Annotated in this window: 45 protein-coding genes, 1 tRNA gene, 1 other RNA gene and 6 pseudogenes (2 of these 53 cut by a window edge); 42 read left to right on the forward strand and 11 right to left on the reverse strand. The window is 58.4% G+C overall.

From position 1 onward, the window contains the following. Positions 1 to 244: pseudogene (locus ACKXF7_RS09960) on the reverse strand (NAD(+) synthase) (it extends 1,681 nt beyond the left edge of the window). Between the two features lie 204 nt (positions 245 to 448). Then, positions 449 to 786, reverse strand: an RNA gene (rnpB, locus tag ACKXF7_RS09965) — RNase P RNA component class A. Positions 787 to 938: 152 nt separating this feature from the next. On the opposite strand from rnpB, the gene ACKXF7_RS09970 reads away from it, so the two are divergent. The 11 genes and pseudogenes from ACKXF7_RS09970 (at position 939) to ACKXF7_RS10020 (ending at position 15,037) form a co-directional block, all read left to right on the forward strand. After that, the gene (locus ACKXF7_RS09970; protein WP_423741196.1) at positions 939 to 1,808 is read left to right on the forward strand and encodes an RluA family pseudouridine synthase; all 870 of its coding nucleotides are present in this window, start codon (positions 939 to 941) and stop codon (positions 1,806 to 1,808) included. Positions 1,809 to 1,983: 175 nt separating this feature from the next. Continuing rightward, positions 1,984 to 3,867 (forward strand): peptidoglycan DD-metalloendopeptidase family protein, encoded by a 1,884-nt coding sequence (locus tag ACKXF7_RS09975; protein ID WP_423741197.1) that lies wholly within the window; start codon positions 1,984 to 1,986, stop codon positions 3,865 to 3,867. 72 nt (positions 3,868 to 3,939) lie between these two features. Beyond that, positions 3,940 to 4,659 (forward strand): purine-nucleoside phosphorylase, encoded by a 720-nt coding sequence (deoD, locus tag ACKXF7_RS09980; protein WP_423741198.1) that lies wholly within the window; start codon positions 3,940 to 3,942, stop codon positions 4,657 to 4,659. Positions 4,660 to 4,749: 90 nt separating this feature from the next. Beyond that, positions 4,750 to 5,196, forward strand: coding sequence for a cytidine deaminase (locus ACKXF7_RS09985; RefSeq protein WP_249236973.1), 447 nt, complete (start codon positions 4,750 to 4,752; stop codon positions 5,194 to 5,196). A 284-nt stretch (positions 5,197 to 5,480) separates the two neighbouring features. Then, positions 5,481 to 6,656: a BMP family lipoprotein gene (locus ACKXF7_RS09990; protein WP_423741199.1), complete on the forward strand. Its 1,176-nt coding sequence runs from the start codon at positions 5,481 to 5,483 to the stop codon at positions 6,654 to 6,656. A gap of 294 nt (positions 6,657 to 6,950) precedes the next feature. Next, positions 6,951 to 8,465: an ABC transporter ATP-binding protein gene (locus ACKXF7_RS09995; RefSeq protein ID WP_348585181.1), complete on the forward strand. Its 1,515-nt coding sequence runs from the start codon at positions 6,951 to 6,953 to the stop codon at positions 8,463 to 8,465. A 3-nt stretch (positions 8,466 to 8,468) separates the two neighbouring features. Continuing rightward, positions 8,469 to 9,638 carry an ABC transporter permease gene (locus ACKXF7_RS10000; RefSeq protein ID WP_249236971.1) on the forward strand — a complete coding sequence of 390 codons (1,170 nt, stop codon included), beginning with the start codon at positions 8,469 to 8,471 and terminating at the stop codon, positions 9,636 to 9,638. A gap of 1 nt (position 9,639) precedes the next feature. Then, positions 9,640 to 10,557: an ABC transporter permease gene (locus tag ACKXF7_RS10005; protein WP_005940080.1), complete on the forward strand. Its 918-nt coding sequence runs from the start codon at positions 9,640 to 9,642 to the stop codon at positions 10,555 to 10,557. 170 nt (positions 10,558 to 10,727) lie between these two features. Then, positions 10,728 to 12,047, forward strand: coding sequence for a thymidine phosphorylase (locus ACKXF7_RS10010; protein WP_423741200.1), 1,320 nt, complete (start codon positions 10,728 to 10,730; stop codon positions 12,045 to 12,047). A 167-nt stretch (positions 12,048 to 12,214) separates the two neighbouring features. Then, a pseudogene (trkA, locus tag ACKXF7_RS10015) lies at positions 12,215 to 13,585 on the forward strand (Trk system potassium transporter TrkA). 12 nt (positions 13,586 to 13,597) lie between these two features. Continuing rightward, on the forward strand, positions 13,598 to 15,037 hold the full coding sequence (locus ACKXF7_RS10020) for a TrkH family potassium uptake protein (protein ID WP_423741201.1): 1,440 nt from the start codon (positions 13,598 to 13,600) through the stop codon (positions 15,035 to 15,037). Between the two features lie 148 nt (positions 15,038 to 15,185). Here the strand turns inward: ACKXF7_RS10020 and ACKXF7_RS10025 are convergent, their stop codons facing one another. Further along, positions 15,186 to 16,724, reverse strand: a complete 1,539-nt coding sequence (locus tag ACKXF7_RS10025) for a YifB family Mg chelatase-like AAA ATPase (RefSeq protein ID WP_423741202.1) — start codon at positions 16,722 to 16,724, stop codon at positions 15,186 to 15,188. A 161-nt stretch (positions 16,725 to 16,885) separates the two neighbouring features. Between ACKXF7_RS10025 and ACKXF7_RS10030 the strand changes: the two genes are divergently transcribed. The 30 genes and pseudogenes from ACKXF7_RS10030 (at position 16,886) to glmS (ending at position 42,618) form a co-directional block, all read left to right on the forward strand. Next, complete coding sequence (locus ACKXF7_RS10030; RefSeq protein ID WP_423741203.1) at positions 16,886 to 17,245, forward strand: hypothetical protein; 360 nt, start codon at positions 16,886 to 16,888, stop codon at positions 17,243 to 17,245. Positions 17,246 to 17,367: 122 nt separating this feature from the next. Next, on the forward strand, positions 17,368 to 19,050 hold the full coding sequence (locus ACKXF7_RS10035) for a phospho-sugar mutase (RefSeq protein ID WP_339395160.1): 1,683 nt from the start codon (positions 17,368 to 17,370) through the stop codon (positions 19,048 to 19,050). 136 nt (positions 19,051 to 19,186) lie between these two features. Further along, positions 19,187 to 20,353, forward strand: a complete 1,167-nt coding sequence (gene ispF, locus ACKXF7_RS10040) for a 2-C-methyl-D-erythritol 2,4-cyclodiphosphate synthase (protein ID WP_423741204.1) — start codon at positions 19,187 to 19,189, stop codon at positions 20,351 to 20,353. Positions 20,354 to 20,369: 16 nt separating this feature from the next. Further along, entirely contained in the window at positions 20,370 to 20,831 is a 462-nt protein-coding gene (locus ACKXF7_RS10045) for a hypothetical protein (RefSeq protein ID WP_423741205.1), read from the forward strand. Next, positions 20,803 to 21,270, forward strand: a complete 468-nt coding sequence (locus ACKXF7_RS10050) for a diadenylate cyclase (protein WP_423742627.1) — start codon at positions 20,803 to 20,805, stop codon at positions 21,268 to 21,270. Before ACKXF7_RS10045 ends, ACKXF7_RS10050 begins: the two co-directional genes overlap by 29 nt. Further along, a complete protein-coding gene (locus ACKXF7_RS10055) occupies positions 21,267 to 22,571 on the forward strand; it encodes a CdaR family protein (protein WP_423741206.1) in 1,305 nt (434 codons plus the stop codon). The genes ACKXF7_RS10050 and ACKXF7_RS10055 overlap by 4 nt, the downstream gene beginning before the upstream one ends. 20 nt (positions 22,572 to 22,591) lie before the next feature. Further along, positions 22,592 to 22,990: a hypothetical protein gene (locus ACKXF7_RS10060; RefSeq protein ID WP_423741207.1), complete on the forward strand. Its 399-nt coding sequence runs from the start codon at positions 22,592 to 22,594 to the stop codon at positions 22,988 to 22,990. 404 nt (positions 22,991 to 23,394) lie between these two features. Next, positions 23,395 to 23,954: pseudogene (locus ACKXF7_RS10065) on the forward strand (FAD-dependent protein); the annotation flags it as partial. A gap of 69 nt (positions 23,955 to 24,023) precedes the next feature. Then, positions 24,024 to 24,185: a hypothetical protein gene (locus ACKXF7_RS10070; RefSeq protein ID WP_423742646.1), complete on the forward strand. Its 162-nt coding sequence runs from the start codon at positions 24,024 to 24,026 to the stop codon at positions 24,183 to 24,185. Between the two features lie 10 nt (positions 24,186 to 24,195). Beyond that, positions 24,196 to 25,533, forward strand: a complete 1,338-nt coding sequence (locus tag ACKXF7_RS10075) for a 5-bromo-4-chloroindolyl phosphate hydrolysis family protein (RefSeq protein ID WP_423741208.1) — start codon at positions 24,196 to 24,198, stop codon at positions 25,531 to 25,533. Continuing rightward, positions 25,530 to 26,984 (forward strand): annotated as a pseudogene (recJ, locus tag ACKXF7_RS10080) (single-stranded-DNA-specific exonuclease RecJ); the annotation flags it as partial. The gene ACKXF7_RS10075 and the pseudogene recJ, both read left to right, overlap by 4 nt. Beyond that, positions 26,965 to 27,195: pseudogene (locus ACKXF7_RS10085) on the forward strand (single-stranded-DNA-specific exonuclease RecJ); the annotation flags it as partial. The pseudogenes recJ and ACKXF7_RS10085, both read left to right, overlap by 20 nt. Positions 27,196 to 27,420: 225 nt before the next feature. Further along, on the forward strand, positions 27,421 to 27,663 hold the full coding sequence (locus tag ACKXF7_RS10090) for a hypothetical protein (RefSeq protein ID WP_423742647.1): 243 nt from the start codon (positions 27,421 to 27,423) through the stop codon (positions 27,661 to 27,663). Between the two features lies 1 nt (position 27,664). Further along, the gene (locus ACKXF7_RS10095; protein WP_339395154.1) at positions 27,665 to 30,004 is read left to right on the forward strand and encodes a RelA/SpoT family protein; all 2,340 of its coding nucleotides are present in this window, start codon (positions 27,665 to 27,667) and stop codon (positions 30,002 to 30,004) included. Positions 30,005 to 30,007: 3 nt separating this feature from the next. Then, entirely contained in the window at positions 30,008 to 30,469 is a 462-nt protein-coding gene (gene dtd / locus ACKXF7_RS10100; protein ID WP_249236956.1) for a D-aminoacyl-tRNA deacylase, read from the forward strand. Positions 30,470 to 30,474: 5 nt separating this feature from the next. After that, positions 30,475 to 31,086 carry an MBL fold metallo-hydrolase gene (locus ACKXF7_RS10105; protein WP_339395153.1) on the forward strand — a complete coding sequence of 204 codons (612 nt, stop codon included), beginning with the start codon at positions 30,475 to 30,477 and terminating at the stop codon, positions 31,084 to 31,086. A 149-nt stretch (positions 31,087 to 31,235) separates the two neighbouring features. Further along, on the forward strand, positions 31,236 to 32,705 hold the full coding sequence (gene hemZ, locus ACKXF7_RS10110; RefSeq protein ID WP_423741209.1) for a coproporphyrinogen dehydrogenase HemZ: 1,470 nt from the start codon (positions 31,236 to 31,238) through the stop codon (positions 32,703 to 32,705). Continuing rightward, positions 32,671 to 33,633 carry a uridine kinase family protein gene (locus ACKXF7_RS10115; protein WP_418266662.1) on the forward strand — a complete coding sequence of 321 codons (963 nt, stop codon included), beginning with the start codon at positions 32,671 to 32,673 and terminating at the stop codon, positions 33,631 to 33,633. Before hemZ ends, ACKXF7_RS10115 begins: the two co-directional genes overlap by 35 nt. A gap of 169 nt (positions 33,634 to 33,802) precedes the next feature. Beyond that, positions 33,803 to 34,237 carry a zinc ribbon domain-containing protein gene (locus ACKXF7_RS10120; protein WP_423741210.1) on the forward strand — a complete coding sequence of 145 codons (435 nt, stop codon included), beginning with the start codon at positions 33,803 to 33,805 and terminating at the stop codon, positions 34,235 to 34,237. 172 nt (positions 34,238 to 34,409) lie between these two features. Continuing rightward, a complete protein-coding gene (locus tag ACKXF7_RS10125; protein WP_348583209.1) occupies positions 34,410 to 35,120 on the forward strand; it encodes a MazG family protein in 711 nt (236 codons plus the stop codon). Between the two features lie 54 nt (positions 35,121 to 35,174). Further along, positions 35,175 to 35,444 carry an HU family DNA-binding protein gene (locus ACKXF7_RS10130; protein WP_249236950.1) on the forward strand — a complete coding sequence of 90 codons (270 nt, stop codon included), beginning with the start codon at positions 35,175 to 35,177 and terminating at the stop codon, positions 35,442 to 35,444. A 73-nt stretch (positions 35,445 to 35,517) separates the two neighbouring features. Beyond that, positions 35,518 to 35,763 (forward strand): RNA-binding S4 domain-containing protein, encoded by a 246-nt coding sequence (locus tag ACKXF7_RS10135; RefSeq protein WP_339395148.1) that lies wholly within the window; start codon positions 35,518 to 35,520, stop codon positions 35,761 to 35,763. 57 nt (positions 35,764 to 35,820) lie between these two features. After that, positions 35,821 to 36,108: a YabP/YqfC family sporulation protein gene (locus ACKXF7_RS10140; protein ID WP_423741211.1), complete on the forward strand. Its 288-nt coding sequence runs from the start codon at positions 35,821 to 35,823 to the stop codon at positions 36,106 to 36,108. Then, a complete protein-coding gene (locus ACKXF7_RS10145) occupies positions 36,105 to 36,533 on the forward strand; it encodes a hypothetical protein (RefSeq protein WP_423741212.1) in 429 nt (142 codons plus the stop codon). Before ACKXF7_RS10140 ends, ACKXF7_RS10145 begins: the two co-directional genes overlap by 4 nt. 44 nt (positions 36,534 to 36,577) lie before the next feature. Beyond that, entirely contained in the window at positions 36,578 to 36,883 is a 306-nt protein-coding gene (locus ACKXF7_RS10150; protein ID WP_249236946.1) for a septum formation initiator family protein, read from the forward strand. 39 nt (positions 36,884 to 36,922) lie between these two features. Then, the gene (locus ACKXF7_RS10155) at positions 36,923 to 37,492 is read left to right on the forward strand and encodes a S1 RNA-binding domain-containing protein (RefSeq protein WP_249236945.1); all 570 of its coding nucleotides are present in this window, start codon (positions 36,923 to 36,925) and stop codon (positions 37,490 to 37,492) included. Between the two features lie 103 nt (positions 37,493 to 37,595). Next, positions 37,596 to 38,801 carry a THUMP domain-containing class I SAM-dependent RNA methyltransferase gene (locus ACKXF7_RS10160; protein WP_339395145.1) on the forward strand — a complete coding sequence of 402 codons (1,206 nt, stop codon included), beginning with the start codon at positions 37,596 to 37,598 and terminating at the stop codon, positions 38,799 to 38,801. A 270-nt stretch (positions 38,802 to 39,071) separates the two neighbouring features. After that, positions 39,072 to 39,941 carry a DUF5685 family protein gene (locus ACKXF7_RS10165; RefSeq protein ID WP_348583212.1) on the forward strand — a complete coding sequence of 290 codons (870 nt, stop codon included), beginning with the start codon at positions 39,072 to 39,074 and terminating at the stop codon, positions 39,939 to 39,941. Beyond that, positions 39,938 to 40,495: a hypothetical protein gene (locus ACKXF7_RS10170; RefSeq protein ID WP_249236941.1), complete on the forward strand. Its 558-nt coding sequence runs from the start codon at positions 39,938 to 39,940 to the stop codon at positions 40,493 to 40,495. Before ACKXF7_RS10165 ends, ACKXF7_RS10170 begins: the two co-directional genes overlap by 4 nt. A gap of 301 nt (positions 40,496 to 40,796) precedes the next feature. After that, positions 40,797 to 42,618: pseudogene (glmS, locus tag ACKXF7_RS10175) on the forward strand (glutamine--fructose-6-phosphate transaminase (isomerizing)). A 136-nt stretch (positions 42,619 to 42,754) separates the two neighbouring features. Here glmS and ACKXF7_RS10180 read toward each other — a convergent pair. From ACKXF7_RS10180 to typA, 6 genes are all read right to left on the reverse strand, one after another. After that, the gene (locus tag ACKXF7_RS10180; RefSeq protein WP_423741213.1) at positions 42,755 to 44,290 is read right to left on the reverse strand and encodes an Ig-like domain-containing protein; all 1,536 of its coding nucleotides are present in this window, start codon (positions 44,288 to 44,290) and stop codon (positions 42,755 to 42,757) included. A 49-nt stretch (positions 44,291 to 44,339) separates the two neighbouring features. Further along, entirely contained in the window at positions 44,340 to 45,452 is a 1,113-nt protein-coding gene (locus ACKXF7_RS10185) for an HlyD family secretion protein (RefSeq protein WP_249236939.1), read from the reverse strand. Between the two features lie 2 nt (positions 45,453 to 45,454). After that, on the reverse strand, positions 45,455 to 45,904 hold the full coding sequence (locus tag ACKXF7_RS10190; protein ID WP_339395140.1) for a hypothetical protein: 450 nt from the start codon (positions 45,902 to 45,904) through the stop codon (positions 45,455 to 45,457). Between the two features lie 241 nt (positions 45,905 to 46,145). Further along, on the reverse strand, positions 46,146 to 48,479 hold the full coding sequence (locus ACKXF7_RS10195; protein WP_423741214.1) for a peptidase domain-containing ABC transporter: 2,334 nt from the start codon (positions 48,477 to 48,479) through the stop codon (positions 46,146 to 46,148). A 458-nt stretch (positions 48,480 to 48,937) separates the two neighbouring features. Continuing rightward, positions 48,938 to 49,014, reverse strand: a tRNA-Asn gene (locus ACKXF7_RS10200). Positions 49,015 to 49,175: 161 nt separating this feature from the next. Then, the gene (typA, locus tag ACKXF7_RS10205) at positions 49,176 to 50,999 is read right to left on the reverse strand and encodes a translational GTPase TypA (RefSeq protein ID WP_005945857.1); all 1,824 of its coding nucleotides are present in this window, start codon (positions 50,997 to 50,999) and stop codon (positions 49,176 to 49,178) included. A gap of 345 nt (positions 51,000 to 51,344) precedes the next feature. Between typA and ACKXF7_RS10210 the strand changes: the two genes are divergently transcribed. Further along, complete coding sequence (locus ACKXF7_RS10210; protein ID WP_423741215.1) at positions 51,345 to 52,952, forward strand: MBL fold metallo-hydrolase RNA specificity domain-containing protein; 1,608 nt, start codon at positions 51,345 to 51,347, stop codon at positions 52,950 to 52,952. Between the two features lie 179 nt (positions 52,953 to 53,131). On the opposite strand, the gene ACKXF7_RS10215 is transcribed toward ACKXF7_RS10210, so the two are convergent. Next, entirely contained in the window at positions 53,132 to 57,385 is a 4,254-nt protein-coding gene (locus ACKXF7_RS10215) for a PolC-type DNA polymerase III (protein ID WP_374121315.1), read from the reverse strand. Between the two features lie 109 nt (positions 57,386 to 57,494). Then, positions 57,495 to 57,671, reverse strand: the 3' end of a protein-coding gene (fic, locus tag ACKXF7_RS10220) for a protein adenylyltransferase Fic (protein WP_348583219.1). 438 nt of this gene lie beyond the right edge of the window; 177 of the gene's 615 nt are visible here — the last part of the coding sequence; its start codon lies off the right edge, out of view; it ends in the stop codon at positions 57,495 to 57,497.

A 57,671-nucleotide genomic window follows, 5' to 3' on the forward strand; every position in this document is an offset into this window, starting at 1 on the left:
CCAGCTCCTGCGTTTCAGCCAGCAGGGCGCTCAAAGCGTCCAGCGCGCCGGTCTGCAGAGTACGCTGCAGAAACAGGTCGCCGCAGGTATAGCCGGTCAGGCAGAACTCGGGGAACACGGCCAGCTTCACGCCGCGGGCTGCGGCTTTGCGCAGAGCCTCGGTGATCTGCCGGACGTTATAGGCGCAGTCGGCCACCCGCAGTGCGGGAGAAAGGGCGGCTGCTTTCAAAAAACCATCTTTCATCGGAGGTTTTCACATCCTGTCTTTCTTAGTTGACTGCAATTTCCTGCAGTGCACATAGTATACCACAAACAGACCCAAACGGGAAGTAAAAGAACAATGACAAAAACAAAACAGCATCGCCCGCTCCCGACGGAGAAAGCGGGAAGGACAAAAAAATAAAAAATCCCACACAAAAATGTGCGGGAAGCAAAGACTGAAAAATGGAAAACGAGATAGACCGTAAGCCGGGTTCTGTATTAAACGACGATCTGTCTAGACCTGCCATTGCTGACAGGTTCGTGCCGCCTTCGGGACACGCGAGCAGCGCTGTACGTCCCATATAGGCGTTGCTTCCGGTAGGGTTTACAAAGCCGCATGGTCACCCATGCGCTGGTGAGCTCTTACCTCGCCGTTTCATCCTTACCGCATTGCTGCGGCGGTTTGTTTTCTGTTGCACTTTCCCTAAGGTCACCCTCGGCTGCCGTTAGCAGTTACCGTGCTCTGTGAGGCCCGGACTTTCCTCAGAGCGGTCAAAGCCGCCCCGCCGCCGTATGTTCCACTCGTTTTCCGCTCCTCATAATACCATAAAAAAGCAGGATTTGCAAGTAGAAGCGTTTTTTGGTATAATATTCATATATTTTTTGCACAGGGGGTGGGACGTATACAGCTGGAATTTACCGTGCCGCAGACGCCGCAGACGCAGGACGGCGTACTTGTGCGCAATTTTCTGCGCCAGTGTGCCGTCTCCACCGAGCTTGCCCGTGCAGTCAAGTTCCGGGGCAGCGGCTTCTTTGCAGAAGGGGAGCCTGTCCTTGCCAACCGCCGGGTCTACCCGGGGCAGGTGGTGTCCTTTGAGCTGCCGCCAGAGGGAGACGGCGTGGCCCCGCAGCCGGAGATCCCGGTAAAGGTGGTCTATGAGGATGCGTTTGCGGTGGTGCTGGAAAAGCCGCCTCATCTGGCCGTGCACCCAACCCTGAACTACCCCTGCGATACCCTTGCCAACGGGTATGCGGCATGGGCCGCGCAGCAGGGCATCAGCCCGGTGTTCCGCCCGGTGAACCGCATCGATAAGGACACCAGCGGCCTTGTTCTGGCTGCGAAGCACGCCTACGCTGCGCCGCTGCTGGCCCGGAATGTGGAAAAACTCTACTATGCCGTTGTGGAGGGAGAGCTGCCGCTGGGCCCGGGCGTGATCGATGCGCCCATTGGCCGTCAGGCCGAGAGCATTATCGGGCGGTGTGTGACCCCGGATGGCAAGCCCAGCCGCACCGAGTATACCATATTAAAGGCAGAAAACGGCCTGAGCCTTGCCGCCTGTGTGCCGGTGACTGGCCGCACGCACCAGATCCGGGTGCATTTTGCGTCCATCGGACACCCGCTGGCAGGGGATGATCTTTACGGCGGAAGCAGAGCACGCATTGGCCGTCAGGCGCTGCACTGCGCAAGGCAGAGCTTTCAGGTACCGGTATATGCCGGACAGCCGGACGGCATCCGTGTACAGGTGCCGGTGCGTGAGCACAGCACGGTGGTCACGGTGGAAAGCCCCCTGCCGCAGGACATGAAACAGCTTTTTGGTGAAAAGTAAGTGAAAGAACCTGCCAAATTTTGTGACAATGCTTGTTTCAATGCCGACAGGGTGTATAATAAAATAAGATAACTGCGTGCGCAGAGCCGCTGGAAAGGCTGCGCACGTTTCAGACCGCCGCCGTCTTACCCCCGCACCGCTGTGTGCACTGGCGGCAAGGAAGGAGAAAGACCTTTTGATCGAAGATAAAACAAAGGAGCAGCAGCCTGCCTCACCGGCAAAGCCCAAGTGGGGGCAGAAGCTGCGCTCCCTTTGGGCACAGCTGCAGTGCATGGGGCTTTTGCACCGGCATCGGCTGCGCCGTAAAACGCAGAATCGTGTAAGCAATTTCAGCAGAAAGATCGCCCAGAACGCTGCCGTTCCGGTTATTGGCGAGGCGCTGTATGCGCTGGGCTACTCCACCGAATATGCATTCGTCCGTGCCGGACGCGGCCTGCGCAGCAGCTGGCTGTGGCTGTGGCACTCTGCTGCGGCATTGCTGAGGAACACGGCAGCCATCGCATTCCCGGGCGCTGCACAGATGTTCCGGGATCTGTTCGGGCCCATCTGGCTGTTCTTCCGGGGCTGCGGCTCCCTGCTGGTCCACGCCCATCGGGTGCGCAAAGAAAAAGGCTTTGCCGTGGCCTGCCGCGAAAGTGTACATTATCTGACCAGCGGCGTGCGCCGCAATATCAGGACCCTGCCGCGGATGGCCATGTATGTGCTGCCGGTGTGTGCATTGGCAGTCATGGTGACCGTGTTCAACAATACCATCCGCCAGCCCTACGCGCTGGAAGTGCAGGTGAACGGCCAGACTGTGGGCTATGTGGCCAACGAGGACGTGTTCAATTCGGCCCGTGAGGCAGTGCAGGAGCGTATCAATTACGCCGGCACCGACCATACGGAATGGACCGTGGAACCTACCTACACCGTTACCGTGGCCCATAAGACCCTAGATGAAAACGAAATGGCAGACGCCATCCTGAAGAGCGCCAGCGACCAGATCAGCGAGGGCACGGCCCTGTACTTGGACGGCGAGCTGACCGCCGTGTGCAATGACGGCACGGCATTGCAAAGCTACCTGAGCAGCCTGCTGGAACCCTATGAAGACCCCGAAAATTCCAATATGACCGTGGGCTTCAATAAGGATGTTACGCTGGAGAACGGTATCTACTTCAACGACAGCTTCCAGAACGAAGCAGATGTGGAGCAGCAGCTTTCCGGTGTGCAGCAGCAGGAAAAGATCTATACTGTGCAGATGGGCGATACGCTGTGGAGCATTGCCCAGAAAAACGATCTGACCTTCCGGGAGCTGTGTGAGCTGAACCCCAGCTTCAAAGGCGCACAGTTAAATGAAAACTCCAACATTCAGGCAGGGGATGAACTGATCGTCACCAAGCAGGAAGCCATGCTGGAAGTGCGCATCACCAAGGTGGAAACATGGCAGGAAGAGATCCCCTACTCCACCGAGACCACTACCTCCAACGAGTACACGGTGGGCACCAAGAAAACGGTGCAGAACGGTGTGAACGGCCTGCGCCAGATCACGGCGCAGCGTGTTTATAACACCGATGGCATCCAGCTTTCCCAGAAGATCCTGAGCACGGAAGTGGTGCAGGAGCCTGTCACCGAAAAGATCGTGAAGGGAACCAAGAAGGTGACCAACAGCACCACCTATATCACCGGCAGCGGTCAGTTCATCTGGCCGGTGCCCGGCTACCGCTACTGCTCGCGCTGGTACGGCAGCGGTCACAAGGGCGTGGATATTTGCGCTGCAGCGGGTACGCCCATCTACGCATCGGCAGGCGGCACTGTAACCAAGGCAGGCTACAACAAGGCCGGTGCCGGCACGGGCTACGGCTACTCCGTCATCATCAGCCACGGCAGCGGCTACACCACGGTGTATGCGCACTGTCTGTCGCTGGCGGTGCACTCTGGTCAGTCGGTCAAGCAGGGCCAGCTGATCGGCTATGTGGGCAGCACCGGACGCTCCAGCGGCAACCACTGCCACTTTGAGATCCGCCGCAACGGCAGCTACATCGCGCCGCAGAATGTGTTCAACCGCAGAAAGTATAGGTAAGTTTGCAGAGGGCTTTTTCTCCGGAGAAGGCCCATCTGCTGTATTATGTAACAGAAAAGGAGAGATGATCTTATGTCTACCCCTCACATCAGTGCTGAAAAAGGCGATTTTGCAAAGACCGTCCTGATGCCGGGCGATCCTCTGCGCGCAAAATTCATTGCGGACACCTTCCTCAAGGATGTCCGTCAGGTGACCGGCGTGCGCGGGATGCTGGGTTTTACCGGCACCTACGAGGGCCGTCCCATCAGCGTGATGGGCAGCGGCATGGGCATGCCGTCCATTGGCATTTATTCCTATGAGCTGTTCAAGTTCTACGATGTAGAGAACATCGTCCGCATTGGCTCTGCCGGCAGCTATACCGACAAGGCCAGACTGTTTGATACCGTGCTGGCCGCCGGTGCTGTGAGTGAGAGCAACTATGCCCGTGTGCAGAGCGGCTTTGGAGGGGACATCACGCTGCCCAGCCAGAGCCTGAACGACAAGCTGCGCGCATCTGCCGCAAAGCAGGGCATCCCCCTCATCGAGGGCAACATCCACTCTTCGGATGTGTTCTACCGTCAGCCCTCCGATGCGAAGCCCACCTACTGGGAAAAGCTGCGCGATGAGCGCGGATGCCTGTGCGTGGAGATGGAGAGCTTTGCTCTGTTTGCCAATGCACAGGTGCTGGGCAAGAATGCTGCCTGTCTGCTGACCATTTCCGACAGCTTTGTCTCGCCGGAGATCACCACGGCCGAGCAGCGCCAGAAGAGCTTTACCGACATGATGAAGGTAGCACTGGGCGCAGAATACTAAGCGTTAAAAATGCGTTTCAGCGCGGTTTGCCTGCAAAAGGGCTTGCCGCGCTGTTTTCGCCCCCTGAAAATCCAAAAAGGAGTGACGGATATGACCAATCTGACTTTGGAGGAAAAGAAGGAGCTCATCCGCATGGCACTGGCTGCACGGGAAAAAGCCTATGTGCCCTACAGCGATTTTATGGTGGGTGCTGCCCTGCGTGCCAGAGACGGCCGCATTTTTACCGGCTGCAACGTGGAGAACGCTGCTTTTACCCCCACCAGCTGTGCCGAGCGCACGGCTCTGTTCAAGGCGGTGGCCGAGGGCGTGACCGAGTTCACCGACATTGCTGTGGTGGGCAGCCGCCGCGGTGAGGTGAACGAGCAGATCACTTCCCCCTGCGGGGTGTGCCGTCAGGCTTTGTTTGAATTCGGCGGGCCGGAACTGAACGTTATCATGGCAAAGACACCGGAAGACTTTATCGAGCGCAGCATGGACGAACTGCTGCCCTTCGGCTTTGGCCCCTCCAATGTGGCGGGCAACCGTGCCGTGAAGTGACGGGATAAAAACGCAGAGGTGCACTGCAGGACAATAAAGCAACGGCAATACGTGCATTGTGCGGCAAAACACAGGAAGTGCACGGAAAATGGCCGGAACTACGGCAAATTTGTGCATAAATACTACTTTTAATAAAAACTTACAAAATTATTGTAAAGATTTTGTAATCGGAATTTGCTTGCATCTGACACGGCTTGCCGCTATACTTGAGCCAGTAAATGTGCAGTTCTGCGCATTTTATTTATTTGACGCAATTTTTATTAAAAATAAAGGAGAGTTTGATTATGATGATTTCTCGTCGTAATTTCCTGGCTGTGGCTGGCGCCGCTGCCGCTGCCGCTGCTCTGACCGCCTGCGGTGGTTCTTCCGCTTCTTCTACCAGCACCGCTTCTTCCGCTGCTGCTTCTACCGCTTCCTCTGCTGCTGAGGGCGGTGAGAAGATCGTCAAGGTCGCTCTGACCTGCGATACCGGCACGATCGATGATGAGAGCTTCAACCAGGCATGCTGGACTGCTGTTTCCGGCTACATGGGCGATGACTGCCAGTACTACATCCCCGAGGCTGACGCTTCCGATGAGGACCGCGAGACCATGATCCGTCAGGCTGTCAACGACGGCGCTGATGTGATCGTCTGTGTCGGCTACCTGTACGGCGCTTCTCTGGCATGGGCTGCTGACCAGTATCCCGATGTCAAGTTCATCGCCATCGATGTGACTCAGGGCGATATCGGCACCGACGCCATCCCCGCCAACTGCTACTGCATCACCTTCAAGGAGGAGCAGGCAGGCTATCTGGCAGGCTACGCCATTACAAAGGACGGCAAGACCAAGCTGGGCTTCCTGGGCGGCATGGCTGTTCCCGCTGTTATCCGTTACGGTTACGGCTTCGTGCAGGGCGCTGACGCCGCTGCTGCTGAGCTGGGCCAGAACATCGAGATCAACTACTTCTACGGTGGCCAGTTCTACGGCGATGCAAACATCACCTCCCGTATGGAGGGCTGGTACTCCAACGGCACTCAGGTCGTCTTTGCCTGCGGCGGCGGTATCTATACCTCCGCTGTTGAGGCTGCTCTGAAGAACAACGGCTACGTCATCGGCGTTGACGTTGACCAGAACTACATCGGTGCAAACGGCGTTGCAGATGGCACCTACGCTTACAACCCGTTCATCACCTCCGCTATGAAGGGCCTGTCCGAGGCTGTCAACACTGCTCTGTCTGATATCGATGCCGGCAGCTGGGGCGACATCGCAGGTTCCAATGGCAACTTTGGTCTGGAGGACGGCGATTATATCGGCCTGCCCACCGATGCAGACAGCTGGAACTTCGAGTCCTTCACCACCGACGAGTACGAGGAAGTCAAGGGCAAGATCAAGAGCGGCGAGATCACTGTTGATAACAGCTCCGACGACGCCACCAAGCCCACCGTCAGCGAGTTCACCACTGTCAACTACATCCAGTAAGGTATTGTCCGGCAGGCCTGCCTGCGGACGATCGATAGGTCTTTTTAAAGCGGGGCATCCTGTAGCGGGGTGCTCCGCTTTTTCTGTCAGCTATTGGCGTAATGCGGAAAAAATGCAGCGGACTCTTCGTGAAAAAGATACAAAAGTAATACTATTATCTGTGCTTTCTGCCAAAAAGCAAAAAAGACATGTGCAAATTGCCGCAAATCATGTATAATGAATACTAAAGAAGTATCAGTGTCGAAACGACACGAAAGGAGAGTGAGCAGATTGGCAGAGGATTTTGTGATCGAAATGCTCCACATTACCAAGGAGTTCCCTGGGATCAAGGCAAACGACGATATCACCCTGCAGCTGCGCAAAGGCGAGGTACATGCCCTGCTGGGCGAGAACGGCGCCGGCAAAAGTACGCTGATGAGCGTGCTGTTTGGCCTGTACCAGCCGGAAGCTGGTCAGATCCGCAAAAACGGCAAGGAGGTTGCCATCCGCAACCCCAATGATGCAAATGCACTGGGCATCGGCATGGTGCACCAGCACTTCAAGCTGGTGGAATGCTTCAGCGTGCTGGACAACATCATTCTGGGCGTGGAGCCCAACAAGATGGGCTTTTTGCAGAAGGCTGAGGCACGCAAAAAGGTAATGGCCCTGAGCGAAAAGTACGGCCTGCGCGTGGACCCGGATGCACTGATCAGCGATATTTCTGTTGGTATGCAGCAGCGCGTTGAGATCCTGAAGATGCTGTACCGCGACAACGAGATCCTGATCTTCGACGAGCCCACGGCAGTGCTGACCCCGCAGGAGATCGACGAACTGATGGAGATCATGCGCGGGTTCAAGAAGGAGGGCAAGTCCATCCTGTTCATTACCCACAAGCTCAACGAGATCATGGCTGTGGCAGACCGCTGCACAGTTCTGCGCAAGGGCAAATGCATGGGTACTGTGGACATCAAGGATACCACCAAGGAAGAGCTTTCCCGCATGATGGTGGGCCGCGATGTGCAGCTGCAGGTGGACAAAAAGCCCGCAGACCCCGGCAGGGTGGTGCTGGATGTGAAAAACGTCACCATGCACAATGCCCAGCACAAGAAGGACGCAGTCCGGGATGTCTCTTTTCAGGTACACGCGGGCGAGATCGTCTGCCTTGCAGGCATCGAGGGCAACGGCCAGACCGAGTTCGTCTACGGCCTGACCGGTCTGGAAAAAATCAGCAGCGGCAAGATCATGCTGGACGGCAAGGACATCACCAATGAGACCATTCGTCAGCGCTCCAAGGACGGCATGAGCCACATCCCGGAGGACCGTCACAAGCACGGTCTGGTGCTGGACTACAGTCTGGAAAACAACATGGTGCTGCAGCGTTACTGGCAGCCGGAGTTCCAGAAGGGCGGCTTTATCCGCAGCGATAAGGTGCGGGAATACTCCGATAAGCTGATCGCGCAGTATGATGTGCGCAGCGGTCAGGGCAGTCTGACCACCGTGCGCAGCATGTCCGGCGGCAACCAGCAGAAGGCCATCATTGCCCGCGAGATCGATAAGGATCCGAAGCTCTTGGTGGCAGTCCAGCCCACCCGCGGTCTGGACGTTGGTGCAATTGAATACATCCACCGCCAGATCGTGGCCGAGCGCGATAAGGGCACGGCCGTGCTGCTGGTCAGTCTGGAGCTGGACGAGGTGATGAACCTGTCCGACCGCATCCTTGTGATGTACGAGGGCGAGGTCGTGGGCGAATTTGACCCCAAGACCACCACCGTGCAGGAGTTGGGCCTGTATATGGCAGGCGCACGCAAGCAGGGAAAGGAGAGCAAATAACACATGAACAAGAAAAAACTTTCCCACAGCAGTCTGAACAGCTCCATCACCAGTGTGCTGGCTGCTCTGCTGTGCATCCTGATCGGCCTTGTGGTCGGTTTTCTGGTGCTGCTGGCCATCAACCCGGCGCACGCATGGGGCGACGGCTTTGTGCGCATCCTGAAGGGCGGCTTCCATGACGCACCCTATGGCGTCGGCAAGGAGCTGGCAAATGCGGCTCCCCTTATTATGACCGGTCTGTCCGTGGCGTTTGCCTTCAAGACCGGCCTGTTCAACATCGGCGCGGCGGGTCAGTACACGCTGGGCGCTTACGGCGCTCTGTACTGCGCCATCATGCTCAAGCTGCCATGGTTCGTCTGTCTGATCGCCGCCACCATTCTGGGCGGTCTCTGGGGTGCGATCCCCGGCTTCTTCAAGGCCTACTTCAACATCAACGAGGTCATTACCTCCATCATGTTCAACTGGATCGGCCTGTATCTGGTCAATGAGCTCATTTACCAGAACGGCACCGGCCCCATGTACGATGTGCGTAACACCCGTACCATGAACCTGAGCAAGAACGCCGATTACGCCCAGTCCATCATCCCGGACTTTGGACTGAACAAACTGTTCCAGACCAACAGCACCACCATCGCAATCTTTCTGGCGGCAGCAGTGGCAGTTCTGATCTGGGTGGTGCTGAACAAGACCACCTTCGGCTATGAGCTCAAGGCAGTCGGCCTGAACAAGAGCGCTGCTCGCTACGCCGGCATCAACGAGAAGAAGAACATCATCCTCTCCATGGCCATTGCCGGTGCGCTGGCCGGTTTTGGTGCGGGCCTGTACTACCTTTCCAATGTGTCCCAGTGGAACCCGCTGAACTCCACCAGCCTGCCGACGATGGGCTTTAACGGCATTTCCGTTGCACTGCTGGCAAGCTCCAACCCCATCGGCACCATCTTCTCGGCCATCTTCATTTCCCATATCTCGGTGGGCGGTTCCTTCCTTTCCACCAAGTATTACCCCACTGAGATCTCGGATCTGATCAGCGGCATCATCATCTACCTGTGCGCATTCTCCATGCTGTTCCGCGGCAGGATCCACGCACTGCTGTTCAGGAATGCCGACAAGACCAACGTGAACGCAGAGCCTGCTGCTCCTGCAAAACCTGCAACCGAAAAGGAGGGCAAGTGATATGCTGCTTCTGATCAAATATACGCTGCTGTATGGCATCGTTCTGATGCTGGTGGCACTGGGCGGTATGTTCAGCGAGCACTCCGGCATCATCAACATCGCACTGGAAGGCATCATGGTCATTGGCGGTGTGGCGGGTGTTCTCACCCTGACCATGCTGCCTGCCGAAATGCCGGTCTTCCTCGTGGTGCTGATCTCTGTTCTGGTGGCGGCACTGGCCGGTATGGTGTACAGTCTGCTGCTGGCCTTTGCCTCCATCAATCTGAAGGCGGATCAGACCATCGGCGGTACGGCCCTGAACCTGCTGGCCACGGCCATCGCGGTGGTTCTTGCCAAGAATTTCAGCGATAGCGGCAGTGCAAAGCTGAACTACACCAACAAGCCCTTCCTGTTCAGCATCGGCGGGCTGGAGCTGAGCATTTTTGTGCCGCTGGGCATCATTCTGCTGATTATCAGCTATGTGGTGCTGTACAAGACCCGCTTTGGCCTGCGCCTGCGTGCCTGCGGCGAGCATCCGCAGGCAGCGGACTCTGTGGGCATCAACGTCTACAAGATGCGTTATGCCGGTGTTGTCATTTCCGGTGCACTGGGTGCGATCGGCGGTATGGCCTACATCGTGCCCCCGGTTCAGACCTGGAACTTTGAGGTGGGTGTGGCCGGTGCAGGCTTCCTGGCTATGGCTGTTATGATCTTTGGCCAGTGGAAGCCCTTCAACATCTTTGGCGCAGCTATGTTCTTTGCTGTGTTCAAGAGTCTGGCAAACATTGCAGACTCTACCTTCCTGGCGCAGCTGCACTGGTCCAGCAACATCTACAACATGATGCCGTTCGTGGCGTCCATGATCATTCTGGCGTTTACCTCCAAGAACAGCATGGCACCCAAGGCAGAGGGCATCCCCTACGACAAGGGATCCCGCTAAAACGACGACTCGTGATCCAAAAAAAGGGCGCAGCTGCTTTTTCGGGCGGCTGCGCCCTTTTTGGCTTAAAATTGGGCAAAATTTACAGAATAATACTTGCTTTTGTTTGGAATTTTGCTATACTATATCTTACAATGTCGTACTATTGAAAAAACGAGGAGCGTGATACGATGCGCATTTATGATCTGATTGCAAAAAAGCGTGACGGCGGTACGCACAGCCGTGAGGAGCTGGAGCAGATCGTCAATGGCTATGTCAGCGGAGAAGTGACTGATTACCAGATGGCTGCATGGATGATGGCTGTCTATCTGCGCGGCATGACCGATGAAGAGACCGCAGAGCTGACCGACGTGATGGCTCACAGCGGTGTAATGGTGGATCTTTCGCCCATTCCGGGCATCAAGGTGGACAAGCACTCCACCGGCGGCGTGGGTGACAAGACCACGCTGGTCATTGCACCGATCGTCGCAGCCTGCGGCGTGAAGATCGCCAAGATGAGCGGCCGGGGCCTTGGCCATACCGGCGGCACCATCGATAAGATGGAAAGCGTGCCCGGCACCAGAACCGCCCTCTCGCAGGAGGAGTTCTTTGCGCAGGTGAACAGGATCGGCCTGTCGGTCATTGGCCAGAGCGAGGGAATTGCCATTGCCGATAAAAAGATGTATGCCCTGCGGGATGTGACCGCAACCGTCAGCTGCATCCCGCTCATCGCGTCCAGCATCATGTCCAAAAAGCTGGCTTCCGGCTCGGACGCCATCCTGCTGGATGTGACCACCGGCACCGGAGCTTTTATGAAGACGGTAGACCAGAGCATTGAGCTGGCCAAGCTGATGGTCTCCATCGGTACCCACCATGGCCGCCGCGTTGCCGCTATGATCACCGATATGGACACCCCGCTGGGCCATAACATCGGCAACAGTCTGGAGGTCATGGAAAGCATGGATGTGCTCAAGGGCCATGGCCCCGCCGACCTGACCGAGGTCTGCCTGCAGCTGGCGACGAACATGCTGGTGCTGGCCGATAAGGGCACTCCTGCCCAGTGCCGCGCCATGGCCGAGGCGGTGATCGCCGACGGCTCTGCCTTTGCAAAGTGCAAGGAGATGTTTGCGGCACAGGGCGGTGATACCCGCGTGCTGGACGACTACAGCCTGTTTGAGCAGCCTGCGGCAAGCTTTGAGCTGCTGGCAGAGCAGGACGGTTACATTGTGGCGAACGATGCCGAGAAAATTGGCTCTGCCAGCGTGCTGCTGGGTGCGGGCCGACAGAAAAAGGGCGACCCGCTGGACTTTGCCGCCGGCATCACCCTGCATAAAAAGCGCGGCGACTACGTAAAGAAGGGCGAGAGTCTGGCTACCTTCTACGGCGCAGCAGACAAGTTTGAGGCTGCTGCAGCCGAGTACCGCAGCGGCCTTGTGTATGGCACCGAAAAGCCGGAGGAAGCTCCGCTGGTATATGCGCTTGTGACAAAGGACGGCGTGGCGCGCTATTAAATGAAATAAAAGCTTCCGGGACGGTATCTCCCGGGGCTTTTTTGCGTCATTTGGCAGGTTTTGTTGCATAACATGGAAAACAGTGGAACTTTGGCAGGAGATATGCTATACTATGATGGACTTGTGCTGTCCCGGCAGAAGGGACGCGGAAAGAGAAAGGACTTGTTATGAAGATCATTCTGGTGGGCGGCGGCAAGGTTGGCACTGCGCTGGCGCGGCAGCTCAGTGAGGAAGACCATAATGTGACCATTGTGGACACCAACAAAGCGCGTGTGGAACATCTGACTGAAAGCTATGATGTGCTGGGTATCGTGGGCAACGGTTCCTCGATCACCACGCTGGCAGAGGCCGGCATTGAAGATGCGGATGTGTTCATTGCCGTGACCGGTTCGGATGAGCTGAACCTGCTGTGCTGCATGTTTGCCAAAAAGGCGGGCCACTGCCATGCAATCGCCCGTGTGCGCAACCCGTCCTACAGTCATGAGCTGGACTTTATCAAAAAGCAGATCGGCATTTCGGCCATCATCAATCCGGAAATGGCTGCAGCAAAGGAGATCTCCCATCTGCTGCGCTTCCCGGGCGCAAGCAAGATCGACACCTTTGCAGACGGCCGTGTGCGGCTGATCAAGTTTGCACTCACTGCAGAGCAGGGGCTGGACGGCGTGGCCATCCGCGAGATCCCACCCGCCTGAAGAGCGATATTCTGGTGTGTGCTGTGGAGCGCAGCGGCGGCGTCATCATCCCGAACGGTAACTTTGTGCTGCAGAACGGCGATCAGGTCACCTTCCTTGCTACACAGGAAAAGGCCCACGAGTTCTTCCAGCGCATCCATCTGCCGGTACGCCCGGTGCGCAATGCCTTCATCGTGGGCGGCGGTGCCATTGCCTTCTATCTGAGTCAGGAATTGCTGGAAAACCATGTGCGGGTGCGCATCGTGGAGCGCGACCCTGCCCGCTGCATGGAGCTGGCAGAACAGCTGCCCGGCGCACAGATCCTGAACGAGGACGGCTCCAACCGCGAATTCCTGCTGTCCGAGGGCATGGAGTCCACCGAAGCTTTTGTGGCCCTGACCAACATCGACGAAGAGAACGTGCTGCTGACCCTGTTTGCCAAAAAGCACTCCAAGGGCAAGCTGGTCACCAAAGTCAACCGTCTGGAGTTCGATGATATTCTGGCCGGTCTGGATCTGGGCAGCGTGGTCTACCCCAAGTACATGACCTGCGATTACATCGTGCAGTATGTGCGTGCACTGCAGAACGAAGCGGGTAGCAACATCAAGACGCTGTACCGCATTCTGGACGACCGCGTGGAAGCGCTGGAATTTACCGTCCACGAGGAAAGCGCTGCCACGGGTGTCCCCCTGAGCCAGCTGCACCTGAAAAAGAACCTGCTGCTGTGCTGCATCACCCGCGGCCATCAGATCCTGATACCCGCGCGGCGGCGACCAGATCCAGGTGGGCGACAACGTGATCGTGGTCACGCTGGAGCATGGTCTGCATGATCTGCGCGATATTCTGGATAAGGGCGCAGAGGGTTGACGGAGGCAGACTATGAATTATGCGATCGTTTTCCGTCTGCTGGGCTATGTGCTGATGATCGAAGGCGCGCTGCTGCTGCTGCCCGCAGCGGCCAGCGGATTCTACGGCGAATGGTTCGTGCTGGGCGTGTTTCTGATCACGGCGGCAGTCAGCGCCGCCATCGGCTACGCCCTGCGCGGCATCAAGCCCCAAAGCAAGGTATTCTATATGCGGGAGGGCTTTGCAGCTACCTCGCTGAGCTGGATCGTCATTTCCATCGTGGGTGCCGTTCCGTTTGTGGTGACGGGCTGCATCCCGAACCCGGTGGACGCCCTGTTTGAGACAGTGTCCGGCTTTACCACCACCGGTGCCAGCATCCTGCCCGGGGTAGACGATCTGCCCAAGGGCATCCTGTTCTGGCGCAGCTTCACCCACTGGATCGGCGGCATGGGCGTTCTGGTGTTCCTGCTCTCGCTGCTGCCCCTGACCGGCGGCTCCCACGTCAACCTGATGAAGGCAGAAAGCCCCGGCCCTCAGGTGGATAAGCTGGTGCCCAAGGTGCAGTCTACCGCAAAGATCCTGTACGGCATCTATTTTGCACTCACCGTGCTGGAGCTGGTATTCCTGATGCTGGGCGGCATGCCGCTGTTTGAGTCCATGCTCACGGCCTTCGGCACGGCGGGCACCGGCGGCTTCGGCTTCAAGAATGACAGCTTTACCAGCTTTTCTCCCTACATCCAGTGGGTCGTGACCATTTTCATGATCCTGTTCGGCGTCAACTTCAATGCCTACTTCCTGCTGCTGCTGCGCAAATTCAACCGCGTCATCAGCGAGGAGGTGCGCGGCTACTTTGTGGTGATCCTGGCAGCGGTGGGCCTCATCACGGCCAACATCTACAGCATCTACAACAACTTTGGCGAAGCGCTGCGTCAGGCAGCCTTTCAGGTGGGCTCCATCATCACGACCACTGGCTTTTCCAGCTGTGACTTTGACCTGTGGCCCACCCTCTCCAAAGAAATTCTGGTGGTGCTCATGTTCATTGGTGCCTGCGCAGGCAGCACCGGCGGCGGCATCAAGGTGAGCCGCCTCCTCATTCTGGGCAAGACCTTGGGCAAGGAGCTCAAGCAGGCACTGCACCCGCAGGTGGTGGCCCCCGTCCGCATGGACGGCAAGCTGCTCAACCACGAGACCATCCGCACCACCAATGTGTTTATGGGCGCGTATTTCTTCATCTTCGTGGTATCCTTCCTGCTCATCAGTCTGGATGGCTTTGATATGGTGACGAACTTCACAGCCATTGCAGCTACCTTGAACAACATCGGCCCGGGCCTTGCGCAGGTGGGCCCCATGATGAACTTTGGCAGCTTTACGAACCCTGCAAAGCTGGTGATGATCTTCGACATGCTGGCCGGCCGTCTGGAGATCTTCCCGATGCTGGTGCTGTTCCTGCCGGATACATGGCGCAGATTCTAAAAAGCAATTATAAAAAGCCATCTGTGATCTTCTGCTCGTATTGAGCATTTGGAAAGATACAGATGGCTTTTTTGCGCGTAACGGTAAGCTGCACAAACCTTTCCCTTTTCGGGGAAGGCGGATCTGCGAAGCAAAGACGGAAAGGCATTTATACTTCTACTTTTTCCTGTGCCCGGTACTGCAGGGCTTCCAGCACACAGTCCTCATCCAGCAGCTGTTTGCCTGCCAGATCGGCCACCGTGCGGGCCACCCGCAGGATGCGGTCATGGGCGCGGGCGGAAAGGCCCAAAGCGTCGTAGGAGGCACGCAGCAGCTGCTCGGCGGCGGGGGTCATGCGGCAGACGCGCCGCACCTGCCCGGCGGTGAGCTGGGCGTTGCAGAGCACGCCCTCAAAACCCGGGGCGGCATAGCGCTTCGCCTGAATGGCCCGGGCGGCAAGCACCTGTTTGCGCAGGTCGGCGCTGCTCTCGGAGGGAGCCGATGTGTGCAGCTCGTCAAAGGCGATGGGGTCCATCTCTACGCACAGGTCGATACGATCCAGCAGCGGACCGGACACCCGGCTGCGGTACTGCCGCACGGCACTGGGTGAGCAGGTGCACTGCCGGGTGGGATGACCGTAGTAGCCGCATTTGCAGGGGTTCATGGCTGCCACCAGCTGGAAATGGCTGGGATAGGTGGCGCTGCCTGCCGCGCGGCTGACCGTGATCTGACCATCCTCCAAAGGCTGGCGCAGGACCTCCAGACTCTCGCGGGAAAACTCCGGGAGCTCGTCCAGAAACAGCACGCCGCAGTTGGCAAGGCTGCACTCGCCGGGCCGGAACTGCGCACCGCCGCCAGCCAGCGCTGCGGCACTGGCTGAGTGGTGCGGGCTGCGGAAGGGGCGTACAGAGACGAGCCCATGTCCCTGCGGCAGCTGGCCCGCAATGGAGTAGATCTTGGTGGTCTCCACGGCTTCCTCCCGGGTGAGCGGCGGCAGGATGCCGGGCAGGCGCTTTGCCAGCATGGATTTGCCGGTGCCGGGTGCGCCGATCAGCAAAACGTTGTGTCCGCCGGAAGCGGCAATGACCATGGCACGCCGCGCCAGAGACTGGCCCAGTACGTCCGCAAAATCCGGCACCTGTGCCCAGGCTTCTGCCGGATCAAAGGGCACGGCGGCGGCAGGGGACAGGGACGAGATTCCCTTCAGCGCATCCACTACCTCACGGGCTGTATGGGCGGGGTAGACCGCCATTCCATCGGCGCAGGCCTCGGCAGCTTCTGCGGCGTTCTCGGCGGGGACATACAGGGCGCGGATGCCGCTTTCGGCAGCGGCCAGAGCCATGGGCAGAACGCCGGATACCGGCCGCAGGGTGCCGTCCAACGCCAGCTCGCCCAGAAAGGCAGCATCCGACGGGACGGCCTCCAGCTGGCCGCTGGAAATAAGAAGCGCAAGCAGCAGGGGCAGATCATACACCGGGCCGGTCTTGCGGACATCGGCCGGGGCCAGATTGATGGTGATGCGCCGGTCCGGGAACTTGAACCCCAGATTCTTGATGGCGGCACGCACGCGGTCTGCACTTTCGCGCACAGCGGAATCCGGCAGGCCTACGATGGAAAATGCGGGCAGACCGCCGGAGACGTCGGCTTCTACCGCTACGGCAAAGCCGTTCAGGCCCTTCAGACCAAAGCTTCGGGTGACAGAATACATGGTGCTCTCCCTCGCTCCAATGAGTGACAAAACGGAAAAGAATTGGCAAAAGTGGAAAATAATGGACAAAAATGCCAAACTTCGACACAAAAATACGTCTGGATTCATTATAGTAAAGGGCAGGAAAGATGTCAATGCGATAGAGAGGAGAGAATTTTTCCATGATGAACAACGAATACTGCCGCTATATCCATACATATTCGGAGCTGGAGGGACTGCAGCATGCCCACAGCCTTGTCTATTGCGGAGCTTTGTCCGCACAGGGCGTAGTGATGGAGCTGCGGCACGAGCAGGATGGCCGGGTGCGCCGCAGTGCGGTGCGTCTGCCCGAGGGAAGCTTTGCCCGGGCCATGCAGCTTCTGCGCTACCTGTGCGAAAACAGCGTGGGTCTGGAGCAGTGGCTGGAGGTGCTGGCGGATGTGGGCCAGAGCTATGAGCTGCTGGAAAATGCAGGCACAGCCGGGATGATCCCGGACTTTGCAGGCGATAATTTGGATTTTTGTGCCATATGCCGGTTTTAAACAGCAAATCTTGTAGCAGATTACGCAATTGACACATGGACGCGGAGAGTTTATATTATAAGTAGGTTTTGTTAAACCTGTTTCTTTTTGCGGAAAAATTTACAAAAGGTAAGGTGTGCAAGATGTATTTGGATGAATATAAGCGCTGGATGGCTGCCGATCTGGAAGACGCAGATCTGAAGCCGGAACTGGCCAAGATCGAGGGAAATGACGAAGAAATCAAAGACCGCTTTGCGGTGGCTCTGAAGTTTGGCACGGCTGGTCTGCGCGGCGTTCTGGGCGCTGGCACCAACCGTATGAATATTTATGTTGTCCGTCAGGCTACGCAGGGTCTGGCAAACTGGGTCAAGACCCAGAAGGGCACCCAGACCGTGGCCATCAGCTACGACAGCCGCCTGAAGAGCGATGTTTTTGCCAAGACTGCCGCAGGCGTTCTGGCTGCAAACGGCATCAAGGTGCGCATTTATGATGCCCTGATGCCCGTGCCCGCCCTGAGCTTTGCTACCCGTTACTACCAGTGCAACGCCGGTATCATGGTCACGGCATCCCACAACCCGGCCAAGTACAACGGCTACAAGGCCTACGGCCCGGACGGCTGCCAGATGACCGATGACGCTGCTGCCATCGTCTACGACGAGATCCAGAAGACCGACGTGCTCACCGGTGCAAAGTACATTTCCTTTGCCGAGGGCGTGGAGCAGGGCCTGATCCGCTTTGTGGGCGATGACTGCAAAAAGGCTCTGTACGACGCCATTGAGGCTCGTCAGGTGCGCCCGGGCCTGTGCAAGACTGCCGGCCTGAAGCTGGTGTACAGTCCGCTGAACGGTTCCGGTCTGGTGCCGGTCACCCACGTGCTGAACGATATGGGCATCACCGACATCACCATCGTGCCCGAGCAGGAGTATCCCAACGGCTACTTCACCACCTGCTCCTACCCCAACCCCGAGATCTTTGAGGCTCTGAAGCTGGGTCTGGATCTGGCCACCAAGACCGGTGCAGACCTGATGCTGGCCACCGACCCCGATGCGGACCGTGTGGGCATCGCCATGAAGTGCCCGGATGGCAGCTATGAGCTGGTATCCGGCAACGAAATGGGCGCTCTGCTGCTGGACTACATCTGCGCAGGCCGCATTGAAAAGGGCACCATGCCCAAGGATCCGGTGGCAGTCAAGTCCATCGTGTCCACTCCGCTGGCCGACGCCATTGCCGCACATTACGGCGTGGAGATGCGCAGCGTGCTGACCGGCTTCAAGTGGATCGGCGACCAGATCGCAAATCTGGAAGCTGCAGGTGAGGTGGATCGCTTCATCTTCGGCTTTGAGGAAAGCTACGGTTATCTGGCCGGCCCCTATGTGCGCGATAAGGATGCCGTCATCGGCTCCATGCTGATCTGCGAAATGGCCGCTTACTACCGCAGCATCGGTTCCTCCATCAAGCAGCGTCTGGAAGAGATCTATAAGCAGTATGGCCGCTACCTGAACAAGGTGGACAGCTTTGAGTTCCCCGGCCTGACCGGCATGGAGAAGATGGCTTCCATCATGCAGAAGCTGCGCGATGAACCGCCCGCCGAGCTGGCCGGTCATAAGGTGGTCAAGGTGACGGACTACAAGAAGCCCGAGGAGACCGGCCTGCCTGCGGCAAACGTGCTGATCTATAGTCTGGAAAACGGCGCTACCGTTGTGGTGCGTCCCTCCGGCACCGAGCCGAAGATCAAGACCTACTTCACCACGCTGGGTAAGGATCTGGCAGAAGCACAGGCACAGAAAGATGCTCTGGCTGCTGCCATCGAGCCGATGCTGAAGTAAACTCCATCAAGAACAAGTTTGTGCCCCTCTGCCCTGTGCAGAGGGGCATTTTTGCTGCAGATTATCGGTTGCAGTTTGAGAAGTTATACGCTATAATAAAATATGGCTTATTATAGGGATCGGGCAGGTGAAGAGATTGGAAAAGAAAGTATCGGCGGTATTGGTGGCGGCAGGCTCCTCCACGCGCATGGGTTTTGATAAGCTCAGCTTTGATCTGGGCGGGGAGACGGTGCTGCATCGCAGCATCCGCGCATTTGCGCAGTGTCCGCTGGTGGACGAGATCATTCTGGTGGCAGGCAGTAACCGTGCCTTTGCCCAGCAGCAGGCCGCAGACTGCACAAAGCCTGTATGCGTTGTGGCGGGCGGTGCCACCCGCGCAGAGAGCGCGAAAAACGGTGTGCTGGCAGCTTCCGGTGCGCTTGTGGCTGTGCACGATGCGGCCCGGCCTTTCGTCAGCCAGCAGGTCATCACTGCTGCGCTGGAAGCTGCAGCCCGATGCGGTGCCGCAGCGCCTGCCGTGCCGGTGAAGGATACCATCAAGGCGGCAGTGCGGGGCAGCGGCAAGACGGTGCCGGGGAGCTGCTTTGTACATGCCACCCCGGACCGCAGCACCCTGTATGCGGTGCAGACGCCGCAGTGCTTTGACCGCGCAGCCTATCTGGCAGCGCTGGAAGAGCTGGACGCCGAAAAAGCCCGCCTTGTCACGGACGACTGCAGCCTGTTCGAACTGACCGGGCGCCCCGTGCAGCTGACGCAGGGCGATTACGCGAATCTGAAGATCACCACCCGCGAGGACCTGCCCCGCCCGGAACAGAAAGAGGAACATAAAATGCGCATTGGACATGGTTATGACGTGCACCGTCTGGTGGAAGGCCGCAAGCTGATCCTGGGCGGCGTGGAAGTGCCCTTTGAAAAGGGCCTGCTGGGCCACTCGGACGCCGATGTGCTGGCCCATGCTGTGATGGATGCAGTACTGGGCGCGGCGGCGCTGGGCGATATCGGCCAGCATTTCCCGGACAATGACCCTGCCTACTCCGGCGCAGACAGCCTGAAGCTGGCCCGCCGTGTGGCTGAAATTTTAAAGGAGCACGGCTTCCGCATTGAAAATATCGACGCAACGCTGCTGTGTCAGCGGCCCAAGCTGGCACCGCACATCCCGGCCATGCGCCGGAATCTGGCCGATGCCTTCGGCCTGCCGGTGGACGCGGTGAGCGTGAAGGCTACCACCGAGGAACATCTGGGCTTTACCGGCGAGGGGCTGGGCATTGCCGCCCATGCCGTTGCCCTGATCGAAACACTGTAAACGGGAGCGTGTACCAATGACTCTGAACGCGATCATTGCAAATTTCCAGACCTTCAAGCTGGTCGATCTGCTGGATATCATCATCATTTCCTTCCTGATCTACCAGCTGCTGGGCATTGTCAACCGCACCCGCGCCGGCCAGCTGTTCAAGGGTGCGCTGCTGGTGATGGCAGTCTATCTGGTGGCGGAAACACTGAACATGCGTACCGTCACATGGCTGCTGAACTCACTGCTGCAGGTGGGCCTGCTGACCCTGGTGGTGCTGTTCCAGCCGGAGAATCCGCCGTGCGCTGGAGCGCATGGGCCAGACCGACCAGTGGGCTGCCAAGCTGTTCAATGTCAAAGGCCGCTACAACGACCCCAGCCTAAAGGGCGCATGGCGCAGTGCCATCATTGCCATCTGCGACGCCGCCGAGCGCTTTTCGGAGACCAAGACCGGTGCGCTGATCGTGCTGGAACGCCACACGAACCTTTCTGAGATCGTGCGCACCGGCACGCCGGTGAACAGTGCCGTCAATCTGGAGGTGCTGGGCACCATCTTCTATGAGGGCACGCCTCTGCACGACGGTGCCGCCATCATTGAGAACGGCCGCATCAAAGCGGCGGGCTGTGTGCTGCCGCTTTCCAATAATCTGGATCTCGGCAAGGATATGGGCACCCGTCACCGTGCCTGCCTTGGCATTGCCGAAAATTCCGACGCCATCGCCATCGTGGTCAGCGAGGAGACCGGTATCATTTCCATGGCGAAAAACGGTGTGCTGATCCGCCACTTTGACCGCCAGACCCTGTATACCCGTCTGGTGGACGAGATGATCCCCAAGGAGACCGCTGCCGAAAAGACGACGGTCAACGGCTGGCGCGGTCAGCTGGACCGTCTGTGGAAATGGGTCAGCCAGAAGGAGGACGATGCGCAATGAACAACGAACCCAACAAGAAAAACGGCGCAAAGCCGGCGGTCGCCCATAAGAAAAACATTCTGGACGACCGCCGCATCCGGCTGGCACTTTCGGTGCTGGGCGCCATCGTTGCATGGATGGTGGTCACGATCATCGTCCAGCCCGGCACCACCAACACCATTTACAATGTGCCGGTGGATTATACCTACGATTCCGCTGCTTACACCTCCCGGGGCCTGAGCATCGTCAGCGCCGAGGACAAGACCGTGAACCTGAAGATCTCCGGTGATGGCTATACCATCGGCGGCCTGACCGCTTCCGATTTTGTGGTCTACCCGGATTTTTCCAGCGTGCGCGACAGCGGCGAAAAGACCCTGCGCCTGCTGGTGCGCGGTGCCAACGGCCTGCTGAACGGTGTCACCGTGACCATGGAAGGCAATGATAACACGGTGGACGTGGTGTTCGACGTGGTGGAGGAAAAGACCCTGCCCGTTACCGTTACCACCAACTATCTGACCATTGCGGATGGCTATATCCTCTACAGCACCGATGTTTCCAAGGAGAACATCACCCTTTCCGGCCCCAGCAGTGAGCTGGACAAGGCCGTTACCTGTACCGCAGAGGTGACCTACAGCGGGGAGCTGACCGAGTCGGTCACACTGAGCACGCCGCTGCGCTTCTACACCTCCGGCGGCAGGGAGGTCAAGTTTGAGTACACGGAGCTGGAAGAAAACAGTGTGGACGTCACCCTGCAGGTGTACAAGATGGCCACCCTGCCGGTGAATGTGAATTTCATCAATGCACCGCGCGATTTTGATGATTCGGTGCTGGTATACGCGCTCAGCCGCAAGCAGCTCAAGGTGGCCGGCCCGGAGGCTAAGATCGATATGCTGTCCACATTGCCCATTGGCAGCATCGACCTTTCCACCTTTACGCTGAACAAGAGCTACGAGCTGCCCATCGACCTGCCCACGGACATCTACCTGCTGGATAACATCTCCACCATCACAGTCAGCTTTGACTGCTCCGCTCTGGAGACCAAGACCATGAACCTGCCCAACACCTGTGTGCAGGTGGTCAACCTGCCGCCTACCTATCAGCTGACGGTGCAGACCGAACGCTTGATGAACGTGACTCTCTGCGGGCCCAAGGCCGCTATAGCGTCCCTGACCCCGGAGCAGGTGGTCATTGAGATCGATGCAGAGGACTTCTCGGTGGCAACGGGCGAGCAGAACATCGCCTGCCGCCTGTACGTGCCCTCCAACGGCAAGATCTTTGCGCTGGGCAGCTATGTGCTGCAGTGCCGCATCGACAGCAACTGAAAAAAGGAACACACGATACTATGATTCTGGTTCGCAACATCCGTCTGCCGCTCTCTGCCGGAGAGCCGCAGGCATTTGAAAAAGCCCTGCACGCTGCCCGCATCCCGCGCGGAAAGGTGCAGCATCTGGGCGTGGCAAAGCTCTCGGTGGATGCCCGCCATGGTCAGCCCAAGCTGGTGTATACCGTGGCTGTCACCCTGAAAGAGCCTGCCGAAGAAGCAGCGTTTGCTGCCCGCTGCGGCGATGCATCGCTGCAGAAAAAGGTGATCTTTCGGTGCAGAATGGCACGCTTCCGCTGGCGCACCGGCCTGTGGTGTGCGGCCTTGGCCCGGCGGGCCTGTTCGCGGCGCTGCTGCTGGCCCGGCAGGGCTACCGGCCCATTGTGCTGGAGCGCGGCCCGGCGCTGGACGAGCGCGTAAAGGCGGTGGAGCACTTCTCTGCCACCGGCGAGCTGGATGTGAATGCGAACATTCAATTTGGCGAGGGCGGTGCCGGTACTTTTTCGGACGGCAAGCTGACCACCCGCATCGGCGATGAGCTGTGCGGTTTTGTCACCGAGGTGTTCCTGCAGCACGGTGCGCCGGAGGAGATCGCCTGGAAGCAGAAGCCCCATGTGGGCACCGACCTGCTGCGTGGCGTCATCACCTCCATCCGCAAGGAAATTGAAGCTCTGGGCGGCGAGGTGCACTTCAACACGGCCCTGACCGGCTTTGAACAGAAAAACGGCGCGCTCACCGGTATTTTTACCACCAGCGGTACCTTTGCCTGCGAAGCGCTGGTGTTTGCAGTGGGCCACTCGGCCCGGGACACCTTCGGGATGCTGATGGATGGCGGCTTTGTGCTGGAGTGCAAGCCCTTCAGCGTGGGATTCCGCGCCGAACACCTGCAGAGCGAGATCGAAAAAAGCCTGTATCACGAAGCTGCCGGGCACCCGGCCCTGCCGCGGGGCGAGTACCAGCTTTCCCAGCATGTGGGGGAGCGGTGCGTGTACACCTTCTGCATGTGCCCCGGCGGGCAGGTGGTGGCATCAGCCAGCGAGAAAGGCTGCGTTGTCACCAACGGCATGAGCTACCACGCACGCAGCGGCAAAAATGCCAACGCGGCTGTGGTGGTGAGCGTGGGCGGCAAAGATTTTGGGGACGACCCGCGCCGGGCCATTGCATTCCAGCGGGAGCTGGAAGCCAGAGCCTACGCCGCCGGGCGCAGCGCAGGGGAGTATGCTGCCCCGGCTGAAAATATCCAGAGCTTTCTGGAAGGGCGCGGTCAGCTGAACATCGGCCGTGTGCAGCCTACCTACGACCGCGGCGTGACAGCCGCGACCTGGGTGCACTGCTGCCCGGGGAGCTGGCCGATACGCTGCGGGTCGGTCTGCGCGCCTACGAGCGCAAAATTGCAGGCTATACCGCACCGGAGGCCATCCTGACCGGTCTTGAGACCCGCACCAGCAGCCCGGTGCGGCTGAAACGGGAAGAAAATTTTGAGTGCTCTCAGCTGGCAGGACTGTATCCCTGCGGCGAGGGTGCCGGATATGCGGGCGGCATCATGAGCGCCGCCGTGGATGGCCTGCGGGTGGCCCGCGCCATCATCAGCCGGTATGCACCGGCAGAAGGGTGAGAAAATTTTGATGAACGATCGTGAAAACGATACAAAAAAAGAGACCGATGGCCGTCAGGTGCAGCAGGAGCTGGAATCCCAGCTGCGCGCCTTTGGCGATACCATGTCCGATGCGTTTGCCCATGGCTTTGAGGGCAGAGGGGAGGACATTGGCAACCGCGCCTATGGTGTGGGCCGTGCTGCGGTGGATGCCGCGAACTATGGCATCAACGAGGCGGCAAAGGCTTTCCGCAGCCGCCGGAATGCGCACAGCGGTGCACCGGAACAAAAGGGACAGGGCCTGAACGAAGAGTACCGCACCCCGCAGGCCGCCGGGATGCCCGGCTGGTTCCGGCAGATGTTCGGCAAGGCAGAGATGACCCCGGCAGACGAGATCCGCACCAGCGCCAAAAAGCGGCACAGCGCTGGCTGCGCATTGCTGGCAGTCGGCATTACGTTTACGGTGATCTTTGGCATCACGGCAGTCTCCTGTCTGGGTGCGGCGGGCCTGTTTACGCCCAATACGGCTGTTCTGCAGGCTCTCCTGCAGGATAGCTTTATGGCAGAAAATGCTGCAGCCATGGGCAGCTTTGCACTGGGGGCGGTGCGCATCACCGGCTGGTGCTTTGCGGCTGTCACCGCCGTGTTCGTGTGGATGATCACTGCCGGTGCGTCCCGCCTGAAGGCCAGCAAGACACTGCTCCGTCTGGCCGAGGCGGCGGAAGGCTTTGACTGCAAAAAGGGCCTGCCGCTGGAAGCCGTGGACGAGAAAAAGACCCGGGCCCTCAAGTGGGTGCGCAGATTCATCCGCAATGGCTGGCTGAGCGCATGGGTGGACGAAAAAACGGAAAAACTCTATCTGACGGCAGAGGATTACCGCGCCGCGCAGGAGGCCGCAACAGTCCCCAGAGAGTCGCAGCCGGAGCCGGTAAGGGAAAAAACAGACGATGTGCCGCTTAATCTGGAAACGACCCGCCGCTTCGCCGTCGTGCTGCAGCAGGAAAAACAGCTGATGCAGGATGCGCAGGGCCGCGAAGAGCTGGACCATATGCAGACCACCACCACCGCCATCTGCGACTGGCTGGAGGCACACCCGGAAAGCCTGCCCAAGGCCCGCCGCTTTGCGGAATACTATATCCCCACCACCCTCAAGCTGCTGCACACCTACAACGACGTGCAGGGCCAGCAAGGCGAAAACGCCGAGACCATCCGCCGCGATATCGCGGGCATCCTTCACACGCTGAATCAGGCGTACGATACCCTGTATGATACGCTGCTCTCGGATGTTGCCATGGATGTCTCCTCGGAAATCGCCGCATTGCAGGGTATGCTGGCCAGCGATGGGCTGACGGGAGGGGATTTTCAATGACCTACCGTGCATGGGAGCTGAAAAACCTTGACCGCGCTGCCCTGCGGGAACTGACCGCAGCCATTGCGGAGCAGGCAGCTGAAGAACTGGAATACAATGCGCAGGAGGGGGAACCCTGGAGCGAACAGAAATACAAGGCCGTGCTTGCTGCCCAGCAGAAGGAAAACGCCCTGCTGGCGGGCGTTCTGACGGCCCGCGGCGTCACCGACCCCACCGACGCGCTGACCCTGCTGGCCGGTGAGGAAGAGCTGAGCGACCCGTTTCTGCTGACCGATATGCAGAAGGCCTGTGAGCGCATCTGGCGGGCCATCGATGACGGGGAGACCATCGTGGTGTTCGGCGATTACGATGTGGACGGCGTGACCGCTACGGCCCTTTTGTACCAGCATCTCAAGGGCATGGGAGCGACCGTCAAGTGTATGCTGCCCAGCCGCGAGGGCGATGGTTACGGCCTTTCCAAAAACGCGATCCGCTCCATCCACGACAAGGGCTGTCAGCTGATCGTGACCGTGGACAATGGCATTTCTGCCGTGGACGAAGCGGATTACGCTGCAGAATTGGGCATCGACCTGATCATCACCGACCACCATCTGCCGCCGGATACGCTGCCCAAGGCGGTTGCTGTGGTGGATCCCCGCCGCAGGGATGATACCAGCCCTTTCAAGGGCCTGTGCGGTGCGGGTGTGGCCTTTAAGCTGTGCGCCGCGCTGGACGGCTGCCCGCCGGAGGAAATGCTGGACTACTGCGGTGATCTTGCCGCTGTGGGCACGGTGGCGGATGTGATGCCGCTGACCGGCGAGAACCGCACACTGGTAAGATCCGGCCTGCATCAGCTGCAAAACACCGACCGTCCCGGGTTGGAAGCTCTGCTGGAAGAGGTGGGCCTTACGGGCAAGCCTGTCACGGCGGAGAATGTCAGCTATGCCATTGCGCCGCGCATCAACGCGGCGGGCCGTATGGACAGCGCCGTGACCGCCCTGCAGCTGGTGCTCTGCGAGGATTCCGACCGTGCCGAAGAGCTGGCCCGCAAACTGAACGAGATCAACGCCCGGCGTCAGGAGATCGAGCTGCAGATCTTCAATGCGGCGCAGGAGCTTCTGGAACAGGAGCCGGAACGGCTGGAAGACCGCGTGATGCTGCTGTGGGGCCGCGACTGGCATCCCGGCGTCATTGGCATCGTGGCCTCCCGGCTGGTGGAGCGCACCGGCCGGCCGGTGATCGTGGTGACGGTGGACGAGCACGGCGAGTGCAAAGGCAGCGGCCGCAGTGTGCAGGGATTCAACCTCCACGACTGCATCGGCTCCTGCGCAGACCTGCTCATCCGCTACGGAGGCCACGCCATGGCGGCGGGCCTTTCGGTGCGGGAAGAAAACCTGCCTGCCCTGCGCCGCCGCCTGAACGAGTGGGCCGCGCGGGAATGCCCGGTACTGCATGCGACCCCGCTGGAATGTGACCTGTCCATTCATCTGGACCGGGTCACGGTGGAGAGCGTGCGCAGGCTGGATCAAGCTGGCACCCTATGGTGCCGAGAATCCCACCCCGGTGTTCCTTTTGCAGAACGCCGTGGTGGACGGGGTGTATCCGGTGTCGGATGGCAGGCACAGCCGCCTGCGCCTGCGGCAGGGCAACGCCAGCGTGTATGCGGTGTGGTTCGGCATGCACCCGGAGCAGCTGCCCTACACCACGGGAGACGTGGTGGATGCGGCGCTGAATCTTTCGGTCTACGATTCGCCCCGGGGCGCACAGCTTTCGGGCCGCATCCTGGATCTGCACCCGGCAGGCCTTGGCAGCAAGCTGGCGGAACAGGCCGCACTGGTGGCGGCGCTGCGCCGGGGCACGCCGCTGACGGCAGAACAAAAAGCGCTGATCACGCCCGACCGCAGCCATATGATCACGGTATATCGTGAGCTGCAGGCGCGCCGCTGGCATGCAGAGGAACTGCAGCCGCTGTGTGCGAAGCTGGGTGAGGAAAATACAGGAAAAACACTGGTGGCAGTGACGGCTCTGGAACAGGTGGGTCTGATCGCCGCTGTGGAAAAGGGTGGGGCAAAATATCTGGAGCTTGTGCCTGCGCAGGGCAAAAAGAACCTTGCGGATGCCCCGGTCCTGAAATGTTTGGAGGGAATGTAAAATGCCAGAGGGAAAGAAAGCTGCGGTCCCGGCACCCAAGCCGGTGCGGGACGAAGATCTCTACTCCGCAAAGACCCACCTGCATCAGCCGATGCCAGTGCAGGAAACGGCTACCGTTTCAGCCACGGCCCAGCTGGCTGATGCACCGGAAGGCGCTCTGCCTTCGGAGGTGCGGCCGGAGATCGTTACCTGGGAAAAGCTGTGCGAGGCCATCAGGGCAAGCGGCCGCTCCTATAACATGGAAATGATCGAAAAGGCCTACGACCTTGCTAACACTGCCCACAAGGGGGTATGCCGCCGCAGCGGCGAGCCCTATATCTGCCATCCGCTGGCCGTGGCCCGGCTGGTGCTGGATCTGGGCATGGATACCGAAAGCATTGCCGCCGCCCTGCTGCACGATGTGGTGGAGGATACCCCCACCACGCTGGCAGACCTGACCGACGCCTTTGGCGAGGAAGTGGCCCTGCTGGTGGACGGCGTGACCAAGCTGACCAAGATCCAGTTCTCCAACATCGAAGAGCTGCAGGCTGAAAACCTGCGCAAGATGCTGCTGGCCATGAGCCGCGATGTGCGCGTGATGATCATCAAGCTGTGCGACCGGCTGCACAACATGCGCACCGGCGATGCATGGCCGGAGCAGAAGCGCCGCGACAAAGCCCGCGAGACCATGGAGGTGTATGCCCCCATCGCCAACCGTCTGGGCATCCTGAACGTGAAGGAAGAGCTGGAGGACCGCAGCCTGCATTACCTCGACCCGGTGGGGTATGAGGAGATCAGCCGGATGCTCAGCGAGCGCGCCGGTGAGGAATTTCTTGCCAGAGTGTCCGGAGTCATTGAGCAGCGTCTGGTGGAAAGCGGCATCGAGGGTGCCACCATCAAGCGCCGTGTCAAGAGCATCTACGGCATCTACCGCAAGACCATCATGCAGAACAAGTCCTTCGACGAGATCTATGATATCTATGCGGTACGGGTCATTCTGGATACGCTGGCCGAGTGCTACAGTACGCTGGGCCTCATCCACGATATGTACCACCCGCTGCCCAACCGTTTCAAGGACTATATCTCCACCCCCAAGCCCAACGGCTACCAGAGCCTGCACACCACCGTCATCGGCCACGAGGGCATCCCCTTTGAGGTGCAGATCCGCACCCGCAAGATGGACGAACAGGCCGAGTACGGTGTTGCCGCCCACTGGAAGTACAAAGAGGGGCTGGACGGTCACGACAAACTGGATGAACGTCTGGCGTGGGTGAGCCAGCTGCTGGAAAACCAGCGCGTCAGCGAGGATTCCGGCAACCTTCTCCACGACCTCAAGAGCGACCTTCTGCCGGAAGAGGTGTTTGCCTTTACCCCCAAGGGCGATGTCATCAACCTGCCCACCGGTGCCACCTGCATCGATTTCGCCTATGCCATCCATTCGGCGGTGGGCAACCGTATGGTGGGCTGCAAGGTGAACAACCGCATGGTGCCCATCGACCACATCGTTTCCACGGGTGAGATCATCGAGGTCATCCTTGGCCCGGCAGACAAGGGCCCCAGCCGTGACTGGCTCAAGATCGTGCGCACCAGCGAGGCCAAGAGCAAGATCCGCAACTGGTTCAAGAAGATGCGCCGCGAGGAAAACATCACGCAGGGACGCGATGCACTGGCCCGTGAGCTGCGCCGCGAAATGATCATCATTCCGGACGACCAGCTGGATGATTTCATCAACAGCTGCTCCCGCCGCCTGCGCCAGAACAACGCCGAGGAGCTGTATGCAGCCATCGGTTACGGCGGCATGACCATTGCGAACTGCCTGCCCAAGATCAAGGAAGAATGGCAGAAGCTGAAGGCCGCCGAGGATAAGAACGAGGAAGATCTGCCCAAGGTGGATCTGAGCCGTGTGCATGCCACCGACGGCGTGGTGGTGGAAGGCTTCGACAACACGCCCATCAAGTTTGCCAAGTGCTGCAGCCCGCTGCCGGGCGACCCCATCGTGGGCTTCATCACCCGCGGCTTTGGCGTGTCCATCCACAAACAGAGCTGTGCCAATGCCATTTCCAGCATGAAGGACCCCACCAACGCCCCCCGCTGGGTCAAGGCCTACTGGGCCGACAGCGTCAAGGACAGCTATAAGGCTGGCATCGAGATCATCGCGCTGAACCGCAACGAGCTGCTGCAGGATGTGCTGGCTGCGCTGGCAGACATCCGGGTGCCCATCTATGCGGTGAACGCCCGTCAGGTGGAAAACGGCTGTGCGATGGTCAGCCTGACCATCGGCATCAACAATACCGAGCACCTCAACCGCGTGGTCGCAAGACTTTCCAAGGTGAAGGACGTGCTCAAGGTGACAAGGAGCTAAAACATGCGTGCAGTCATTCAGGCGGTCTCTTCCGCCAGTGTGCGGGTGAACGGCGGCGAGCCCCGCGCCATCGGCCCGGGACTTGTGATCCTGCTGGGGGTCAAGGATACCGACAGCCTTGACATCGTGCCAAAGCTTGCCGACAAATGTGCGGGTCTGCGCATCTTTCCGGATGCCGAGGGCAAGCTGAACCTCAGCGCCCGGGATCTTGGCTATTCCGCGCTGGTGGTGAGCCAGTTCACCCTTTATGGTGACACGAAAAAAGGCTACCGTCCCAGCTTTATCAAGGCCGCAAAGCCGCCCCTTTCGGTGGATGCTTACGAGCTGTTCCTTGCCGAGATGAACAAGCACGGCCTCAAGGACGTGCAGCACGGCGAGTTCGGCGCGGATATGCAGGTGTCGCTTGTGAACGAAGGCCCCTGCACCATCATCATCGACACCGACGAGTGGAAGAAAAAGGAGTAAATGCCATGCAGGCTTTTCATATTCCGGGCGCTGCGCCGCTGTATACCAATACCTTCCTGCTCATTTCCGACGCAGGCCATGCCGTGGTCATTGATCCGGCGGCAGATGCGCAGACCTACGATAAAATTTTAAAGGAAAACAATGCGCAGCTCACCACCATCCTGTGCACCCACGGCCACTACGACCATGTGGGCAGCGCCGAAGCCTTGCGCACTGAGTGGAACGCAAAGCTCTACTGTGAGGCTGCCGACCTTGCAGGCGACCGCATGTATCCGCTTTCTGCGGCAGACTGCGGCTATGCCGAGGACGGCACCGTGACGGTGGATGAACTGGTCTTTACGGCATGGCACACGCCCGGACACACCCCCGGCAGCGTGGTGCTGCTGTGCGGCGAGTATCTCTTCTGCGGTGACACCCTGTTTGCAGGCAGCATCGGCCGCACCGATCTGGAGGGCGGCAGCAGTGCACAGATGGCTGAGAGCCTGCGTAAACTGGCAAAGCTGCCCATCCCACGGGAAACGCAGGTGCTGCCGGGCCATGGCGAGTTCTCCACCTTTGGCGATGAACTGGACAATAACTACTATATCCGCAGCGCTCTGCGCGGCGGCGAAATTTAAAGAAAACCCTCTCCGTCATCGCTGCGCGATGCCACCTTCTCCTAGGATGGAGGTTTTATGCATCTGACGGTGATGCAGAATAAAAGCTCCCCTTTCGGGGGAGCTGCCGAGCGGATGCGAGGCTGAGAGGGTTGAAAGAGTGAACGAAAATGAAGATCTATATTACCGGCCTGCACTCCGGCTACGAAGTGGAGCATCTGGTGCGTTTGTTTTACCCCATGGCACCGCTCACCCTCACCCCACCAGAGGACGCCGAGGACTGCGTCTGGGCAGAAAAAACGCCGGACGGCCTGCATGCGCTGGTGCGTCAGGGCGGCAGAAGTGCTGAACGGCACGCACCGCTGCCTGCGCCTGTGGAACAGGGCGGCGAGACCCCGGAATTCAGCCTTGCCAGCCTGACTTACGATCTGCTGCGCCAGTGGACCGGGCTCCGCCCGCCCTGGGGCAAAATGACCGGCGTGCGCCCGGTGCGGCTCATCCATGACAAGCGCGCCGCAGGCTGGACGGAAGCGGAGATCGACCGCTTTTTTCTGGAGCGGTTTGATTGCTCGCAGCAGAAATACACCATGGCCAAGGCCATTGCAGATCTGCAGGAGCCCATCCTGAAGGTGGGCAGTGAACCCAAGACCTACAGCCTGTATATCGGCATCCCGTTCTGTCCGTCCCGGTGCAGCTACTGCAGCTTTGTCAGCTGCAATCTGGACCGCGACCGCAAGATGGTGCAGCCCTATGTGGACTGTCTGTGCCGGGAAGTGGAGGAGATCCGCATTCAGGCCGACAAGGCGGGGCTTACCCTTTGCAGCATCTACATTGGCGGCGGCACGCCCACCAGCCTGTCTGCCGACCAGCTGCGGCAGCTGATGGGCACGGTCCGGGCGAATTTTGACCTCTCGAAGGTCGTGGAATATACGGTGGAGGCGGGTCGTCCGGACTGTACGGACGCGGAAAAGCTGGCCGTCATCCGGGAATACGGCGCTACCCGCATTTCCATCAACCCGCAGACCTTCTCGGACGAGGTGCTGGCCGGCATCGGCCGTAAGCACTCGGCGCAGGACATTCTGGACTGCTATGCCGAAGCCCGCAAAGCCGGTCACGATGATATCAACATGGACCTCATTGCCGGCCTGCCCGGCGACACGGTGGAAAGCTTTGAGCGCAGCCTGCGGCAGGCCATTGCGCTGGACCCGGAGAACATCACCGTGCACACCCTGACCCTCAAGCGGGCTTCCCGCATCGTCATCGAGGACCAGAGCACCAACGACTACGCCGACGTCGCCGCTATGCTGGAAAAATGCCGTCTGCTGGCAGAAGCGGGCTATCGGCCCTACTACCTCTACCGCCAGAAAAACACCCTGCAGAATCTTGAGAACGTGGGTTGGTGCAAGCCGGGCCACGAGGGATATTACAACATCTATATCATGGAGGAAGTCCAGACCATCCTCTCCGCCGGTGCAGGCGGCAGCACCAAGCTGGTGGCCGACGGCGGCAAACGGATGCAGCGCATCTTTAACTTCAAATATCCGAATGAATATATCCAGCGTTTTGCGGAGGTGCTGGAACGCAAAAAAGGAGTGGCTGATTTTTATGATCACGATCTGGGTACCGAAACGTCTGGTTGAGGTCGATCTGTACAATGTGGCGGCCCGCAGCCCGCAGATGCTGGCAGATCTGAGCGAGCGGAGCTACAGGCAGCGTGTGGATTATGCCGCCCAGAAGGTGCAGCTCTCCGGCGCAAAGATCGTCATGCTCACAGGCCCGTCGGCCAGCGGCAAGACCACCAGCGCCCACTGTCTGGCAAAAGCCCTGCAAAAGCGCGGGACTCCGGCGCAGGTGGTCAGTCTGGATAATTTCTTCAAAGGGGCAGAGTTCTACCCCCGACTGCCGGACGGCACGCTGGATTACGAAAACCCCGATACGCTGGACCTGCCCCTCATCAAGCAGTGCCTGCGGGAACTCAGCGAGACCGGAAAGACCGTGCTGCCGGTCTATGATTTCTCTGCAGAGAAGCGCTCGGAGCAGGTGGAGCCCATCGACCTGCAGGGCGGTGTATGCATCGTGGAGGGCATCCATGCCCTGAACCCGGAGCTCACCGGCCTTGTGAAAGGCGACGATATCTACCGCGTGTATGCCGGCCTGCGGGAGGAATACTGCATCGATGGCCGGAGAGTCATCAATACACAGGATATCCGCCTGTGCCGCCGCACCCTGCGCGATGCTGCCGCCCGCGGCCGCAGCCCGGAAAAGACCCTTGCCATGTGGGACCGCGTGCTGGACGGCGAAACACGCTATATCAAGGGCTTCAAATCCACAGCGGACTTCCTGCTGGATACCTCCTTTACCTACGAGCTGGGCCTGATCTCCAAGCTGCTGGGCGTGGTGCGCCGTCAGTTCACGCTGGAAGGCCACAATGCCGAGCTGTGGGATGAGACCGCCCGCCGGTTTGAGCATGTGGCACCGCTGGAGCTGGAGCTGCTGCCGGAAGACAGTATGCTGCGGGAATTCTACGGCGGCGCGGCCGACCGCATGGCACAGGATGCCAATGTGTGAAAATATCGTGTAAATTTAGTCTGAATGCGAAAAAACTGTTTCCAAACCGGCACCAAACTGTAAAAAATGCGGCCCGTTCGTTGCAAACGGGCGGCCTGTGCGCTATAATGGAGATAACATCCGCACATGGCCCACGATAAACAGGCCGATAGTAAGAGAGGTGTCTTTTATGGATTTCAACAGGATCAAGGAAATGGGTCTGGAATATGCCGAAAAAGGCAAGAACGCTGCACTGGATCTGGCCGAAAAGGGCAAAACGCAGGCTTTGATCGTCAACGAACAGGGCAAGCTGCTCAAGGCACAGCGTCAGCTGGGCGCACTGGTGTACAGTCTAGCCAAGGGCAAGGAAGAAAACCAGCCGCTGGTGGATAAGTATATCGAAATGATCGATCACATCGAACAGGAGATCACCCGCCTGAAGGCATCGCTGACCCCGGCAGAAGCCGCAGAGGTGGACTATGTGGTACACGAGGAGGAGCCCGCTGCAGAGCAGGAAGCTCCTGCCGCCGAAGCTGCGCATGCAGAGCACAAGAGCTGCCCGCAGTGCGGTGCGCCCGTTTCGAACGATGCACTGTTCTGCAATAAGTGCGGCGCACAGCTGTAATCTCCGACAGGCAACAGGGCGGCGCTCCCCGCAGGGCACCGTCCTGTTTTTTGCGGGATAGGCTAAAATGCAGAAAATAAAGGCAAATTGCCGGAATTTGCCGGTGCTGTCTTGAAAAAACGCGGAAGATGCGGTACAATATGCAGTATCTTTTGCAAGGAGTGTGAGCACTGTGCTGGACTGGCAGCCCAAGGCCCCTTACACGGCAGAACAGCTGCTGGAGATCCTGCGCATCCTGCGGGACCCGGAGAACGGCTGCCCGTGGGACAAGGTACAGACCCATGCCTCCATCCGGAAGAACTTTCTGGAGGAGACCTGTGAGGTGCTGGAGGCCATCGATGCCGATGACCCGGTGCTGATGCAGGAAGAGCTTGGCGATGTGCTGATGCAGGTGGCGTTCCATGCCGTGATGGAAGAGGAGCGCGGACACTTTACCTTTGAGGATGTCTGCCGTGAGGTGTGCGAGAAGCTCGTGTTCCGCCACCCGAACATTTTTGCATCCTCAGCAGCGCAGAATGCCGGTATAAATGGCTGGGATGCGCTCAAAAATAAGGAAAAGGGCCGCACCACTCTGGCCGATGAGCTGGGCACGGTGCCCGCCACCCTGCCTGCACTGATGCGTGCTCAGAAGCTGCAGAAGCGTGCCGACCGCTGCGGTGCGGCGCAGCCGGACAAGACCCGGGCACAGCAGGCTTTGCAGGATGCTCTGGACGGCTGGAGCCGGGAACAGGATGCCCGGACGGCGGGGGAGCTGCTGTTTGCCGCAGCCAATGCCATGCGGCTGGCCGGGGTGGACGCAGAGGAGGCGCTGACCTTTGCCTCCAAGCGCTTCTGTGCCGGGCTGCTGGAACAGGAGCCACAAAGCGGTACTCAGGTCGAGTGACCTGCTCCGATAGAGAAAGAAGAACACCAAGGAACAAATTTGGAGGGTATTTTTATGACGAAGACCGATCTGATCGCACAGGTTGCTGCGAACACTGAGATGAGCAAGAAAAATGCTGAGCAGGCTGTCAATGCCATGTTCGAGGCACTGGGCAAGGCCATGGCCGAGGGCGAAAAGATCACCATTTCCGGCTTTGGCACCTTTGAGGTGCGCGAGCGTGCAGAGCGTCAGGGCATCAACCCCCGCACCCGTGAGCCCATCACCATTGCTGCTTCCCGCAGCATCGTGTTCAAGCCCGGCAAGTCCCTGAAGGACACCCTGTAAGAAGCTGTTTTCTTTTGCCGCCGCTGCCTCGCAGGAGGTGCGGCGGCATTTTTCATCACAGGAGGATAAGACGATGCGTCTGGATAAGTATCTGAAAGTTTCGCGGCTCATCAAGCGCCGCACTGTGGCAAACGAAGTGGCCGATGCAGGCCGCATCCTCATCAACGGCAAGATCGCCAAGGCCAGTCAGGCCGTCAAGGCGGGTGATGTCATTGAGGTGACCTTCGGCAACCGTCCCATCAAGGTGCGGGTGCTCTCGGATGTGGAACCCCGCACCAAGGATGTGGCCCGCGAAATGTACGAGATCATCAGCGAGTAAACGGTATAAAAGCTCTCGTCTGGTGCATAGGATGCACCAGAAAAGGGGAGACGAGCAATGCCGGAAAAAAACACCAGAAGCCCGCAGCCTGCGCCGCCGCATGACCTGATCTTAGAGGGCCGTGCACGCCTGACCGTGACCGGCGTGCAGAAGGTTTTGCATTGCAATGCAGACAGTGCCGCAATAGAGACCGGCAGGGGCATCCTGCACCTTACCGGGGCTCAGCTGAGCATGGCAGCACTGGATCTGGAGGCCGGGGAGGCAAAGTTCACCGGCCGCATCGACGCACTGGAATACACGGCCAGCGCCCCGGCGGGCAGCTTTCTGCACCGCCTGCTGCGATGATCCCGGTCCTGCCGCCCTCAGCCATTGCGCAGGAGCTGACCGCCTGCACGGTGTTGGGCGGGTGCACCGGTGTGGTGCGGGCCGTGTTCCCGGTCAGGGGCCGGGCGGCGTGGGTGCCCGATTTTCTATGGGTGGGCACGGTGCTGACCCTGCTGCAGAGCTATGCGGCGGGGCAGAGCCCGGCGGGCGTGCTGCGCTGGTATATGGCAGCAGCTGGCTTTGCCGGAGCAGGCGCTGCGGCCTTTGTTCTGGGCGTGCCGCTGCGCGCGGCAGGGAAGGCTTTGCAGCGGCGGGTGCTCCGGCCTGTCGCACAGCGGCGTGTCCGGCAGCAAAATGCCCGCAAATTACGCCGCAACGCAAAAAGAACCGCAAAAAAGCGCAAAAAGAACTTGCCAAACCGGCGCCGGATGATGTATAATTCATAAGTGACATCAGTAAGAACCAAATTGCAATGGGGGCAGAAGAAACAATGGCAGCACCGGACCGCAGAAAACGCAAGAAGAAAGTGGTCGTTAAAACGCTTGTGCGGGTGTTTTTTGTCCTGTTGCTGCTGAGCATGCTGGCAGCGTACATCTCCAATCAGGTCAGCATCAGCTCCAAACGCGCAGAGCTGGACACACTGAACGAGCAGATCGACCAGCAGAAAACCGAGAATGAGGAAATGCAGCGTATCCTCAGCGGCGATTCGGATCAGATCACAGAATGGGTCGCACGGGATTCTTACAACTACGCCGCACCGAACGAGCGCATCTTTGTGGATGTGACCGGCAGCTGAACGGCTGCCGATACTATGGAAAACAAGGAGTATTGAGTTTTGGCAATTGAGGTAGGGAACGTATTCGAGGGCCGTGTCACCGGCGTAAAGCCGTTTGGCGCATTTGTCGCACTGCCGGAGGGCGGTACGGGCATGGTCCATATTTCCGAGGTGTCCAATGAATTCGTGCAGGACATTGCAGCAGTCCTGCATATTGGGGATACGGTCAAGGTGCAGGTCATCAATGTTGCACCGGACGGCAAGATCGCACTGTCCATCAAGCGTCTGCTGCCTCCTCCTCCGCGCCAGCCGCGTGAGGGCAGAGGCCCCGCAGGCGGAGCACGTCCCGGCGCTCCGCGCCCGGGCGGCCCCCGTGAGGGTGGACACTTTGGTGCAGGCCGCGGCGGCAATGGCCGTCCCCCCCGTGAGGGCGGCAGAGGCCCTGCCCGTGACAGCGCACCCCGTGTGTGGCAGCCCAAGGCTCCGGTCCATTCCGACAATATGAGCTTTGAGGACATGATGAGCCGCTTCAAGAGCCAGAGCGAAGAGAAGATGGCGGATCTCGACCACGAGACCAACAACCGCCGCGGCGGTGGTTATGCGCCCCGCGGTCGTGGCGGACGCCGCTGAGAAACGGCACTTCTTCTCAGTCCGCTCTAAGTCAAAAGGATGGAACAGACCTGTCTCATTTGATCGGGCAGGTCTGTTTTTTCGCTGAAAGAAAGGAATTGCAATGCCTGCAAAATTTGAATTGATCGCTCCCTGCTTTTTTGGGTGCGAGTCCACTGCAAAATTTGAGCTGACCCGCATCGGCGCAGAGAACATCCGGGTAGAGGATGGCCGTCTGAGCTTTGCCGGCGGTGCCGATATGATCGCCGCAGCCAACCTCAACCTGCGCACGGTGGAGCGCGTGATGCTGCTGCTGGCCCGCTACAGGGCCGCCACCTTCGATGATCTGTTCGACGGTGTGTACGATATCCCATGGGAGGAGCTGCTGCCCGCAGACGCTGCCTTTCCGGTCACCGGCTCTTCGCTGAACAGCCAGCTGTCCAGTGTGCCCGCCTGCCAGAGCATCATCAAAAAAGCTGTGGTCAAGCGCCTGATGGCAAAGCACCACACCTCTGTGCTGCCCGAGACTGGTGTCGAGTACAAGATCCGCTTCATGCTGCGCAAGGATCAGTGTGAGATCATGCTGGACACCACCGGCGACGGTCTGCATAAGCGCGGCTACCGCCGCAACGCCATGGAGGCGCCCATCCGCGAGACCTTGGCAGCCACCATTGCAGATCTTGGCCGTGTGCGCCGCGACAGTCTGGTGGAGGACCCCTTCTGCGGCAGCGGCACGCTGCTGATTGAAGCCGCTCAGAAGGCCATGAACATTGCCCCCGGCCTGAAGCGCCGCTTTGCTGCCGAGCGCTATGGCTTTGTGCCGACAGCCATCTGGGCCGAGCAGCGTCAGAAGGCACTGGCCGAGGCCAAGCTGGACGTGGGCTTTGAAGCTTTCGGTTATGACATTGACCCTGCTGCTGTGGCGCTGGCCAATGCCAATGCCAAGCTGGCCGGTGTGGAAAAGCGCTGCCACTTTGAAGTGGCTGATGTGGCCGACTTTGCTGCAAAGCAGGAGGCCATCGTGCTGACGAATCCCCCCTACGGCGAGCGCATGAGCACCATTGAAGGTGCCGCTAAGCTGGCCCGCACGCTGGGCCGGCAGATGGAAGCACACCCCTGTGCAGGCGTGTACGCCATCACTGCCGATATGGATTTTGAGACCCACTACGGCAAGCGTGCCAACAAGCGCCGCAAGATGTATAATGGCATGATCCCCTGCCAGCTGTATATGTACTACAATGCACCCAAGTTTGAGCACACCGCAAAGCCCATGCCGAAAAGCGGTTTTGACGGCAAGCGCACTACGCCGAACCGTTTTGACAAGAAGTAATTGATAAATGTTACCTGCCGCACCGGAGCTGTCCCGTGCGGCTTTTTACATTGCAGCCGGTAATTACCGGAAAAATCAAAACGGAAAAATTCCTGACAAAGCAGGGGAAACGGACGCACACACAGAAAGTTTTATCCCATGTTCAGTGCCGTGTGCTGCAAAGATGAGACAAATTCATGCTCTTTTTACAAAGGATGGTTGAACCCGGGCTGAAAATGGATTATACTTACCTTACTATTCTGCGGTTCTTCCGAGGAGGAAAAGGTGTATATGAAGGGTAGGATGCGGCCATATCTGCCGGAGCTCACCATCCGGGATTACAATATCTACCTGCGGTATCTGCGCGGGGTGCGGCGCCAGCTGTACGAGGCATACGGACTATATTCCTGCCATCTGCTGCGGAGCAACGGCGTGCTGTTTGCCATCCTTTCGGACAGTCTGGCCGGGCGGCAGGCCACCTGCCAGCGCAAGCGGGTCCCGGGCACAATGGCCTGGCGCAGGCTCATGTGCCAGACCCAGGGCATCCGGCTGGCCGCACAGGTGGAGGTGCTGTTGGGCTGGCACAATTTGCAGGATCGCAAATACAGTGAGCTGAAGCCGCTCAAGCGCCTGCGCCGTGCGGTGGACCGGCTGCTGCTGCGCCGCGCCTACATGCGTGCCGTGGAGGAGAACCCGGCACTGGAACGCCTGTTCGTGCAGGAGCGGGAGCAGGCTGTGACGCAGATGGAACTGAGCGCCAAAAACTACACCCTCGCAGCGGAACCCATGAGCAACATCTATGGTGCCCTGTATTCCACCCTTGCCACCGATGACCCCAGCCAGCGCAAGAGCATGCGCTACATTGGCAGCAGCATCGGACGCATCTTCTATCTGCTGGATAAGGCTGAGCGGTTTGAAACGGACAAGCGCAGCGGCCGCTACAATGTGTTCGTGGTGAACGAGCTGAAAGGGCAGTCTGCTGCGATGGAAAATGCCCGTCGTCAGGCGCTGGCGGTGGCCAACGACCTGATCCGGGTGTACAGTATGCTGGACATCAAGCTGAACCGCAGTCTGCTGGATAATATCATGCTGCTGGGCCTGCATCATGCGGTGGAGCCGCTGGAAGCAGGCGTTGAGAGGGAAAACTGGGAGATCCCATGAATCGGAAACATCAAAAAAGCTGGGGCATGGCTTACTGCGGCATCGTGACGGCACTGTGTGTCGCCCTGATGCTGCTGGGGGCCGTGATCCCCATTGCCATGTTCATTGCGCCTGCAGTGGCGGGCTTCCTTGTTGCAACAGTCTGCGTGGAGTGCGGGATGCAGCTGGCCCTGACGGCCTACGCTGCGGTCAGCCTGCTGGCATTGCTCTTTGTGCCGGATAAGGAAGTGGCGCTGATCTTCGTGTTCCTGCTGGGGTATTACCCGCTGGCAAAGCCGAAGTTTGAGCGCATCCGCCCTGCTGTTCTGCGCATTGTCTGCAAGCTGTTGCTGTGCAACGGCGCAGTGCTGGCCATGTATGGACTGGTATTTCTGCTGGTACCGGCAGGCAGCATTTCGCAGGAGCTGCGTACCACGGCACTGGCGGTATCGCTGGCAACGCTGGCCATGGGCAACGTTGCCTTTGTGCTGTACGACCGGGCACTGCACAACATGCTCATGATGTACCGGCTGGTCTGGCGGCCGAAACTTCATAAAACTCTGGGCTGGCGTTGAGCCAGCCTTTGTGTTATAATGAGGCATCAGAAAGGGGAGAGCGCAGCACACAGGTAACACAAAGCGCCGGGCCACGCGGGTGACAGCCGCGAGGGTGACGAGGAGAGGAATCATCGAAAGATTCGGCGGATGTTTCTCCGGCTGAGGGCTAGACCAGCCGCAGAGAAGGGCAAAAAACGGCAGCAATACCGCAACAGATCCCATCAAAGAAAGCCATACAAGAACATAAACTGTACAAGAGAGCTGACCGTGCGTCACTGCGCCTTTCTGCGTGGGAGCGGTCGGCATGGAGGTGTTTTGTATGTGTGGCATCGTTGGTTATGTCGGTAAGCGCAATGCACAGGATGTGCTGCTGGATGGGCTGGAAAAGCTGGAGTATCGCGGATATGATTCCGCCGGTGTGGCGCTTGCGCTGGACGGAGGGATCTGCGTAGTAAAAAGCAAGGGGAGGCTCACAGCCCTGCGGGAAAAGCTGGAAGCGCAGCAGCTGGCACAAAGCTTCTGCGGCATCGGCCACACCCGGTGGGCTACCCATGGCGAGCCCAGCGATGTGAACAGCCATCCGCATTCCACGCCGCGTGTGAGCATCGTGCACAACGGCATCATTGAAAATTACGGGCTGCTCAAGGAGCGGTTGGCTGCAAAGGGCTATACCTTCCAGAGCGAGACCGACACGGAAGTGCTGGTAAAGCTGATCGACAGCTGCTATACCGGCGACCCGCTGCGGGCGCTGCAACAGGCCCTTTCCAAGGTGCGCGGCAGCTACGCGCTGGCGGTGCTGTTCTTCGATTACCCGGATACTATTTTTGCGGTCAAGCGGGAAAGCCCGCTGATCGTCGGCTGGGGGGAAGGCGAAAACTTTATTGCATCGGATATCCCTGCGCTGCTCAAATATACCCGGAAATACAGCGTGCTGGAAGAGGGCGATATGGCCGTCTGCACGGCTGAGGGCATCCGCTTCTACAACGAATTTGGTGAGCCGGTGGAACGTCGGCAGCTCACGGCAGACTGGGATATGGAAGCGGCTGAGAAGGGCGGCTACCCCCACTTCATGCTCAAGGAGATCAACGAGCAGCCTGCCGCCATCACGGCCACAGTGAGCCCCCGTGTGGAGGATGGAATGCCGGAGCTGCGCATCCCGGCGCTGACAGACGAGGTGCTGCGCGGCATTGGCCGGGTGCATCTGGTGGGCTGCGGCACGGCGATGCACGCCGGCATGGTGGGTAAATCTGCCATTGAAGCGCTGGCCCGTGTGCCTGCCGAGGTGGACATTGCCAGCGAGTTCCGCTACCGGGACCCGATTTTGGAAAAGAATCAATCTGGTCATCATCATCAGCCAGTCCGGCGAGACCAGCGACACGCTGGCAGCACTCAAGCTGGCCAGGAGCCGCGGCGTGCCGGTGCTTGCTATCGTGAATGTGGTGGGCAGTTCCATTGCACGCGCGGCCGACTACGTGATGTACACCTATGCAGGGCCGGAGATCGCTGTGGCCTCCACCAAGGCTTACACGGTGCAGATGTGTGTTCTGTACCTGTTTGCCCTGCGTCTGGCCTATGCGCGCGGCCGACTGAGCGAGGCGGAGACCCGCCGCTATACGGCGCAGCTGCTGCATGCACCGGAGGTCATCAAGCCACGCCTGGCGGACTGCGAGCAGATCAAATACCTTGCCAGCCGCTATGTGAACACCCAGAGCTGCTTCTTTATCGGGCGTGGTTTCGACTACGCGCTTTCGCTGGAAGGAAGCCTTAAACTCAAAGAGATCAGCTATGTGCACTCGGATGCTTATGCGGCAGGGGAGCTCAAGCATGGCACCATCAGTCTGATCACGGATGGCGTGCCGGTGATCGCACTGGCGACCCAGAAGCAGGTATACGAAAAGACCATTTCCAATGCCAAAGAGACCCGCAGCCGCGGCGCAAGGGTGCTGCTGTTCACCACAAAGGACGCCGTGGTGCCCGAGGGTGTGGCCGATGCGGTGGTCCGGCTGGATGAATACGAGGATATCCTGATGCCGCTGCAGCTCATTGTGCCGCTGCAGCTGTTTGCCTACTATATGGCTGTTCTGCGCGGCTGTGATGTGGATAAGCCGCGCAATCTGGCAAAGAGCGTGACGGTGGAGTAACGGCACAAAACCGCGCTGGAAAGGCCCGCAGGCCGCTCTGAGAAGATGCGGACGCCGGACCGATGAATAGAACGAAAAAAGCTCCCCTCTCTGAGCTGTCAGAGAGGGGAGCTGCTGTTTTTATAGAGCTTCCGGCTTACCAGAACCAGTAGCGCTTTTTCAGCACGATATAGGCGATGCCGATAATGATGATCGTCACGCCGCCGGCAATGAAGAAGGTCCAGTTGATGTTGGCAAATTTCAGGTTCTGATTGGTCAGCAGATAATGACCGGCGGTATCTGCTGTGATGATGCCGTCCGTGTAGCTGTTCAGGTACTGCCACTTGCCAGAGGTGGGGTTGTACAGATACAAACGGGTATAGGTGCTCACATCCAGATCGATGCGCACCGAGCAGGGGAGGGCTTTGCCCTTGTCCAGCTCAAACTCAATGCCCTCCTTGCTCTCGGTCAGCACGAGCATGGTATCCAGTTCACTGGTGGTGCTCTTGACGTTGCTGCCCGCGATCTGCATGGTGTAGCCGTCGCCCACCACACACAGGGTCTTGCCGGTGGTGCGCAGGGCATTGAGAATATCACCGGTCACAGTGGGAACTTCGGCCTGCGTAAAGACGATCTCGTTGTCCGTGCTGTCCTGGATCGCCTGCACCACGGGATCGATCTCAATGGGAGTATCGTCCTCCGGCTTTGTAGTGTTGCTGTCCGAAGATTCCTCCGAGGAAGCGGCAGAACGGTTGACAATGACCGTGACCATAGCAGAAGCCGTGCCGTTGGAGACCGTGATGGAGGTTGCACCGGTGCCCACAGCTGTGATCACGCCGCTGGGGCTGATCGTGGCAATGTTGCTGTTGGCGGACTTAAAGGTGAACTTCTGAGAAGCAGAGGAAGGCTTGACGCTGGCGGTCAGGGTGCGGGTGGCACCGGGCTTGAGTACAACGTAGGAAGGATTCACCGTGATGACCTGACCGCTGTTGGAAGAACCGGTGCTGGCGGTGCCGGTTCCGGTTCCGGTTCCGGTTCCGGAGTTGGGAATGCTCATGACCGTAACATTGGTGGTAGCAGTCACCGAACCGCAGGTAGCGGTGATGGTGGCAGTACCGGGGGCGACACCGGTAACGCGGCCAAAATTATTCACCGTGGCTACCTTTTCGTTGGAAGAGGTCAGGGTGACGGTGGCATAATTGGAGGCCGAGGTGGGCCGCACCTGCAGCTGTGCCGATACCGAGTTGCCGACATAAATGGTATTGGAGGACAGAGAAAGATCCATTTCGGTCACGATCATGGAGGAATCCATGGAGACCACGATGGTGTAAGCACAGATCTGATTGCCGGCAGCAGCTGTGATACGGGTAGTACCCACACCCACAGCCTGCACAACACCGGTGTTGCTCACGGTCAGAATGGAGGTATCGTCCGATATATAGACCACCGAATCGGTAGAGTTGCGGGGACGCACCACGGGGGACAGCTGCTGAGAAGAACCCAGCAGCATATTGGCGGTATAGCTGCCGGCTTCAATGCTTTCGGCAGGTACATTCTGATCCCACGGCATGGTAATGCCGCTCAGGGCGAGGCCGGAGACCGGGCTTGCTGCGGCCGCAGACACAGCTGTGCCGCAGGCCAGCAGGCAAAACGCTACCGCACAGACGGCCAGTTTTTTTGCGGTTGATTTCATAGTAAGTATACCTCTTTGGGGTGATTTGGCAACGGCTGACAGTCCGGTTTTAATGGAACAGAACACCCAGTGCTTCCATTGCGTACTCAAAGTAAGTGATCTGGTCGTACTCCACACGGGCGGTAACGCTCATGCCGTTGGAAAGGTCTACCTTATCACCGCTCTTGCTTACCACGTAGGTGGTATCCGGCTTGATGGTCATTTTGTAGTAGGATGCATTGGTGCTGGCGGTCACATCGCTGTCGATCGCGGTCACGGTGCCGGTCAGGGTACCGTAGGAGTACTCCGACAGGCCGGTGATGGCGATCTTGCAGGGGTCGCCCACATGCAGCAGGGGACGGTCGTTCACAGTGACCATGGCAACGACCTCCAGATCGTCGTTCTCACTGGCGACAGTAGCCAGCGGAGAACCGGCGCTCAGGACCATGCCCTCCTTATAGGGGGTATCCATGTGGATCACACCGGAGGTGGGAGCATAGATATAATAATCGTTGGCACCGGTGTTCAGGGTATCGATCTGGGCCTGAATGTTGTCCACGTTGCTCTGCGCACTGGTGATGCTCTGGGAAATGGACTGCATGGTGGAGTAGTACAAGGCCTCCACCTCGCTCTGGCTCTGCTCCATCATGGTCTTGATCTGAGCATCCGAATAGCCGGCAGCCTGATAGGCAGTAGCGTCAAAGGTCTTTTGCGAGACCTGACTCTTGTAGGTCTCGTATTGGTAGTAGTAAGGCTGATCTTCCGGGTTCGTCTCGCTGAAGTAGTTGGTGTCGTCCTGCACGCACTGCAGCAGCTTATTATACTGGTCCAGCTGGGTCTGGTAGATCTTGAGCTGGCTTTCCAGATTGTCCTGCTGCATATCGATGTCCGTGCTCTTGATGTGCGCCACAAGGTCGCCCTCGTTCACATAGCTGCCTTCCGAGATATACATTTCGGTGATGGAACCGGAATAGCTGGACATGATGTAGGTCTTGTTGCTGGCCTGCACGGTGCCGGTGTTCTGGCTGACATAAATGCGGTTGGTCTGGGTGCTCCACACCAGAAGGAACACCATAAAGATGCCCACCAGAATGACAAAGGCGTAACCGTAGGGCGGCACATCCCTGTCCAGCATGATACGGCGGTCCTGCAGGTCCGTCAGGCTTTGAACTTTCATTGTCATAATTATTTGGTCTCCATAAAGACATCGATCACAGCATCGTCAGAATCCTGATTGACATAGATCGTATAAGAAGTGCCGGTCAGCTTCTGGTCGTTCTCAAAAGCGTGGACCTGCAGCTTGTAGGAGGCCAGCTGGCTGTTTTCCATGGGTCCGGTGTAGTGGGCGTACAGGCAGTTCTTAACGCGCAGGATGGCATCCATGTGGTAGCCCGGGTCCATCTGAGGGATGAGCTGGGTGGCCTGCTGCATCATGTACAGGTGCATCTGATGATCCTCGCCCAGTGCAAAGGACTGGATGATGGGGCCGATGGGCTGAGCGTTGTTGCTCTTGATGAAATTGTGCATCTGGGTCAGCACCACCGGCAGGCTGGCCATTTCTTCCGGACGGATCTCGCGGGAGAGCACATTGGTAAGCTTGAGGGTCTTGTTTTCAGCTACTTTGATCTCATTCATGATAAATACCTCTGTTTCGTTTCAGATTTACTTTACATCGGCGTTAGATAAAATGTGCCCGGAGGCGCTTTGTCTCCGGGCACACCATAGTAAGGCATTGTCACCTGAGCAGACCGCGCCGCTTCAGGGTAACACCATCTTCCTTATTCAGGACAGACGAGACAAACAGGCTTTCTGTTGTCAGCATCGATGGCCCTGGCAGTCATATTATGGAACCGGAACTCCATCCGATCTCAGCATATCAATAGGTGATCGACTCGCCGTCGTCATCCTCTTCCACGACAGCCTGCATGACAGGCTGCTTGGGTTCTGCCTTTTTCTTGCTGCGGTAAATACCCTGCTGCATGTTCCACAGCTCGTAGTATCTGCCTTCCTTGGCAAGCAGCTCCTCATGGGTGCCGCGCTCCACGATCTGGCCGTGATCCATCACCAGGATCATGTCACAGTCACGGACGGTGGACAGGCGGTGAGCAACGATCAGCATGGAACGATCCGCAAGCTGGTCATAGATCATGTTGAAGATCAGGTTTTCCGTTGCAAAGTCGAGGTTGCTGGTGGACTCATCCAGAATGTAGAGGTTGGAATCCTTCAGGAAAGCACGAGCCAGTGCAATGCGCTGCTTCTCACCGCCGGACAGGCCGTTGCCGGCTTCCTCCAGATAGGTGTTGTACTGCAGGGGCAGATGACGGATAAAGTCGTGCGCATCGGCCTTCTTGGCAGCTTCCTTGACCTCGTCCATGGTGGCATCCATGCGGGAAACACGGATGTTGTCATAGATGGTCTTGCTGAACAGCTCAACGTTCTGCGGCACATAGGAAATTGCGCGGCGGACAGAATCGTTGGTGTATTCCGTCAGATTCACACCGTTGAAGTCGATCTCGCCATCCTCCGGCTCATAATACTTGAGCAGAAGCTTGGTGATGGTGGACTTGCCGCTGCCGCTGCTGCCCACCAGAGCCACCTTTTTGCCGGCCGGGATGGTAAAGCTGATGTGATCCAGTGCAGGAGCACGGTTGCCGTAACGGAAGGTGACATCCTTGAACTCGATGTCGCCCTCCACCTTTTCCAGATCCGTGCGATCCTCGTCACCGGCAGTTTCAGAAGGATAGTCCATGATCTCGGTCAGACGCTTCATGGAGATGTTGGCTTCCTGGATCTGCATCTGCAGACCGATCAGGTTGCTCAGCGGAGAAGTGAAGTAGGAAGACAGGGTGCTGAAAGCCATATAGCCGCCCAGCGTCATTTCGCCGTTCAGCACCTGACTGATGCCCACATATGTGGTCAGCATGCCAAAGATCATGGAGATGAAGGCGGAGATCAGACCCTGTGTGGTGCTGATGCGGCTGGAACGCAGGCTGATCTTCAGGCTCTTGATGTATTCACGCTCGAGGTTTTCCAGCTCGGTGTCCTCGTTGGCGTTGCACTTGACGGTCTCAATGCCGCGCAGGCTTTCGATCATCTGGCTGTTCAGTGCAGCAGACTGCACCATGGTCTCTTCGTTGATCTTCTTATACGGCTGCTTGTAGATCAGCACCAGCAGAATGCTGACCAGCGCCATGAACAGCGAAATGGAGAACAGCATCGCGTTCATGCGGAACAGAATGATGCCGGTGATGATGGCCATGGAGATATCCATGATCAGACTCAGCGCAATGCTGGTGAAGATGGACTTGATGGTGTTTGCGTCCGAATAACGGGTGGTGATATCACCAGTCTTGCGGGTGGCAAAGAACTTCATGGGCAGGTGGAAGATGTGCCCGAAGTAGCCCATCATCAGCGGGATATCGATCTTGATGGACAGATGGATCAGCACCCACTGCCGCACAAAACCGATCAGAGTATTGGTCAGGCTGACCATGCTGAACACGAGGATCAGCGTGACCAGCAGATTATTCAATCCGTAGGGCAGCACCTCATCCATCAGGATCTTGTTGAACATGGAGGATGCAATGCCGAGGATCGTTGTGATCAGAGAGGCAAAAATTGCATAGAAGAAAAGCTTTTTCTGGGGCAGCAGCAGATCAATGTAGCGCTTGAACATGCCGCCCTTTTTCACCTTGCCGCCCTTGAACTCCGAGGTGGGGTTCATCAGCAGCAGAACGCCCGTAAAGTTCTTGTAGAACTCATCCAGACTGATCTTTTTCAGCTCTGTGGCGGGGTCGCCGATGATGACATAATCCTTGCACTTGTGCTTTTTGCCGTTCTTTTCGTCTTCCTTGGCAGATTCCGACTCCTTCAGCATGTGCTTGCGGCGCTCACCCTCATCCTTGATGGTGGTCTTTTTAAAGACCACCACAAAGTGGGCCAGACCCTGGTCGGTAATGACCTGTGCGATACAGGGCAAAGAGAAATCGCTGAGGAAATTTTCACGGTCCACGCGAACCGCTGCGGTGGAAAAACCCAACTCGTTAGCGGCTTTCTGCAAACCAACAAGGTTCGTGCCTTTCAGGTCAGTGCCCATCATATCGCGCAGGCGGGTGATGGTAACTTCCTTTTTGTAATGGAGGCACACCATTGCGAGGCAGGCAGCCGCACAGTCGGTAGTGTCATGCTGCCGGACGTAGGTATAACGCATAGATGCTTCCTTTGATCATATACAAATTTATTCAAACGACTGCAGAACACTTCCAACGGAAGCGGACGGCAGCAGCTCTGACAACGCAAAAAAACACAGTCTGTAAGCAGTATAAAAACCGGTGGCTTACCCCGTCCTGCGGAGAACGGCGGCAAAGCACCGGTCAACTGCTGCTAAAAATGGCAAAATGCCCATGGAACTGTGTACCGGACTTTGGAAAATCAGATACTAATTCCCAAAGAACATAAAAAGTATACCACAATGCAACATCTTCTTCAAGTGGTCAATTTTTAAGAAATCATTAAGCTGAATACTTTTTTCTGCATAGATGCTGCTTTTTCCGGGGCTGTAGACAAAGACCGGAGATGGTGGGGTGGAGGGGAAAATCCATGCGGCATCAGCTGCCGGATATGACACAAATAAAAAGAGCAATGTCCGCAAGGAACATTGCTCTGCTTTGGCGCCTCTTGCCTGACTCGAACAGGCGACACCCTGATTAACAGTCAGGTGCTCTAACCGACTGAGCTAAAGAGGCAGATCACAGTTGTGACTGCGAGAGATATTATACCGCATAAGAATGCCTTTTGCAAGCCCTTTTTTACAAAACCAGAAATTTTTTGCAAAAACAAAAAGCCCTGCGGCGTTTTTGAAACGCTGCAGGGCGGGAAATACATATTATATAAGGGAACAGAACGCTTACTTCAGCTTGCTCTTGGCCTTCATGCGCTGCTCATGGTTCAGGATCTGCTTGCGGATGCGCAGATTCTCGGGGGTGACCTCCAGCAGCTCATCCTGTGCCAGGAACTCCAGACAGCCTTCCAGACTCAGCTTGCTGATGGGGATCAGGCGCAGGGCATCGTCAGAGCCGGATGCACGGGTGTTGGTCAGATGCTTGGTCTTGCAGACGTTGACATCCACATCCTCGCCGGAAGCGGTGTAGCCGATGACCATGCCTTCGTAGACCTTCTCACCGGCGCCCACCAGCAGAGTACCGCGCTGCTGTGCGTTGAACAGACCGTAGGTGACGGCCTCGCCGGTCTCGAAGCTGACCAGAGAACCGGTGGAGCGGTTGGCGATCATGCCGGCCCAGACATCATAGCCGTCGAAGATCTGGTTGATGATGCCTTCGCCGTGGGTATCGGTCAGGAACTGGTTACGGTAGCCGAACAGGCCGCGGCTGGGCATACGGAACTCCAGACGCACGCGGTCGGTGCCCAGAGATTCCATCTGCTGCAGGATGGCCTTGCGCTGGCCCAGACCGGTCATGACAGCGCCCTGATACTGAGTGGGCACATCGATGACAACATGCTCCATGGGCTCATAGGTCTTACCGTCGATGACCTTGGTCAGAACGTGCGGGGGAGAGACCTGCAGCTCATAACCTTCGCGGCGCATGGTCTCGATCAGGATGGACAGATGCATTTCGCCACGGCCCATAACGCGGAAGGAATCGGTAGTGGCAGAATCCTCCACCTTCAGAGCAACGTCCTTCAGCAGTTCCTTCTGCAGACGGTCACGGATCTGACGGCTGGTAACGTACTTGCCCTCACGGCCGGCCAGCGGGCTGTCATTGACGGAGAAGGTCATTTCCACGGTGGGGTCGTTGATCTTCACAAAGGGCAGCGGCTCCACATTGGAGGGGCTGCACAGGGTGTTGCCGATGGTCACATCGGGCAGGCCGGAGAAGGCCACGATATCGCCGGCGGTGATGTTATCGCAGGGCTGACGGCCATTGGCCTGGAAGTCGTACAGCTTGGTCAGACGGCCGCGCATCTTCAGATCCTGATTGTGCCAGTCACAGACGACAACTTCCTCGCCCACCTTGGCAACGCCGTTCTGGATGCGGCCGATGCCAATGCGGCCCACAAAGTCGTTGTAGTCCACAGAGGACACCAGCATCTGGAAGGGAGCCTCGGGGTCGCCCTCGGGCGGCTTGATGGTGCTCAGCAGAGTATCGAACAGGGGGATCAGGTCGGTGCCGGGCACATCCGGGTCCAGACTTGCGGTGCCATCACGACCGCAGCAGAACAGCATGGGGCAGTCCAGCTGCTCATCGGTGGCGCCCAGATCCATCAGCAGGTACAGCACCTCATCGATGACTTCCTTGATGCGGGCATCGGGACGGTCGATCTTGTTGATGGCCACCACCAGGCTCAGGTTCTGCTGCAGAGCCTTCTGCAGCACGAAACGGGTCTGGGGCATGCAGCCCTCGGCAGCATCCACCAGCAGCAGAACGCCGTTGACCATCTTCAGCACGCGCTCGACCTCGCCGCCGAAGTCGGCATGGCCCGGAGTATCGACGATGTTGATCTTGACGCCCTTGTAGGTGCAGGAGCAGTTCTTGGCCAGAATGGTGATGCCGCGCTCACGCTCGATATCGCCGCTGTCCATGACGCGCTCAGCCACGACCTGATTGTCGCGGAACGCGCCGCTCTGACGCAGCATTGCGTCCACCAGGGTGGTCTTGCCGTGGTCAACGTGAGCGATAATGGCAACGTTGCGCAAATCGTTACGAACCATAAAATTCAACCTCTCTATTATTAAAACTCATAAAATACGAACGAACGTCATACAATCCTAAGTTTATAACAGAAGAGGGTGGTTTGTCAAGATTGTATAAAAATTTTTTCAGCCTTTCGGCAGAATGCCCGAGAAAAGCGGCGTGATTTGTGCGGCGTGTTCCTTGAAAATATGCTATACTAAGGGTGCAAAAGCAAAATGCGGAGAACGGGGTTGCGAGCCGGGGGCTTTTCCCGCAAAATTTCGGGGCTTCCAGCTCCCACCCTCGGATCATTCGCTGGGAAAACTCCCGGCCCTCAGCCCGGAGAAGTACCGATAAAATGCTGCAAAACCGGAGGTGTTTTTATGAAGATCACGTTTCTGGGCGCGAACCATGAGGTCACCGGCAGCTGTACGCTGATCGAAGCGGCCGGACGGCGCTTTCTGATCGACTGCGGCATGGAGCAGGGCAAGGATGTCTACGAAAATCAGCCCATCCCGGTCGCTCCCGGGGAAATCGACTGGGTGCTGGCTACCCATGCCCATATCGACCATACCGGCATGCTGCCGCTGCTGGTGCGCAACGGCTTCCGGGGCAACATCTATGCTACGAACCCTACAGTGGAGCTGTGCGGCATCATGCTGCGGGACTCGGCCCATATTCAGGAATTTGAAGCCGAATGGAAAAACCGCAAGGGCCAGCGTTCCGGTGCAGAGCCGGTGGAGCCCATGTATACCGTACAGGATGCCGAAGCGGCCATGAAGCTGTTCAGGGGAGTAAACTATGAACAGCGCGTGGAGCTGGCGCCGGGTATTGAGGCGCGCTTTGTGGACGTGGGCCATCTGCTGGGCTCGGCCAGCATTGAGCTGTGGATCACCGAGGGCGAAAATACCACAAAACTGGTGTTCTCCGGCGATATCGGCAATACGGACCAGCCCATCATCAGGGACCCCACCTACATCAAAGAGGCGGACTATGTCTTTATGGAGTCCACCTATGGCGACCGTAGCCACGGTCCAAAGCCGGATTATGTGAACGAGCTGGCAAAGATCCTGCAGCGCACCTTTGACCGCGGCGGCAATGTGGTCGTTCCCAGCTTTGCGGTGGGCCGCACGCAGGAGATGCTCTACTTTATCCGTGAGATCAAGGAAAAAGGGCTGGTCAAAGGCCACGGCAATTTCCCAGTGTACATCGACAGCCCGCTTGCCATTGAAGCAACGCGGATCTTCCGGGATACCGACATGGAGTGCTTTGACGAAGAGACCCGGGCCATGCTGGCAAAAGGCATCGACCCCATTGCGCTTCCGGGCCTGCGGGTGACCGTGACCAGTGATGAATCCCGTATGATCAACGCAGACCGTGTGCCCAAGGTCATCCTCTCGGCCAGCGGCATGTGCGAAGCGGGCCGCATCCGCCATCACCTCAAGCATAACCTGTGGCGTCCGGAGTGCACGATCCTGTTCGTGGGCTATCAGGCGGTGGGCACGCTGGGCCGCACCCTCATTGATGGCGCAGTCAACGTCAAGCTGTTTGGTGAGCCCATTGAGGTACAGGCGGAGATCTGCCAGCTCACCGGAATGTCCGGCCATGCGGACAGGGAGGGCCTGCTGCGCTGGGTGGGTGCCTTTGAGCAGAAGCCGAAGCGGGTCTTTGTGATGCACGGCGACGACGAGACCGAGGACCGCTTTGTGGAGACCCTGACCGAACAGGGCTTTACCGCCTGCGCACCCTACAATGGGGCACAGTGGGCCATTGGTGCCGAGGGTGCTGTCTGTCTGCAGGAGGGCTCCCGGGTGCGCATTGAGCACAAGGCATCCGAAGGGCAGAGCCGTGCCGCCAGCGTGTTCCAGCGGCTGGTCAGTGCCGGCAAGCGCCTGCTGCGTGTCATTGAGCACAACGAGGGCGGTGCCAACAAGGATCTGGCAAAGTTTGCCGACCAGATCAACGCCCTGTGCGACAAGTGGGATCGATAAGGCAAAACAATACAAGAACAATGTTCGCCGTTTCCACAAAGGAACGGCGAATTTTTTGTGCAAACCGGTGTCTGCCCAGCCCGTGAATGTTCTTCCCTGACATAAAAATACCCCCGGAGCGTGCAGAGTTCTGGCTCTGCTCTGCCTGCTCCGGGGGACATATCATTTTGTAGCGTCTTTCAGAAAAAGCTCACCTGACTGCTTTCCGGCAGGTCGCCCAGAGCGCCCACCTGACGCAGGCGGTCCAGAATGCTGCTGCCGACGCCGGACGCCTGTTGCAGCTCCTCCACCGAGATATACTCTTCACCGTGGATGGTGGCACGTTCCAGAGCTTCGGCGGCGGCACCGCCTAGGCCTTTCAGTGCACAGAAGGGCAGGCGCACCTTGCCGTCCTCCACCACATACTTGGAGCCGCGGCTCTTGCCCAGCTCAATGGGCAAAAACTCGTAGCCGCGCACCAGCATCTCGTTGACGAGCTGCAGGCTGACCAGCACATCCTCGTCCTTGGCGTTCTTCTCTTCCTTCAGGCGGCGCTTGACTTCTTCCATGTGGGCACGGGCCACTGCCGCGCCGCCCACCGCGGCCTCGTAGTCGATATCGTCGCCGCGCACGGTAAAGTACACGGCATAGAACTCCGGCGGGCGGTAGATCTTGAACCACATCAGGCGGATGGCCGACATCAGGTAGGCCACAGCGTGGGCCTTGGGGAACATATACTTGATCTTGCGGCAGCTCTCGATGTACCAGTCCGGCACCTCGTGCTCCCGCATGGCTTCCTCCCAGCCATCCTTGAAACCGCCCTTGGCTACCTTGCCCTTACGCACAGCCTCCATGATATCAAAGGCCATCTTGGGTTCCAGACCCTTGCGCAGCAGGTACAGCATGATGCTGTCACGGCAGCCAATGACCTCCGCAATGGTGCAGGTGCCGCTGCGGATCAGCTCGTCCGCGTTGCCGGTCCACACATCGGTGCCGTGGGACAGGCCCGAAATCTGGATCAGTTCGGAAAAGTTCTTGGGGCGTGCCTCCACCAGCATACCGCGCACGAAGTTGGTACCCATTTCCGGGATGCCGAAGGTGCCGGTCTGGCTGTCGATCTGTTCCGGGGTCACGCCCAGCGCTTCCGGGCTGGTCAGCAGGCTGTACACCTTGGGGTCGTTCATGGGGATGCTGTCGATGGGGATACCGGTGTACTCCTCAAAATACTTGTAGAAGGTGGGCATATCGTGGCCCAGCTCGTCCAGCTTGAGCAGGGTGTCGTGCAGATACTTGAACTCGAAGTGGGTGGTCAACAGGCCGCCTGCCACGTCGTCCGCCGGGTGCTGGATGGGGCAGAAATCGTAGATCTCGTAGGTGTCCGGCACAACGACCATGCCGCCGGGGTGCTGGCCCGTGGTGCGCTTGACGCCGGTGCAGCCCAGAGTCAGGCGGTTCTCCTCGGCGTGGTTCACCGTGCGGCCGCGCTCATCCAGATACTTTTTCACATAGCCGTAGGCGGTCTTGTCCTGAATACCGGATACGGTGCCTGCCTTGAACACATTGGCCTTGCCGAACAGCTCCTCGGTGTAGCGGTGCACGTTGGACTGGTACTCGCCGGAAAAGTTCAGGTCGATATCCGGCTCCTTGTCGCCGTAGAAGCCGAGAAAGGTCTCGAAGGGGATGTCGTGGCCGTCCACCAGCATCCGGGTGCCGCAGTGGGGGCAGTTTTTATCCGGCAGGTCAAAGCCGTCATCCACGCTGCCATCGGTGATGAACTCGCTGTGCTTGCACTTGGGGCAGCGATAGTGGGGCGGCAGGCTGTTCACCTCCGAGATGCCGGAGAAGTGGGCCACGGCCGATGAGCCGACCGAACCACGGCTGCCCACCTGATAGCCGCCCGCGTTGGAGTAGGCCACCAGCTTGACCGCAATGACGTACAGCACGGCGTAGCCATGGCCGCAGATGGAGTCCAGCTCCTTCTGCAGCCGCTTCTCCACAATCTCGGGCAGGGGATCGCCGTAATCACGCTTGGCGTGTTCCCACGTAGCATCGCGCAGCTGCTGCTCTGCGCCCTCGATACTGGGCGGGTAGGTGCCGCGCGGGATGGCACGAACATTGTTGTCAATCATCGCCGCGATCTTGCGGGGGTTCTTCACCACCACCTCGTAGGCTTTTTCCTTGGGCAGGTAGTAGAACTGTGCCAGCATATCCTGCGTGGTGCGGAAGAACAGGGGCGGCTGGTTGTCCGCATCCTTGAAGCCGTTGCCCGCCTGCAGCACGGCACGGTACGCCGCATCCTCCGGCTCAGTAAAGTGCACGTCGCCAGTGGCAATGACCGGCTTGTGCAGATCTTCGCCCAGCTTGATGACCGTGCGGTTGAAGTTTTTGATGTCCTCTTCGCTGTCTACCTTGCCGTCCCGCACCATGTAGGCGTTGTTGCCCAGCGGCTGGATCTCAAGGATGTCGTAGTAGGCGGCGATCTTTTTCAGTTCCTCGTAGCTGGTGCCATCCACGATGGCCCGGTACAGCTCGCCGGCTTCGCAGGCGGAAGTGAGCAGCAGGCCGTCCCGATATTTGTTCAAAAGGCTCCGGGGCACCCGGGGCTTTTTGAAAAAGTAGTTTACATGGGCTTCGCTGACGATCTTGTACAGATTTTTCAGGCCCATCTGGTTCTTGACCAGAATGATGAGGTGGTAATACTTCTTTTTCAGCACCTCGCGGTTGCCGCCAAGGCCGGTGTTGATCTCACTGACCTTTGCTACCTGCTTTTCTTCCAGATCCTTCAGCATGACACCAAAGATACGGCCCAGCGCGGCAGAGTCCTCACAGGCACGGTGGGCCTCGTAGGCAGGCAGCTCCAGATGTTTGTTGATGGTGCCCTGCTTGTAATTGTGCAGGCCGGGATACATGGCCTGCGCCATGGTCAGGGTGTCGATATAGGTCGGCTCCAGCCTGATGCCGCTGCGCTTGGCGGCGGCGCGCAGGAAACGCATATCAAAGGCGTGGACGTTGTGGCCCACAAGGATGCGGTCTCCCGCAAATTTGAGGAAGGCTTCCAGCGCTTCCTTTTCACCGGGAGCATCCGCCACCATTTCGTTGGTGATGCCGGTCAACTCGGTGATCTTGGGGGTGATGGGCTTGCCGGGCTTGACAAAGGTGTCAAATTCCTCCACCACCTCGCCGTTTTTCACGATGACGGCACCGATCTCGGTCATATACTCTACGCCCGGGTCAAGGCCGGTGGTCTCGGTATCAAAGACGCAGAACTCCCCGTCCAGCGGCTGATCCTTCACACCGTACACGCAGGGAATCATGTCGTCCACAAAGTAGGCTTCGCATCCATAGATCAACTTGAAATCCGGATCGGATTTATGGATATCGTCCGCTGCCAGCATGGCTTCCGGATAGCCCTGACACACACCGTGGTCGGTGATGGCAATGGCCGGATGCCCCATGCGGTGGGCCAGCTTGACGATGCCGCCGGGGTCGCAGAAGCCGTCCATGCTGGAAAGCTTGGTGTGCAGATGCAGCTCCACCCGCTTGACCGGTGCGGTATCCTCCCGCTTTTTACGCTCCACGATGAGCACATCGTAGGGGTAGACGATATAATCGTGTTCGTACTTGTCGTAGGAGCAGTCGCCGCGCACGATGAGGGTGGTGCCCTTGCCAAGGCTCTCCCACTTGGAGCAATCCTCACCTTCCTGCGCACGGATCTTCAGGTTGATGGAGCCCTGATAGTCGGTGATGGACACGGTGTAGATCTTGCGGTAGTTGCCTTTGACCTCCGAGAAGAACACATCGCCCCAGATGACGCACTTGCCGCCCTCACCGCCCAGATCCTTCAGCGGGGTGAGGTTCTTGGGGGTGAACATTTTGCCATGGAAAATGGTGACAGGCTTATCGGTCAGATCCAGACCATCCACCTTGATGGACGGTGCGGTGTTCTTTTTCTCGAACTTGACCACCGGCGGCGCGATCTTGCGCTCCAGCTTTTCCTCCAGCTGATGCTGCTCCGCCTCACTCACGGTGCTCTGCAGTGTTACCTGCGGCGTTACCCCGGTGTGCGCTGCAATGCGCTCGGCAAGCAGCTTTTCAAAGTGCATCTCCTGCAAAAATTTTGTGCCATGGCACACGCCGATGGTGATTTTCTGGCCAACGATCTGGATGGTGCACCGGTCCAGAAAGCCGTTGATGGGCACGCCGTCCCGCTTCATTTCGTCCATCAGGCCGCGCAGAGCGGTTTCATCCAGCATGGCATAGCCAAACAGGTTCTGGATACGCAGCTCAAAGCCTTCATAGTCCGGCTGCAGGGATGCCAGCAGCCGGGCACAGAGATCTTTGTCCAGCGGCGCACCGCTGCGCAGGGTAAAGATGACCTGCCGCTCCTGCCGCAGCATCTGCGCATGCTCCACAATGACCTGCCCGAAGCAGGCCGCAAATGCCGGGTCCACCATGAACTGCGGCCACAGGTTGGATACGAGTGGTGTCACAAATGGTACTCCTTTTTATACAGCACAAACTGCCGCACCCGTTTTTTGCAGGTGTGGCAGCAAAAATGTGGTTTTATTTCTTTGCAAGTTCCTCTGTTCTGAAAATCTGGTAGCCTTCATAATGATAGCTTGCATCAATACCCTTCATATACACCTGACGGTCATTGATCTGTTCCGTCAGTGCTTTATGCAGCAGTACCTTGATTTCCAGATCTTTCACCGGACTGCGCTCCATGGCCATCAGATAGTC

It is taken from the genome of Faecalibacterium sp. 7 (assembly GCF_049562865.1).
Lineage (GTDB): Bacteria > Bacillota > Clostridia > Oscillospirales > Ruminococcaceae > Faecalibacterium > Faecalibacterium wellingii.

Bases quoted from the DNA above. Each gene is read 5' to 3' on its own strand.
- ACKXF7_RS10010 (WP_423741200.1), top strand. From the start codon at position 10,728: ATGCGCATTTATGATCTGATTGCAAAAAAGCGTGACGGCGGTACGCAC.
- ACKXF7_RS10115 (WP_418266662.1), top strand. From the start codon at position 32,671: ATGATCACGATCTGGGTACCGAAACGTCTGGTTGAGGTCGATCTGTAC.
- ACKXF7_RS10075 (WP_423741208.1), top strand. From the start codon at position 24,196: ATGAACGATCGTGAAAACGATACAAAAAAAGAGACCGATGGCCGTCAG.
- ACKXF7_RS10195 (WP_423741214.1), bottom strand. From the start codon at position 48,479: ATGCGTTATACCTACGTCCGGCAGCATGACACTACCGACTGTGCGGCT.
- ACKXF7_RS10165 (WP_348583212.1), top strand. From the start codon at position 39,072: ATGAAGGGTAGGATGCGGCCATATCTGCCGGAGCTCACCATCCGGGAT.
- ACKXF7_RS10020 (WP_423741201.1), top strand. From the start codon at position 13,598: ATGAATTATGCGATCGTTTTCCGTCTGCTGGGCTATGTGCTGATGATC.
- ACKXF7_RS10170 (WP_249236941.1), top strand. From the start codon at position 39,938: ATGAATCGGAAACATCAAAAAAGCTGGGGCATGGCTTACTGCGGCATC.
- ACKXF7_RS09990 (WP_423741199.1), top strand. From the start codon at position 5,481: ATGATGATTTCTCGTCGTAATTTCCTGGCTGTGGCTGGCGCCGCTGCC.
- hemZ (WP_423741209.1), top strand. From the start codon at position 31,236: ATGAAGATCTATATTACCGGCCTGCACTCCGGCTACGAAGTGGAGCAT.
- ACKXF7_RS10120 (WP_423741210.1), top strand. From the start codon at position 33,803: ATGGATTTCAACAGGATCAAGGAAATGGGTCTGGAATATGCCGAAAAA.
- ACKXF7_RS10210 (WP_423741215.1), top strand. From the start codon at position 51,345: ATGAAGATCACGTTTCTGGGCGCGAACCATGAGGTCACCGGCAGCTGT.
- ACKXF7_RS10145 (WP_423741212.1), top strand. From the start codon at position 36,105: ATGATCCCGGTCCTGCCGCCCTCAGCCATTGCGCAGGAGCTGACCGCC.
- ACKXF7_RS10130 (WP_249236950.1), top strand. From the start codon at position 35,175: ATGACGAAGACCGATCTGATCGCACAGGTTGCTGCGAACACTGAGATG.
- ACKXF7_RS10000 (WP_249236971.1), top strand. From the start codon at position 8,469: ATGAACAAGAAAAAACTTTCCCACAGCAGTCTGAACAGCTCCATCACC.
- ACKXF7_RS10055 (WP_423741206.1), top strand. From the start codon at position 21,267: ATGAACAACGAACCCAACAAGAAAAACGGCGCAAAGCCGGCGGTCGCC.
- ACKXF7_RS10045 (WP_423741205.1), top strand. From the start codon at position 20,370: ATGACTCTGAACGCGATCATTGCAAATTTCCAGACCTTCAAGCTGGTC.
- typA (WP_005945857.1), bottom strand. From the start codon at position 50,999: ATGGTTCGTAACGATTTGCGCAACGTTGCCATTATCGCTCACGTTGAC.
- ACKXF7_RS10025 (WP_423741202.1), bottom strand. From the start codon at position 16,724: ATGTATTCTGTCACCCGAAGCTTTGGTCTGAAGGGCCTGAACGGCTTT.
- ACKXF7_RS10090 (WP_423742647.1), top strand. From the start codon at position 27,421: ATGATCACGGTATATCGTGAGCTGCAGGCGCGCCGCTGGCATGCAGAG.
- dtd (WP_249236956.1), top strand. From the start codon at position 30,008: ATGCGTGCAGTCATTCAGGCGGTCTCTTCCGCCAGTGTGCGGGTGAAC.
- ACKXF7_RS10105 (WP_339395153.1), top strand. From the start codon at position 30,475: ATGCAGGCTTTTCATATTCCGGGCGCTGCGCCGCTGTATACCAATACC.
- ACKXF7_RS10005 (WP_005940080.1), top strand. From the start codon at position 9,640: ATGCTGCTTCTGATCAAATATACGCTGCTGTATGGCATCGTTCTGATG.
- ACKXF7_RS10060 (WP_423741207.1), top strand. From the start codon at position 22,592: ATGATTCTGGTTCGCAACATCCGTCTGCCGCTCTCTGCCGGAGAGCCG.
- ACKXF7_RS10135 (WP_339395148.1), top strand. From the start codon at position 35,518: ATGCGTCTGGATAAGTATCTGAAAGTTTCGCGGCTCATCAAGCGCCGC.
- ACKXF7_RS10035 (WP_339395160.1), top strand. From the start codon at position 17,368: ATGTATTTGGATGAATATAAGCGCTGGATGGCTGCCGATCTGGAAGAC.
- ACKXF7_RS10095 (WP_339395154.1), top strand. From the start codon at position 27,665: ATGCCAGAGGGAAAGAAAGCTGCGGTCCCGGCACCCAAGCCGGTGCGG.
- ACKXF7_RS10185 (WP_249236939.1), bottom strand. From the start codon at position 45,452: ATGACAATGAAAGTTCAAAGCCTGACGGACCTGCAGGACCGCCGTATC.
- ACKXF7_RS10030 (WP_423741203.1), top strand. From the start codon at position 16,886: ATGATGAACAACGAATACTGCCGCTATATCCATACATATTCGGAGCTG.
- ACKXF7_RS10215 (WP_374121315.1), bottom strand. From the start codon at position 57,385: ATGGTGGACCCGGCATTTGCGGCCTGCTTCGGGCAGGTCATTGTGGAG.
- ACKXF7_RS09995 (WP_348585181.1), top strand. From the start codon at position 6,951: ATGCTCCACATTACCAAGGAGTTCCCTGGGATCAAGGCAAACGACGAT.
- ACKXF7_RS10180 (WP_423741213.1), bottom strand. From the start codon at position 44,290: ATGAAATCAACCGCAAAAAAACTGGCCGTCTGTGCGGTAGCGTTTTGC.
- ACKXF7_RS09985 (WP_249236973.1), top strand. From the start codon at position 4,750: ATGACCAATCTGACTTTGGAGGAAAAGAAGGAGCTCATCCGCATGGCA.
- ACKXF7_RS10140 (WP_423741211.1), top strand. From the start codon at position 35,821: ATGCCGGAAAAAAACACCAGAAGCCCGCAGCCTGCGCCGCCGCATGAC.
- ACKXF7_RS10160 (WP_339395145.1), top strand. From the start codon at position 37,596: ATGCCTGCAAAATTTGAATTGATCGCTCCCTGCTTTTTTGGGTGCGAG.
- deoD (WP_423741198.1), top strand. From the start codon at position 3,940: ATGTCTACCCCTCACATCAGTGCTGAAAAAGGCGATTTTGCAAAGACC.
- ACKXF7_RS10150 (WP_249236946.1), top strand. From the start codon at position 36,578: ATGGCAGCACCGGACCGCAGAAAACGCAAGAAGAAAGTGGTCGTTAAA.
- ACKXF7_RS10190 (WP_339395140.1), bottom strand. From the start codon at position 45,904: ATGAATGAGATCAAAGTAGCTGAAAACAAGACCCTCAAGCTTACCAAT.